This is a genomic window from Amycolatopsis sp. NPDC051128 (genome assembly GCF_040682715.1).
In the GTDB taxonomy this organism is placed as follows: domain Bacteria; phylum Actinomycetota; class Actinomycetes; order Mycobacteriales; family Pseudonocardiaceae; genus Amycolatopsis.
Genome location: NZ_JBFBBN010000057.1, coordinates 1 through 57,167 on the forward strand (window position 1 = coordinate 1; position 57,167 = coordinate 57,167).

Consider the following 57,167-nt stretch of genomic DNA (forward strand, 5'->3'; position numbering starts at 1 on the left):
GGACATGGCCCTGACCACGCTCATCTCGTTCAACCGCGGCCTCGTCACCGCCGCGGAGCGCGACCGGGTGCTGGCGGTGATGCGGGAGGAGGGACTTCAAGTCCCTCAATGCGACATTCACGGCTTTCCGCCAGAGCTGACGCCAGGCTCCGCGCAGACCGTCCGGTTGCGGCCCGCGGCCTTCGCGCGCAGCAGGGCCGACTCCGCCGCGAGCAGCGCGTCCGCGAGCAGGCCGTCGGCCGGGCAGCTCGCCACGCCGACCGACACCGTCACCCCGACGAACTGCGGCCCGTCCCCCGAAGCCTTCAACGCCACCAGTGTCGAGGCGATCCGGAGCCGGATCCGCTCGGCGATCGCCATGGCGTCGAACCGGCCGGTGCCGGGCAGCAGCACGGCGAACTCCTCGCCGCCGGACCGGCCCACGAGATCCGCGGCACGGACCTCGTCGCGCAGGGTGTCGGCGACCGCGCGCAGGACGGCGTCGCCGACGCGGGCGCCGTAGCGGTCGTTGAGCTGGCGGAAGTGGTCGAGGTCGAGCAGTAGCAGGGCCGGGCCGGGGCCGTGCCTGCCGAGCCGGTCCAGTTCGGCTTCGGCGCCGCCGCGCCACGAAGCGCCGGTCAGCACGCCGGTGCCGGGATCGAGGGCGACGTGGTCGCGGCGGCCGCGGCCCAGTCCGCCGCGGTGCAGCACCACGGTGGCGCCGGCCAGCAGCGGCACGAGCAGCGGCGCGGCTTCGACGGCCCAGGCGAGCAGCAGGCCGAACGCGGTCATCGCGGCGTCGAAGGCGTGCCCCGGCGCGGCTTCGCGGGGCCGCCGGGGTCCGTCGGCGGCGGTCACGACCGCGGCGTTCACCGCGAGGAACACCAGCCCGGCGGCGGTCAGCAGGACGACGGTGCGGGCGTCGAGGACCTCGCCGAGCGGCCGGACGCCCGTCGCGGTGAGAAAGGCGCCGGCGATGAGACCGGCCAGCGCCGTCGCCGCGGCGCCGAACACCTGCCGGTACGCGGGTCTTCTGCGGACCCGGAACCACTGGTGCAGTGCGGAAAGCACGACCAGTGCGACGCCGAGACCGGGTCGGAGCACGAGCACCCCGGCGAAGATCCACGGCGTGTCGATGCCGGGGCCGAGCAGGGTGTCCTCGCGGTGGCGCTCCACCGGCCGCGCGAGCTCGGCCGACACCAGCATCCCGCCCAGGAGCAGCGCGAACGGCGGCAGCATCGCGGCGAGCGGCGGGAACCGGAAGGCGGCGAGGACGACGGCGGCCACGGCGAGGACGTCGATCAGGACGAGGTAGCAGACCTGGCCGCGGCGCGGCAGCCGCCATAGTGCCCACCGCCGCAGGGCCCAGCGCTGCAAGACGACGGCGGGCAGGAACCGGCCGGGGCGGCGTCCCCCGCCGGCTGCGACCGTGGAATCCCCCACCATTTCGGCAAACTAGCCGGTCGGCGGCGCGCTGTCACTCCGCCTTCAGGGGAATCTCACACCCTCGACGCTGGGCAGCCGTTCGCGCACGGTGGGTCACTTTCCGGCAGGAGAAGGGTTGACACGCACATTGGTCTAGTCCACTGTGGGATGGCACACCGTGCTCCTCCAGGGATGATCCCGCCGCCTCAAACCGGAGGTGCTCCACTCTGCGTGTTTGGAGGACCCCATGAAATCAGTGCGCCGTCTGGTGACCCTCGCCGTCGCGGCCGGAGCCGCCATGGCGACGGCGGTCGGTCTCGCCCCGCAGGCCATGGCCGCGGTCGACCCGGTGCTCGCGTCGCCGTACCTCTACCAGTGGGGCGGGCAGACCAGCCCCACCGCCGCGATGTCCGCGACCGGGGTGAAAGCGTTTACCCTCGCGTTCGTCCTGTCGGACGGCGGCTGCAACCCGAAGTGGGACGGCAGCCGTTCGCTGACCGGCTCGGACAAGACGATGATCCAGAACATCCGCAACGCCGGCGGGGACGTCATCCCCTCCTTCGGCGGCTGGTCCGGCACGAAGCTGGGCTCGAAATGCACGTCGGCTTCGGCCCTGGCGGGCGCGTACCAGAAGGTGATCGACGCCTACGCGCTCAAGGCGATCGACCTCGACATCGAGAACACCGACGAGTTCCAGAACGCGACGGTCCAGGACCGCATCCTCAACGCGGTCAAGCTGACCAAGCAGAAGAACCCGGACCTGCGCGTGGTCATCACCATCGGCACCACCACGACCGGCCCGGACACCTGGGGCAAGCGCCTGATCAACCAGGCCAAGGCGATCGGCGCGGGCGTCGACGTCTGGTCGGTCATGCCGTTCGACTTCTCCAGCGGCGGCGACATGGCCGCGCACACGAAGTCCGCGGTCGACGGGCTGAAGAACCAGCTCAAGACCACGTTCGGCTGGAACGACGACACCGCCTACCGGCACAGCGGCCTTTCTTCGATGAACGGCAAGACCGACAACGCGGGCGAAACGGTCACGGTGGCGAACTTCAATTCCATCCGCGGCTACGCGGCGAGCCACCACCTGGCCCGCTTCACGTTCTGGGCCACCAACCGCGACTGCGGCGGCGGCGGCGAATGCAGCGGCATCTCGCAGAACAAGTACGCGTTCACCAAGATCGTCGCCGGCTACGCCGGCTGACACCAGGCCCGTAGTGGGGCTGTCGGAGGCCCTCTCACCGGCACCGGGGTCGATGAGGGGGCCTTCGCGGGTCCGGCCCAGTAGCCTGGCCACATGTCCGATCAGCCGGGCCCGGCCGAGGCGGCTGCACTCGCGGAGGCGCTGATCCGGCCGCTCGGCGACCGGTGGGACCACACGCGGGCCGTGGCGGCACGTGCCACCGAGCTGCTCCCGGCCGTGCCGCCGCCGGAGCGAAACCCGCTCGTCTGTGCGGCCTGGCTGCACGACATCGGCTACTCCCCCGACCTCCGCACCACCGGCTTCCACCCGCTCGACGGCGCCCGGCATCTCCGGCTGCTCGGCTGGCCGTCGCCGGTGGTGAATCTGGTGGCCCACCACTCCGGCGCCCGGTTCGAAGCCGCCGAACGCGGTCTGTCCGGTCAGCTCGGGCAGTTCCCGTTCACCGCGTCGCCGACGCTCGACGCCTTGGACACCGCCGATCTGACCACCGGCCCCAGTGGCGAGCGCCTCGCGTTCCCCGCACGGATCGCCGAGATCCTCGAGCGCTATCCCGCAGACCACCCCGTCCACCGGACCTGGGCCAAGGCCGCGCCGATCATCGCGGAAGCGGTGCGGCGCACCGAAGCCCGGATCGCGGCTCAGCCCAGATAAGGGGCGGTCCGCCCCGGGTCCAGCGCGTGGTCGATCCGGAGCCGCATCGACGGATGAATGTCCACAGTGTCCAGCGCCGCCGGCGCGACCCACCGGACGGCCTTGGTCTCGGTGCCGTCCTCACGCGGCACTCCGCCGACCCACCGCGCCTCGAAGCACAGCGAGAACTGCTGGCGCACCTCACCGTCGTCGTAGGCCATCACGTGTCTCGGATCGGTGTAGGTACCGACCAGGCGGCTCACCTCCACGTCGAGCCCGGTCTCCTCCTTCACCTCGCGGACCGCGGTGTCGGTGATCCGCTCGCCCGCGTCGTGGCCGCCCCCTGGCAACGCCCACAGATCGTTGTCCACCCGGTGGATGAGCAGAACCCGGCCGGCGTCGTCCCGGATCACCACGGTCACCGAGGGGACGACGCTGGTGGCGGCCGGCGCCGCCGGATCGTCGAAGTAGTCGATTCGACCCATCGAAACTCCTGTCAGATCTCGGGTGTACCGGCCGACCACACCCGGTCGAACGCCCGCCGGTAGTGCTCCCACATCGAACCACCGGAAACCCGTCTCAGGTGCCACACGGGGCTCTGCCCGGCCAGCGCGCCGAAGGTGTGCCCATTGACGAGCAGATCGTCATCGAACCGGTAGAGCGAGTTGTAAAGCGTTTCGCCGTGCGTACGCACCTCGACCCCGTCGAGGCCGGCGACCTCGGCCAGATACCGCCGCATCAGCTGAACCCGGCCTTCGAGCCCGCCCGGCGTGCCCTCCTCGGCCGCCCGGCGGACCACCGCGGGAGCCGACTCGTCACCAACCAGGAGACGGAACCGCACTCCGGCGGCGGCCTTGTCCCGGATCAGCGGCACAAGGTCGTACTGCTCGACCAGGAACACGCCGGAAAAGACCAGCAGGTCCATCTCCTCGCGGAGGCCGGAGAGCAGATTCGTCCAGTTCGCCGCTGTGATCGCCGAGCGCGAAGGGTAGTACCGGAACAACTCCGTCTCGCCCGGCGACGAACGCGCGTCGTCGGACAACGACGGCCAGAGATCGGCTTCGCGGCACCCGAGCAAGGCGACGACCTTGTGCCGCGTGGTCCGGTGTGGCACCCGCTCGCGGCTGATCCACCGGTCCGCCGTCTTCGGATCGACGCCCACCACGTCCGCCAGCTTGCCCACCGTCAGGTTCGCGGCGAGCATCGCCGTCCTGAGCCGGTCGTTGGCCATGACGCACCTTCCCACGGGGACGTTCCGGACGTTTCGGCCGGGCCGCACCGGCCGCCGGGACGTCCGCGAAGGTCCCGGCGAACGCGGTTCCGGAGTCCCGCGATCCGCGGTTTCCTCGGACCATGACCTCGGAAGATCACCGGATCACCGTGCCAGGCGTCAAGCACCCGGAGGTGTGGCGCCGCTTCGATCAACCTCTTTGGTGCGAACCCGGCGGGTTCCCGCGATGGCGTTGACCGTCCGGCTCGACCTTGACCACCTCCACCTCGTGGCCCACGGGGAACGGCACCGCGCCCGGCTGAGCCACGTTCCCCGGCCGGGCGAGACGATCACCATGCTGTGCGGGTACGCCGATTTCGTCGAGTACACCGACCGGTCTGCCGGCCTCGTCGGAGTCCGGACCTGCTGGCCGTGCGATCTGGTGTACCGGCGGCAGGTCGGCGTTCGGGTCCCGGCGGATCACCCCGGGCTGCGCCGCCCCACCCCGCCGACGTGAACTGTCACACCGGCGCAACGTTCGTCGCCTACCTTCTGCGCATGACGAGGATCGAAGACGCCGGTTATGGCGACAAGGTGGTGGCCGTCGAGCCCGGCGGGATCGAACCCGTCGCCGACGCCGACCGGCACGGCACGCCCCGGCAGCTGGCCTGGACCTGGGCCTCCCCCAACCTCGAGTTCGCCACCGTCTTCGTCGGCGTGCTCGCCGTCACCGCCTTCGGGCTCTCCTTCACCCAGGCCGCGCTCGCCGCCGTCATCGGGAACGGGCTCGGCGCGCTCGCGCACGGTCTCCTGTCCGCGCGAGGGCCGCGGTACGGCGTGCCGCAGATGGTGCTCGGGCGGGCCGCGTTCGGCTACCGGGGGAACCTGCTGCCGGCCGCGCTGATGTCGGTGATGGCCGGGATCGGCTGGTTCGCCGTCAACAGCGTCAGCGGCGCCTTCGCGCTGACCAGCCTCACCGGGCTGCCCGTCCTGGCCTGCCTCGCGATCGTCGTCGCGCTGCAGATCGTGATCGCCTTCTTCGGGCACAACCTCGTCCAGGCGTACGAAAAGTACGTCTTCGCCGTCCTCGCCGTCGTGTTCGCCGCCGCGAGCGTCGTCGTCTTCGCGAAGGCCGGCCCGACGACGAACACCGGCACCGGTGGCGGGTTCCTCCTCGCCGTCGGCACCGCGTTCGGCTACACCGCGGGCTGGAACCCCTACGCCGCCGACTACACGCGCTACCTGCCGAAGACCGCGTCGCGACGCGCGATCGGCCTCTACGCCGGCACTGGCCTGTTCTTCTCCACCACCGTCCTGATGCTCGCCGGCGCCGCCTCGGTGACCATCGGCGGCCCGGCCGACGCCAATCCGGCGACGGCGTTCACCGGGCAGCTGCCCGGTTTCCTCGCCGCGGCGACGCTGCTGGCCATCACGCTCGGCGCGGTCGCCGCGAACGTCCTGAACGTCTACTCCGGAGCGCTGGCCTTCCTCGCCCTCGGCGTCCGGTTGCCGCTGGCCTGGCGCCGCGCCGTCGTCGCGCTCGCCTTCGGCGCGGTCGGGTTCGTGCTGGCCTGGCTGGGGCTCGCCGACGCCGGGCACGCCTACGAGAACTTCCTCCTGGTCATTGCGTACTGGATCGGCCCGTGGCTCGGCGTGCTGCTGGCCGACCACCACCTCCGCCGCGGCACCGAGTTCGGCGAGTTGCTCACCGACCGGCGCCACCGCAACGTCGCCGGGTTCACCGCGTTCCTCGTCGGACTGGTGGTGTCCGTCGGCCTGTTCGCGAACCAGTCGCTCTACACCGCGCCGGTCCCGAAAGCGGTGCCCGGCACCGGCGACCTGACCTTCGCGGCCGGGTTCGTGCTCGCCGCCGGGACCTACCTGCTGCTGCGCCGTCAGCGCCCATAGGGGTAGCCGTAGCCGCCGCAGTACGGGTAGCACTGGTAGGGGTTCATGGGCGGGCCCCACGTGGGCGGGGGTGGAGGCGTGCTCTTCGGCGTCGTGGTCACCGGCGGCGGCAGCTTCACCGTCACCGTCGGCGTGGGGGTCGGCGTCCGGCGCGCTTGCATCACCACCGGGGACGGCGTGCTCGTCTCGGTCGGGACCGCGAGCGCGCTCGTCGGCGACGGGACGCCGGTGGCCGGCTGCAGCTGCGGGAACGGCGTGGTCTGCTGGATGGAGTCCGGCTGCGCGGTCAGCACCAGCACCAGCCCGCCGAGCACCACGGCCACGCCGGACGCCAGCGCGAGCCGCCCGCCGGGACCCGCGGCGTCGGGCGCGGGAGCGCGGCGATCCGACGGCACCCCGGCCGCCGCGCTGCGCGACGCCCGCGCCGCCGGGGACGACCGGGAACCGACCTGCCGGGGCTGCACGCCGGTCTGCCGCAGCAGTTCGTCGACCGTGACCCGGTCCCGCCGCCTGCGCGCACTGCGCGTCATGCACGACCTCCACCTGTTTCCCCCGCCGCCGCGCTCGCCCGCGGCCGCCTGATCCCCGGTGGATACTAGGAATCCTTACAGGAATTGTAAACGCGCTGATCGCAGCGCTCTCGTTACCGTTTCGAGACAACCGGATCGTGTTTTCGGCCGTAGTCGTCAACGAGCCGCGAACCGCCGCCGCAGCCCGGCCACCCGCCGGGTCACCGGGACGAACTCCGGGAGCTTCACCAAGGCCAGCAAGCCGAAGGGCACCACCATCCCGAGCAACCCCTGGACCGGCAGTTTCACCCACGCGGCCGGAATCGCCCCGAGCGACGCGGGCACGGCGTACCCGGCGAGGACCGCGGCGACCACGCCGAGCCCGCTCGCGAAGAGGGTGATCAGGCCGACCCGCAGCGATCGCTTGCTGCGCAGGTGACCGAGCCGGACCCACAGCCAGACCTGGCCGAGCACGGCGCCGACCACGAATCCGGCGCCGTTGACGAGCATCACGCCGTAGACGACGTGCTCGCCGTCGAGCAGCCCGCGGCAGAGCAGCAGCAGCGGGATCTTCACCGCGGTCATCACGAGCATGATCAGCGTGGGCGTGCGAGCGTCCTTCATCGCGTAGAACACCCGCAGCTGCAGCATCACCAGCGCGAACGGCAGCAGCCCGACGGCGGAGACGGCCAGGGTCTGGCCGAGCCGCTCGGCGTCGTCCAGGGTGCCGCGGCCCCAGGTGAAGATCGCGATGCCGATCGGCGTGCCGACCACGGCCAGCACCGCGGAGATCGGCACGAAGAGCACCGTGGAGATGCGGGAGGCGAGCGAGAGGTCGCCGACCAGCGACACCGTGTCGCCGTCCGCGGCGGCGCGGCTCATCCGCGGCATCAGCGCGGTCAGCAGTGAGACGCCGAGGATGCCGTACGGCAGCTGGAAGAGCAGGGACGCGTAGCTGTAGGCGGTGACGCCGCCACTGGTGCCGCCGGTCAGCACCCGGGTCGTGACGACGAACCCGACGTGGCTCACCACGACGTAGCCGAGGATCCACGCCGCGAGCGTGCCGAACTCCTTGATCCGCGGGTCGAAACCCCACCGCCAGCGGAACCGGAACCCGGTGCGCAGCAAGGCCGGGACCAGCACGAGTGCCTGCACGACGATGCCGAGCGTGGTGCCGAAGCCGAGCACGAGCAGCTTCGGGTCGCCCATCCGGACCGGGTCGAGCGTCAGCTCCCCCGGCACCACCGCGAACACGACGAGCGTGCCGGTGACGACGACGTTGTTCAGCACCGGCGCCCACGCCGGCGGGCCGAAGACGTTCTGGGCGTTGAGGATCGCCGAAAGCAGCGCGAAGAGGCCGTAGAACAGGATCTGCGGCAGCAGGAGGTACGCCAGCGCCGTGGTCAGGGCCGGATTGGCGGTCGGAGACGATTTGTCGACATAGAGCGTCGTGAACAGCGGCGCGATCGCCACCGCGACGGCCGTGCCGACGACGAGCAGCAGCAGCGCCATCGTGATCAGCCGTTGCGTGTAAGCCCGGCCGCCGTCCGGGTCGTCCTGGGAACGCACCAGCAGCGGCACGACGACGCTGGCCAGCACGCCGCCGAAGAGCAGTTCGAACACGATGTTGGGCAACGTGTTCGCGACGGTGAAGGAGTCGTTGACGACCCCGGTCCCGACCACCGCGGCCAGCAGCAGCTTCGCCACGAACCCGGTGATCCGGCTGACGGTGGAGGCGACCGCCATCCGGCCGCTCGAGCGGGCCAGCGACGAGCCGGCGCCTTCGCCCCGGCCGGCCGTGACCGGCGAAGCGGGCGGCCGGGCGACGATCTGGGTGGCGAACTCGTCGTAGGGCCGCCGCGAGACGTCGGGGTCACGGGTCGGCCAGTGCGGGCCGCGCAGCTCGCTGGGGAGGAAGACCGTCGCCTCGTCGTCCACCGGTGGGGGGTGCTCCGCCATGGGCACAAGATTGCCAGGTCAGGGGCGCGCGTGGGACACCGAACGGGCGATCTAACCGCGACGCTCCGTGACGGGCGGCGGGAGGGTCTTCAGGCGGCGACGGTGATCGCCAGCGCGGCGCGGCCGGCCTCGGTCAGCTCGGCCGTGACGCGCCCGGTGGCGCCTTCGGCGGCGGGGCGGAGGTAACCGCCGTGGGCCAGCGCGTGCGAGGTGCTCTGATCACAACAAGCGAATCCGTCGACGAAGAGGTCGGGTTCGCAGCTGCGCGACATCTGTGCCCGGCCTGCTGCCACCGCCCTCAGCATCGCCATCGCGCGGTGGGTGAGCTCGACTCCTGAACCGGACACCGGACTGCCTTTCTCTCCGAACTGCTTACTACCTGTCATCGCCCATTGGGCCAATGGTGTTACTTACCGCCCAATGACGTCTGTACCCGGTCGGAGGTTCCGTCGCCGCGGCGACGCGCGGCGCGAAAAGTCTGTCGAAAGGCAGACGCGCCCGTCCCGCCGAGCTGCTCGAATCGAGGCATGAAAGCACTGATCAAGCGCGCGACGGCGATCGCCGGCGCGGCCGGGCTGCTCGTCACCGGCGCCGGGACCGCCACGGCGGGCGAGGGCCTGGCGTGGCGGGACTGCTACGACGGGCTGGCGTGCGCCGAGATCCGCGTCCCCGCCGACTGGGACCACGCCACCGGCGGCGACACGGTCACCGTCCCGCTGCTCAAGATCCCGGCCCGGGACCGCAAGCTCGGCTCGCTCCTGGTGAATCCCGGCGGACCGGCGCGGTCGATCCCCAACTTCGCGGTGCCGGGCTACCGCGACCAGTTCGCCGACCTCGCCGCGCGGTTCGACGTCGTGGTGTTCGACCCGCGCGGCCTCGACGTCACGTGCCCGGCGCCGGTTCCCGCGGCCCTGTCCGTGCCGCTGGCCAAGAGCGCGTACGACTCCTACGCGGCCGCGAACGCGAAGTTCGCGGCGGACTGCGCCACGGCCATGGGTGGCTACCGCGGTCATCTCGGCGCCAGCCAGGTCGCGCACGACATGGACGCGATCCGGGCGTCGTTGGGCGAGCAGCGGCTCACCTACTTCGGCAGCTCCTACGGGACGGTGTACGGGCAGGCGTACGCCGGGCTGTTCGGCCACCGCGTCGGGCGCATGTACCTCGACAGCACGCTGGACCACACCCGGCCGGATCCGGTGGCGTGGGCTCGGGCCGGTGCCGTGACCGCCGAACGCAACCTCTTCCGGCTGGCCGGGTGGTGCGCGGCGGACGCCGGCTGCGCGCTGCACGGCCGGGACGTCATCGCCGTGTGGGACCGGCTGCTCGCCACGCCGGACGCGGTCACGATCGTCCGCTGGGCCGCGGCGCGGATCGGCGACGACCGGAGCTGGCCGGCCCTGACCGCGGGCCTCGCGCAGGCCGAAGCCGGGGACACGTCGGCGATGGCGCCCCGGCCCGGTCCGCCCGACGCCCGCCTCGCCCGCACGGCGTTCTGCGCGGACTTCCCCGACCCGGACGGCTTCCCGGCCCTGGAACGGGTGGAGGACGAGCTGCGCGCGGCCGCGCCCCGGGTGGGGTGGGCGGTGCAGCCGTGGCGGGTGTCCGGTCATTGCTCCGGTCTGCCCCGGGTCGGGCTGAACCGGCCGGCCGCGCTGCCGCCGATGCCGCGCGTACTGGTCGCGAACGGCGACGACGACCCGCTGACGCCCGCGGAGCACGGCCGCCGCGTCGCGGCGCAGCTGCACGGCGCCTACCTGCCGGCGGCGGGCAACCACGCCCTGTACCTGCGGGGCAACGCCTGCGTCCGCGACCACGTGCACCGGTTCCTGTGGACCGGGGAGCTGCCCGCGCCGGGGGCGCGCTGCGGCACCTCGGGCTGATGGGCGTGGGCCGCCGAACGCAGGGCCGGAGCGGGCTCGTGGCGGGCGCCGATCAGTCCCGGCGACACCGCGGAGACTCCCCCCGAACCCACCGACCACGCACAATGCGGACACGACCACCCACCGGACCAAACCATCGGCAGCCACCGGCCAACCCCGGCACCACCACCAAAACCCACCCCGGACCGCGTACAAAGTGGACATGACCACCGATCACCCGCCCGGACCGGACCGCTGGCGGGTGCTGACCCGGCTCGGCGGCACCGTCGCGGGCGACGCGCTGGTGGCCGGGGCGGCTGCCCTCCTCGTGCTGGGGCTGGGGCTGGCCGAGCGGGGCGCGGACGATCTGCCGGCGATGGCTGCGGCGGCCGTCGCTGTCGCCGCGCCGCTGCTGCTCCGCCGCCGCTTTCCGCTGGCCGCCGCGGCGGCCTGCGCCGCGGTCGTGATCACCGCCGGCGCGCCGAACTGGCCCGGCCGCCTGGTGGCGATGGCCGCGTTCGGGTCGGCGGCCTACCACCGCCCCCGGCCGATCGTGCTCGCCTGCTCGGTGGGCTGGCTGCTCGTCCTCACCGTGGCCGGCGTCCGCCCGGCGGGTGCGGCCGCCGGCTACACGGACCTGGTGCTGCTCGGCGTCGCGCCGGTCGCGGCCGGCTACGCCCTGCGCCTGCACCGCGATCGCGCCGACCACGCCGCCCGCCTCTACCGGGAGGAAACCCGCCGCGTCGTCGCCGAGGAGCACGCCCGCGTCGCCCGTGAGGTGCACGACGCCGTCGGCCACCACCTCACCCTGATCCGGTTGCAGGCCGGCGCCGTCCGCCACGTCATCCACTCGCTCCCGCCGGTGGCCGACCGGGCGCTGGCCACGATCTCCGCCGCCTCGGCCACCGCGCTCGCCGAGGTGCGCGCCGTGCTGACCACCTTGCCGGGACACGGAACCGCACTGTCCGATTTGGACGACCTGGTGGCGCGTGCGACCGGCGGCGGCCGCACCGTCACCCTCACCCGGTGCGGTCCGGCGCGGTCCGTGCCGCCGCTGGTCGACCACGCCGGCTACCGGCTGGCCCAGGAGGCGCTCACCAACAGCCTGCGCCATTCCGACGCGACCCGTGTGGACCTGCGTCTCGACCACCGGCCCGGCGCCGTCGTGATCAGTGTGGCGGACAACGGTTCCACCGGTCCCGGCGACGCGGCCGAAGGCGCCGGCCTGCGCGGTATGCGGGAACGGGCGCGGCTGCTCGGTGGCACGCTGCGGATCGAGCCGAACCACCCGACCGGCTGGCGGGTCGAAGCCCGGCTGCCGCTGTGGGAGGGCCCGTGATCCGCACGCTGCTGGCGGACGATCAGGAGCCGGTCCGCTGGGCCCTGCGCCTGGTCCTCGACGCCGAAGAAGACATCGAAGTGGTCGACGAAGCCGCCGACGGGGCCGAAGCGGTCGAGAAGGCCCGGTGGCGCGGGGTGGACGTCGTGGTGCTCGACCTGCGGATGCCGCGGCTGGACGGGATCGCCGCGATCCGCCGGATCGCCGAATCGGTCAACCCCGCACCGGCCGTCGTCGCCCTGACCACGTTCGACGTCGACGAGTACCTCTTCGGCGCGCTCCAGGCCGGCGCGGCCGGGTTCGTCCTCAAGGACAGCGAACCGGCGCTGCTGATCGACGCCGTCCGGGCCGCGGCGAAGGGGCAGGGGCTGATCGACCCGCAGGTCACCCGCCGCACCATCCGCCGGTTCGCCGAGCTCGCGCCCAGGCGCCCGCCGGCCGGCCTCGACCTGCTCACGCCGCGCGAACGCGAGGTGCTCTGGCACGTCGCGCACGGCATGAGCAACGCCGAGATCGCCGCCGCGCTCACCGTCGGCGAAGGCACGGTGAAGACCCACGTGGCGCGGGTGCTGGCCAAGCTCGGCCTGCGCACCCGGGTCCACCTGGTGATCTACGCCTACGAGCACGGGCTCCTGAACACGTCCTGACGAAGTCAGGCCGCGCCCCAGAAACCGTCCTCCTCCGCCGGGTCGGAGGAGAACAGCCACACCTCGGCGATCCGGTCGCCCTCGACCCGCAGCAGGTCGACGCCGTCCTGGTCCATCACCGTCCACTTGTTGGCGATCCGGGCCAGCGACGTGCGGGACGGGCAGGTCGCGGTCAGCACGTTGATGGCTGGGTGTTGCGGCACGGGCCACCATATTCTGGTCACGGTGCGGGAACCGTCCACACCGTAGGCCAGGCGAGCTCAGTCCGGCGTTCCGGCGAGCCGCACCTCGAGGGTGTGCGCCCACTCGCGGACGATCTGACGGCGACGGCGGGCATCGTCGGTGAGCAGGTTCGCCAGGCCCAGCCCGCGGCCGAGGTCCAGAGTGGCCTGGACCAGCTCCCGCACCCCCGGCCGGGACTCGTCGACGCCGAGCAGCTCGACCGTCACCCGGTGCGCTTCCCGCCCGACCCGGGCTTCCAAGGGCACCAGGATGTCCCGCAGGGCCTCGTCGGTCGCCGCGAGCGCCCAGAGCTGCAGGGCGGCGCGGAACAGCGGCCCGGTGTAGAGGTTCAGCACCATTTCGACGACGCGCTCGATGCGGGACGCCCCGGTCGGGAGGTCGGCGGCCTGGGCCCGCAGCTCCTCGATCTGGGACTGCCCGAGCAGGTCCACCGCCGCCACCACGAGGTCCTCGCGGGCCGGGAAGTGGTGCTGCGCCGCGCCGCGCGAGACGCCGGCGCGTTCGGCGATCCCGGCCACCGTGACGCCGTGCCAGCCGCGCTCGCCGAAGCTGTCGAGCGCGGCCTCGATCAGCCGCCGCCGCGTGGTGCGGCTGCGTTCCTGCTGGGGTTCGCGGACGCCGGTCAAGCCGGTTCCACCCAGAAGCCGAGCCGCGGGCCCTCCTCGGCGACGCCGGCGGCGCGGTACTTCGCGAAGTCGGTGACCTCGCGGCTCGGCCTTCCCTTCAGGTCATGCATGGATCCCTCCCGGGGGAAGCGGCACTTTCACGCGAAAGTGCCGCTTCCGGGTCAGTAGGACTTGGGCAGGCCGAGGCTGTGCTGGCCGACGAAGTTGAGCACCATCTCGCGGCTGACCGGGGCGATCCGGCCCAGCCGCACCGCCGTGACCAGGGTGCCGAGACCGTACTCGGTGGCCAGACCGTTGCCACCGTGGGTCTGCACGGCCTGGTCGGTGGCCCGGATGGCGACCTCGGCGGCGGCGTACTTGGCCATGTTGGCCGACTCTCCCGCGCCGAAGTCGTCACCGGAGTCGTAGAGCGAAGCCGCCTTCTGGGTCATCAGCTTGGCCAGCTCGAGTTCGATCTTGATCTCGGCCAAGGGGTGCGCGAGGCCCTGATGGGTGCCGATCGGGGCGCCCCAGACCTGCCGCTCGTTCGCGTAGCCGACGGCCTTGGCCAGCGCGTACCGGGCGATGCCGAGGGAGAACGACGCGCCCATGATGCGTTCCGGGTTGAGGCCGGCGAACAGCTGCGCGATCGCCGCGTCCTCCTCGCCGACCAGGGCTTCGGCGGGCAGGTGGACGTCGTCGAGGAACAGCGAGAACTGGTTCTCCGGCGCGACGACGTCCATCGGGATCTTGGTGTACTCGAAGCCGGGGGTGGGGACCGGGAGGATGAACAGCGCGGGCTTGAGCTTGCCGGTCCTGGAGTCCGCCATGCGGCCGACGACGAGCACCGCGTCGGCCTCGTCGACGCCGGAGATGTAGACCTTGCGTCCACTGAGGACCCAGTCGTCGCCGTCGCGCTTGGCGGTGGTGGTGATCTTGTGCGAGTTCGACCCGGCGTCCGGCTCGGTGATCGCGAAGACCATCCGCTTGCTGCCGTCGGCGATGCCCGGCAGCCACCGCTTCTTCTGCTCTTCGGTGCCGAAGCGGGAGATCACGGTGCCGCAGATGGCCGGCGAGACGACCATGAGCAGCAGCGGCGAGCCCGCAGCGGCCAGCTCTTCCAGCACCGCGGCGAGGTCGGCGATGCCGGCGCCCCCGCCGCCGTACTCCTCGGGGATGTTGACACCGAGGTAGCCCAAGCGCCCGGCCTCGTCCCACAGCTCGTGGGTCTTCTCGTCCGCGCGGGCCTTGCGGGCGTAGTACTCGTGCCCGTACTTGCGCCCGAGTTCGGCGACGGCCTCGCGGAGCGCGATGCGCTCGTCCGGCTCGATGAAGTTCATGGCGTTCATGCGTTGTCTCCCACCACAGTGTCCGATCGCGCGTCTCCGACGACGGCGAGGATCGTGCCCACTTCGACCTGCTGTCCGACCGTGACCGGCAGTTCCGCCACCACGCCGTCGGCGGGGGCGGCGATCCGGTGTTCCATCTTCATCGCCTCGAGCCACAGCAGCGGGTCACCGGCCTTGACCGGGTCCCCGGCCTGGACGGCGAGCCGCACGACGGTGCCCGGCATCGGCGCGACCAGCGACCCGGCGGCCAGGCCCGCGTCCGGGTCGGCGAACCGCGGCTCCGCCTTGAGCGCCACCGGGCCGAGCGCGGAGTCCACATAGGACATTCCGTCGTGGCGGGCGACGTCGAAGGCACGCCGCACCCCGGCGACCTCCAGGACGACCCGCCCCGGCTCGGCGCTGACCAGCTCGGCGTCGAACCCGTCGGCTTTCAAGCCGTCCCGCGTCAGCGAGTAGACGACCTCGTACTCGCGGCCGGCGACCGAGAAGACCTTGCGCTGCCCGGCCGAGCGGACGTTGCGCCAGCCACTCGGCAGCCTGCTCTGCGTGGTGGCCGACGCCCGGTTGGCCGCCGCGTCCGCCAAGGCCGCCGCGAGGGCGGAGAGGTGTTCGGTGTCCACAGTGGCCAACGGCGCGGCGAGGGTGTCGAGGCCGTGGCGGTCGAAGAACGCCGTGTCGGTCTCCCCCGCCAGGAAGGCTTCGTGCCGCAGGATGTTCACCAGCAGGTCGCGGTTGGTGACGACGCCGTGGATCTTCGTCGCGGCGAGGGCCTTGGCGAGCCGCCGGGCCGCTCCGGCGCGGGTCGGCGCCCAGGTGATCACCTTGGCGAGCATCGGGTCGTAGTGGACGCCCACCACCGAACCGGTCTCGAAGCCGGAGTCGAGCCTGAGGCCGGATCCGTGTTCGAACGAACGGTCCACATCGGGCACTGCGAACGTGTGCAGCGTGCCGCTCTGCGGCTGCCAGCCCGCCGCCGGGTCCTCGGCGTAGAGCCGGACCTCGATGGAGTGGCCGACGGTCGGCGGCGGGTCGGCCGGGAGCCGCTCGCCTTCCGCGATCCGCAGCTGCAGCGCGACGAGGTCGAGGCCGGTGACGTTCTCGGTGACCGGGTGCTCGACCTGCAGGCGGGTGTTCATCTCGAGGAAGAAGAACCGGCCGTCGGGTCCGGCGAGGAACTCGACCGTGCCCGCGCCGACGTAGTCGATCGCCTTCGCGGCCTTGCGCGCGGCGTCGAACAGCTCCTCGCGCATCCCCGCATCGACGAACGGCGACGGCGCTTCCTCGACGACCTTCTGGTGCCGGCGCTGGATCGAGCACTCCCGCTCCCCCACCGCCCACACCGTGCCGTGCCGATCGGCCAGGACCTGAACCTCGATGTGCCGCCCGGTCTCCAGGTACCGCTCGCAGAAGACGGTCGGGTCGCCGAACGCGGATCCGGCCTCCGCACTCGCACCTTCCACCGCCTCGGCCAGCTCGTCGAGCGAGCGGACCACGCGCATCCCGCGGCCACCCCCGCCGGCGGATGCCTTGGCCAGCAACGGAAGGTCATCCTGGGTGACCTGCTCCGGGTCCAGTTCGGACAGCACCGGCACACCGGCCGCAGCCATCAGCCGCTTGGACTCCACTTTGGAGCCCATCGTCTCGATGGCCTCGGGCGGTGGCCCGACCCAGGTGAGCCCGGCGTCGAGGACCGCGCGCGCGAACGCGGCGTTTTCGGACAGGAACCCGTAACCGGGGTGGACGGCGTCGGCGCCGGTTTCGGCCGCGGCCTTCACCAGCAGTTCGGCCCGCAGGTACGTCTCGGACGGCGTGTTGCCGGGCAGCCGCACCGCCGCGTCCGCCTCGAGCGCGTGCGGCGCGGCGGCATCGGCGTCGGAGAACACCGCGACCGTGCCGATCCCGGCGTCGCGGCAGGTGCGGAAGACGCGGCGGGCGATCTCGCCGCGGTTGGCGACCAGCAGGTTCTGGATCATCGCTCTCACATCCGGAAGACGCCGAAGCCTTCGGCGCCCTTCACTGGTCCATTGTGGATCGCGGACAGGCTCAGCCCGAGCACGGTGCGGGTGTCGCGCGGGTCGATGATGCCGTCGTCGTAGAGCATGCCGGAGAGGAACATCGGCATCGACTCGGCCTCGATCTGGCCTTCCACCATCGCGCGCATGGCCTTGTCGTGCTCCTCGTTGTACTCCTGGCCGCGGCTCTCGGCCGCCGCGCGGGCCACGATGGACAGCACGCCCGCCAGCTGCGCCGGGCCCATCACCGCGGACTTCGCGCTCGGCCAGGCGAACAGGAACCGGGGATCGTAGGCCCGGCCGCACATCCCGTAGTGCCCGGCGCCGTAGGACGCTCCCATGAGGACGGACAGGTGGGGCACCTTCGAGTTCGACACGGCGTTGATCATCATCGCGCCGTGCTTGATGATGCCGCTCTGCTCGTACTCCTTGCCGACCATGTAGCCGGTGGTGTTGTGCAGGAACACCAGCGGGGTGTGGATCTGGTTGGCCAGCTGGATGAACTGCGCCGCCTTCTGCGACTCCTCGCCGAACAGCACGCCCTGGGCGTTGGCGAGGACGCCGACCGGGTAGCCGTGGATGCTCGCCCAGCCGGTCACCAGCGAAGAGCCGTAGAGCGGCTTGAACTCGTCGAAATCGGAGCCGTCGACGACCCGGGCGATGACCTCGCGCGGGTCGAAGGGCACCTTGAGGTCGGCCGGGACGATGCCGAGCAGGTCATCGGCGTCGTAGAGCGGCTCGTCGTAGTCCGGCTTGGGCGACGGTCCCCGCTTGGTCCAGTTGAGCCGCTTGACTATGTTGCGGCCCAGCCGGATCGCGTCGGCCTCGTCGACGGCCAGGTAGTCGGCCAGGCCCGATGTGCGTGCGTGCATCTCGGCGCCGCCGAGCGACTCGTCGTCGGACTCCTCGCCGGTCGCCATCTTGACCAGCGGCGGGCCGCCGAGGAACACCTTCGCGCGTTCCTTGACCATCACGACGTAGTCGGACATGCCCGGCAGGTAGGCCCCGCCCGCCGTGGAGTTGCCGAAGACCAGCGCGACCGTCGGGCAGCCCGCGGCCGAGGCCCGCGTGATGTCGCGGAAGATCCGGCCGCCGGGGATGAAGATCTCCTTCTGCGTCGGCAGGTCCGCGCCACCGGACTCGACGAGGTTGATCGACGGCAGCCGGTTCTGGGCGGCGATGTCGGCGGCCCGGAAGCTCTTCTTGGTCGTCCACGGGTTGCTCGCGCCGCCCTTGACCGTCGGGTCGCTCGCCGAGATCAGGCACTCGACGCCTTCGACGACGCCGATGCCGGTGACGAGGCTGGCGCCGACGCGGTAGTCGGTGCCCCAGGCCGCCAGCGGAGAGAGCTCCAGGAACGGCGAGTCCGGGTCGAGCAGCAGCTCGATCCGTTCGCGGGCCAGGAGCTTGCCACGCTTGCGGTGCCGCTCGACGTACTTCTCGCCACCGCCGGCCACGGCCTTGGCGTGCTCGGCGTCGATCTCGGCGAGCTTCTCCAGCATCGCCTCGCGGTTCGCGCCGAACCCGGCGGCCCGCGTGTCCACTGTGGACCTCAGAGTGGTCATGCGGTGTATCCCAATCGCTTCGCGGCCAAGCCGGTGAGGATCTCGGTGGTGCCGCCGCCGATGCCGAGGATCCGGACGTCGCGGTAGTGGCGCTCCACTTCGGACTCGCGCATGTAGCCGAGCCCGCCGTGCAGCTGGACGGCTTCGTTGACCACCCATTCGGCGGCTTCGACGGCGGTGTTCTTGGCGAAACAGGCCTCGGCGACGACTTCTTCGCCTGACACGTGCCGGATCGCGGCGTGGCGGGTGTAGGTGCGCGCGACGTCGACCTTGCGCGCCATCTCGGTGAGCTTGTGCTGCACGACCTGCCGCGAGATGAGCGGCCGCCCGAACGTCTCGCGCAGCCGGCACCAGTCCACCGTCAGGTCGAGCGCGCGCTGGGCGTGCGCGTACGCCTGCACGGCCAGCGAAAGCCGTTCGGTGACGAACTGGGTGGCCACCTGCGCGAACCCGCTGTTCTCCACGCCGACGAGGTGCTCCACCGGCACCCGGACGTCCACGTAGGACAGTTCGGCGGTGTCGGAGCACAGCCAGCCCATCTTCTCCAGCTTGCGCGACACGGTGAAGCCGGGGGTCCCGCGCTCGACGACGATCAGCGAAAGACCGTGCGCGCCGTCGCCGCCGGTGCGCACGACCGTCGTCACGAAGTCCGCGCGGCAGCCCGAGGTGATGAACGTCTTGGCGCCGTTGACGACGTACTCGTCGCCCTCCCGCACCGCGGTGGTGCGGATCCCCGCGACGTCCGAGCCCCCGTCCGGCTCGGTGACCGCCAGCGAGCCGATCTTGTCGCCGTTCAGCGTCGGGCGCACCCAGCGCTCGATCTGCACCGGATCGCCCGCTTCGGCGATGTGCGGCACGGCGATGCCGCAGGTGAACAGCGACGCGAACAGCCCGCCGGACCCGCCGGCGTAGTGCGTCTCCTCGGCGACCACCAAAGCGTCGAGGTAGTTGCCGTCGCCCCCGCCGACCTCCTCGGGGAAGGCGACGCCGAGCAGGCCCAGGTCCCCGGCCTTGCGGTGCAGCTCCCGGGGCAGTTCCCCGGCGCGTTCCCAGTCGTCGAGGTGCGGCAGGACCTCCTGCTCGACGAACCGGCGCACGGTCTCGCGCAGCTCGGTGCGTTCGGGCGTCAGGAAGGGGTCCGTCACAAGAGCACCTCGGGGATGTCGATCTCACGCGACCGCAACCACTCACCCAGGGCCTTGGCCTGCGGGTCGAACCGGGCCTGCGACGCGACGCCCTCGCCGAGGATGCCTTCGACGACGAAGTTCATCGCCCACAGGTTCGGTAGCAGGTACCGCGTCACCGGCAGGTCCGCGGTCTCGGGCAGCAGCAGCTTGAACTCGGCGACGGTCAGCCGGTGCACGAGCCACCGCCAGGCCGCCTCGGACCGCACCCACACGCCGAGGTTGGCGTCGCCGCCCTTGTCCCCGCTGCGGGCGCCGGCGATCCGGCCGAGCGGTGCCCGCCGCACCGGGCCGTGGTCCAGTGGCTCGGGCAGCGCGGGTTCGTCCACTTCGGACAGCTCGCGAGTGGACGTCGAAGGTGCTATGTCGACTCGCATCCCGTCCGGCAGCACGGCGACGTGCGGCACCCGCGAAGCGTCCACATAGGCCGCGGTGTAGACGCCGTACGGCGAGGCGTCCGACGGCGGCGCGGTGACGTGGAACCCGGGATAGCTGGCCAGGGCCAGCTCCACGGCGGCGCCGCTGAACGCCCGCCCGGCCACCTCGGGGTCGGCGTCCTTGACGGCGACGTGCAGCAGCGCGCTCGCGGTCTGCTCGGTCTCGGCGTCGGGATGATCGGTGCGGGCCAGCGTCCACCGGACGTCGGCGGGCGGCCGGTCCTTCAGCGCCGCTTCGAGCTGTTCGCGCACCAGCGCGGCTTTTTCCTCGATGTCCAGTCCGGTGAGGACGAACGTCGTCTCGTTGCGGAACCCGCCGAGGCGGTTGAGGGCGACCTTCAGCGTCGGCGGTGGAGCCTCACCGCGGACGCCGGAGATGCGGACGCGGTCCGGCCCGTCCTCGCTGAGGGAGAGCGTGTCGAACCGGGTCGTGACGTCCGGCCCGGCGTAGCGCGCGCCGGTGATCTCGTACAGCAGCTGCGCGGTGACCGTGCCGGTGTTCACCACACCGCCGGTGCCCGGGTGCTTGGTGATGACGCTGGAGCCGTCTGCCTCGATCTCGGCGATCGGGAAGCCGGGCACGCCCAGGGAGTGCTCGGTGAAGAAGGCGTAGTTGCCGCCGGTGGCCTGGGCGCCGCACTCGATGACGTGCCCGGCCGCGACCGCGCCGGCCAGAGCGTCGTAGTCGTCGCGGGCCCAGCCGTAGTGCGCGGCGGCCGGGCCGACGACCACCGAAGCGTCGGTGACCCGCCCGGTGACGACGACGTCGGCGCCCGCGTTCAGGCACTCCGCGATGCCCCACGCGCCGAGGTAGGCGTTGGCGGTCAACGGTTTCCCGAACCGCAGTTCCTCGGCGCGCGCGACGAGGTCGTCGCCCTCGACGTGCGCGATCTTCACGTCGAGGCCGAGCTTGTCGGCCAGCTCACGCAGCGCGTCGGCGAGCCCGGCGGGGTTGAGCCCGCCCGCGTTGGCGACGATCTTGACACCGTTCTCCATGGCCAGCTCGAGGTTCTCCGCCAGCTGGCGCAGGAACGTCTTGGCGTAGCCACGGCTCGCGTCCTTCATCCGGTCGCGGCCGAGGATGAGCATGGTCAGCTCGGCGAGGTAGTCGCCGGTCAGGACGTCCAGCGGGCCGCCGGTGAGCATCTCGCGGACGGCCGAGAACCGGTCGCCGTAGAACCCGGAAGCATTGCCGATGCGATACGTCATGTGAACTGCCCCGGCTTACGCCCGTTCCCCGGTGGCCCGGCGAAGGCCTGCGCGATGCCCAGCCACTCCTCGACGTCGGCGCCCTCGGCGACCAGGTCGGTGTCGGCCGGGTGCCGCCGCTGGGTCATGACCAGGCAGAAGTCCAGGGCACTGCCGGTGAGCTTCTGTTCGGCGTCCTCCGGGCCGAACGCCCAGGTGGAACCGTCGGGCGCGGCCAGCTCGACCCGGAACTCCCCGGCCGGCGGGGCGAGGGAGTTGACCTTGTAGGCGAAGTCGCGGGTGCGGGTGCCGAAGCGGGCGATGTGCCACAGCCGCGCGGTCGGCTCGCGGGTCAGGCCGAGCGCGTCGAAGACGTCCTGGCCGTGGGCCCAGGTTTCCATCATCCGCGCGGTCGCCATCGAGGCCGCGCTCATCGGCGGGCCGTACCAGGGCAGCTTCCGCCCAGCCGGCACGGCGGCGAGGGCCGCGGCCAGCTCGGCCCGCCCGGCACGCCAGTCTTCGAGGATCTCGCGCGGCGGCCGCTTCGCACCCTCGGCCGCGCCGACGTCGACGTAGTCCTCCCCGATCCGGAGGATGCTTTCGACCTCGGCCTGCCACTTTTCCGGGTGGGCCGCCGCGATCAGCGCCTTGCGGTCGGTCCAGGCCAGGTGCGCGATCTGGTGCGCGATCGTCCACCCCTCGGCCGGTGTCGCGCGCGCCCAGTCCGCCGCGGGCAGCTCCGCCACCACGTCGTCGATCGTTCGTGTCTCCGCGTCGAGATCCCCGAGGATCACGCCGAGATCCGCCATCGCCGCCTCCTTGCGTCCGCCGTCCAGCGTCGCACCGGGCAACGGAAAAATCAAGCACGCCTGATTGTTTCAGCCCGGACGCTGCGGACACACTATTGACATCTTGCCAGTAGCGTCGGACTGCAATACTTTCGTCGCCATGGCCGACTACGCCGAGATCACCTACGCCGTCGCGGACCGGATCGCCACGGTCACGCTGAACCGTCCCGAGGCGCGCAACGGCTACACGATCCGGATGGCCGACGAGCTGGGCGCCGCGATGGACCGAGCCGACCGCGACGAGGACGTCCGCGTCGTCGTGCTCACCGGCGCGGGCAAGGACTTCTGTGTCGGCGCCGACCTGTCGCAGGGTGGCTTCGACTTCGACCCGTCGACGGGCCCGGACGCCGCCTGGCAGGAGCCCGCGGGCCGGTGCTCGAAGCGGATCTTCACCATGAACAAGCCGGTGATCGCGGCCCTGCACGGCGCGGCCGTCGGCGGCGGCGTCACGATCACGCTGTCCTGCGACTACCGGCTCGCCTCGGAGGACTCGCGGTTCGGCTTCGTGTTCACCCGCCGCGGCATCTACCCCGAAGGCGCGTCGGCGTGGTTCCTCCCCCGGCTCGTCGGCATGGGCACCGCGCTCGACTGGATGATCAGCGGCCGCGTCTTCCCCGCCGCCGAAGCCCTCGAAAAAGGCCTCGTGCACAAGATCTTCCCCACCGGGACCGTGCTGGACGAAGCCAAGAGACTCGCGACGGAGATCGTCGAGACGACCGCGCCGGTGTCGGTCGCGGTCACCCGGCAGCTGCTCTACCGGATGGCGAGCGCGGAGTCGCCGTTCCCGGTGCACGCACTCGACTCGAAGCTGATCGGCGGCCTCGGCGCGAACCCGGACGCCGTCGAAGGAGTCATGTCGTTCCTGCAGAAACGGCCGCCCTCGTTCGGCATGCGCGTCGAGAAGGACCTGCCCGGCTACCTGCCCTGGCTGGAGAAATGACCGCTTACCCGCCGCAGCCCTGGAACCTGGTCGCCGACGCGCACGTGTCGATCTGGCGGGTCCCCGCCCGCGACGTGCACCCGGCCGCCCTGTCCGTCGCCGGGTACACCTCCGTGTTCACCGCCTGGATCGCCTACCGGGAGCCGGGGCAGCTCAGCTACCACGAGCTGCTCGCCGCCGTCCCGGTGCGCGGGAAGCGGACCACCTGCACGATCACGCGGATCTGGGTCGACAGCGAGGTCTCGCTCGCCGGCGGCCGCGAGCTGTGGGCCATCCCGAAGGACCTCGCCGCCCTGCGCTTCACCGACCGGACCTACACCGCGGCGACCGGCGACGACTGGATCGCCACCGCGGCCTTCACGCCGAGGCCGGGCTCGCCGCTCGCGCTCCCCAGCCGGTTCGACGTCCTCCAGGACCGCGACGGCACCCCCGTGCGCACCCCCGTCGGCGCGAAGATCCGACCGCGGCTCGCCGCGGCCGACTGGGTGGTCAACGCCGGCGGTCCGCTCGGCTACCTGGCCGGCCGCCGCCCGTTCCTGAGCCTCGCCCTGCCCGGCACCCACCTGCGGTTCGGGGCTTGAGCTGCACCTCAGGGTGATCGCGCAACATCGCCAGAGTGAACTCACGACACGCCATCTAGGGTCCCGCGCGCATCTCGACCCCTACATGTAGTCTCTGGGAACCGGCAGCCCCCAGCGACGGGGAGACCGCTGCGGAGGGTGGCCGGGCAGCTTTGAAGAACCTGCAGCGCACGGCCTCGGGAGGTCGTGCGGCGATCCAACGCGCCCGAAACTTGGAGACACGCATGTCAGTCGAGACCGGTCAGCGGCCGTCCGCCGCCGACACCCCCACCGCGATCCGGGTCATCCGGCGGGACGGCAGCGTGTCGCCGTTCGACGCCGGCAAGATCTCGGTGGCGCTGACGAAGGCGTTCCTCGCGGTCGAGGGCGGCGACGCCGCCGCGTCCTCCCGCGTGCACCACGTCGTCGCCGAGCTGACCCAGCAGGTCGAGACGACCCTGCTGCGCCACGCCGGGCCCGAGACGGCCCTGCACATCGAGCAGATCCAGGACATCGTCGAGCTCGCGCTGATGCGCGGCGAGCACCACAAGGTCGCCCGCGCCTACGTCCTCTACCGCGACGAGCGCGCGAAGGCCCGCGAGGCCGCCAAGCCGGTCGCGGCCGAGGTCGCGCTGAACGTCAAGGGTGTCGACGGCGTCCTGCGCCCGCTCGACTGGGCCCGCGTGTCCCACGTCGTCGGCGAGGCCGTCGCCGGGCTCGAGGACGTCACCGCCGAGCCGGTGCTGGCCGAGGCCAAGCGCAACCTCTACGACGGCATCAGCGCCGACGAGCTGGCACTGGCCCAGGTCCTGGCCGCCCGCGTGCTGGTCGAGCAGGAGCCGAACTACTCGTACGTGTCCGCTCGGCTGCTGCTGGACAAGCTGCGCGGCGAGGCGCTGAGCTACCTGGCCGGCACCCCGCGCCTGGCCAGCCAGGACGAGATGGCGAACGAGTACCCCGCGTACTTCCGCGCCTACCTGCGCCGCGCGATCGAGCTGGAACTGGTCGACGCCGAGCTGCAGCGCTTCGACCTGGACAAGATCACCGCCGCGATCCGGCCCGAGCGCGACCTCGACTTCGGGTTCCTCGGCCTGCAGACGCTGTACGACCGGTACTTCCAGCACCACGACGGCACCCGCTTCGAGCTGCCGCAGGCGTTCTTCATGCGCGTCGCGATGGGTCTCGCGATCCGCGAGGACGACCGCGAAGCGCGCGCCATCGAGTTTTATGAGCTGCTGTCGAGCTTCCACTTCATGGCGTCCACCCCGACGCTGTTCAACTCGGGCACCACGCGCCCGCAGCTGTCGTCCTGCTTCCTGACCACGGTGGACGACGACCTGGACTCCATCTTCCAGGCGTACAAGAACAACGCGCTGCTGGCGAAGTACTCGGGCGGCCTCGGCAACGACTGGACCCCGGTCCGCGGCCTCGGCGCGCACATCAAGGGCACCAACGGCCAGTCGCAGGGCGTCGTGCCGTTCCTCAAGATCGCCAACGACACCGCCGTCGCCGTGAACCAGGGCGGCAAGCGCAAGGGCGCGGCGTGCGCGTACCTCGAGACGTGGCACGTGGACATCGAGGAGTTCCTCGACCTGCGCAAGAACACCGGTGACGACCGGCGCCGCACCCACGACATGAACACCGCGAACTGGGTGCCCGACGAGTTCCTCCGCCGCGTCGAGGCCAACGCCGAGTGGACGCTGTTCTCGCCGAACGAGACCCCGGACCTGCACGACCTCTACGGCAACGAGTTCTCGGCCCGCTACCGCGAGTACGAGGCGATGGCCGACCGTGGCGAGATCAAGGTGTTCCGGCGCGTCCGCGCGGTGGACCTGTGGCGCCGCATGCTGACCATGTTGTTCGAGACCGGCCACCCGTGGATCACGTTCAAGGACCCGTGCAACCTGCGCTCGCCGCAGCAGCACGTCGGCGTCGTGCACTCGTCCAACCTGTGCACCGAGATCACGCTGAACACGAACCCGGAAGAGGTCGCGGTCTGCAACCTCGGCTCGGTGAACCTGCTCAAGCACGTCACCCCCGCGGGCCTGGACACGAAGCGCCTCGAGAAGACCGTGCGCACCGCCGTCCGCATGCTGGACAACGTGATCGACATCAACTTCTACACGATCCCGGAGGCGCGCCGTTCCAACCTGCGCCACCGCCCGGTCGGCCTGGGCATCATGGGCTTCCAGGACGCGCTGTTCGAGATCGGCGTCCCCTTCGCCTCCGAAGCGGCCGTCAAGTTCGCCGACGTCAGCATGGAGCACCTCTCCTACTACGCGATCTCGGCGTCGACCGACCTCGCCGAGGAGCGCGGCCAGTACCAGTCCTTCGAGGGATCGCTGTGGAGCAAGGGCATCCTGCCGATCGACTCGCTGCAGCTGCTCATCGACGCCCGGCAGGGTGACGGCCTCGACGTCGACACCTCCACGACGCTGGACTGGGCGCCGCTGCGCGAGCGCGTCAAGACCGTCGGCATGCGCAACTCCAACGTGATGGCGATCGCGCCGACCGCGACGATCTCCAACATCTCCGGGGTCGGGCAGTCGATCGAGCCGCTGTTCCAGAACCTGTTCGTCAAGTCGAACATGTCCGGCGACTTCACCGTCGTCAACCCGCACCTGGTCAAGAGCCTCAAGGCCCGCGGCCTGTGGGACGAGGTCATGGTCAGCGACCTGAAGTACTTCGACGGCAGCCTCGGTCAGATCGACCGGGTGCCGGACGACCTGAAGGCGCTGTACGCGACCGCGTTCGAGATCGAGTCCAAGTGGATCGTGGACGCCGGTTCGGTGCGCCAGAAGTGGATCGACCAGGCGCAGTCGCTGAACCTGTACATCGCGGCGCCGAGCGGCCGCAAGCTCGACGAGCTGTACCGCTACGCCTGGCACAAGGGCCTCAAGACCACGTACTACCTGCGGGCGCAGTCCGCGACGCACGTGGAGAAGAGCACCCTGCGCGGCACCGACGGCAAGCTGAACGCCGTCTCGGCCACCCCGGCCCCGGCGGCTCCCGCGGTGACCCCGGCTCCCGCGCCCGCCCCGGCGCCGTCGCCGGCCCCCGCGCCCGACGTGGACTTCGTCGCCACCGACGGCGCCGCCTGCCGCATCGACGACCCCGACTGCGAAGCCTGCCAGTAAAGGAACCCCTGCACAGATGACCAACGTGGAGACGACGGACGCGACCGGCCTCGGGGAGATCGAGGTCGGCGCCGCCCGGATCAACGTCGACGACAAGCGCATGATCAACGCGCGCGCCGACGTCAACCAGCTGCTGCCGATGAAGTACACCTGGGCCTGGGAGAAGTACCTGGCCGGCTGCAACAACCACTGGATGCCGACCGAGGTCGCCATGCAGGCCGACATCGCGCTGTGGAAGTCGAAGGACGGCCTCACCGAGGACGAGCGGCAGATGCTCAAGCGCAACCTGGGTTTCTTCGCGACCGCGGAGTCCCTGGTGGCCAACAACATCGTGCTCGCGGTGTACCGGCAGATCACCAACCCCGAGTGCCGCCAGTACCTGCTGCGCCAGGCGTTCGAGGAGGCCGTGCACACGCACACCTTCCAGTACATCTGCGAGAGCCTCGGCCTGGTCGAGGGCGAGCTGTTCAACATGTACCGCGAGGTCCCGTCGATCTCGGCGAAGGACGCGTGGGCGCTGAAGTACACGCAGAACCTGGAGAACCCGGAGTTCGAGACCGGCACGCCGGAAGCGGACCAGGCGTTCCTGCGTGACCTCGTCGCGTTCTACGTGATCTTCGAGGGCATGTGGTTCTACACCGGCTTCGCGCAGATCCTGTCGCTGGGCCGCCGGAACAAGATGGTCGGCATCGCCGAGCAGTACCAGTACATCCTGCGCGACGAGTCGATCCACCTGAACTTCGGCATCGACTGCATCAACCAGATCAAGATCGAGAACCCCCACCTGTGGACGCCGGAGTTCCAGGAAGAGGTCCGGGGGATGCTGAAGGACGCGTGCGAGCTGGAGGTCGCGTACGCGCGCGACACCATGCCGCGCGGCATGCTCGGCCTGTCGGCGCAGCTGTGCGAGCAGTACATGCACTTCATCACCGACCGGCGCGCGCAGCAGATCGGCCTGTCCCCGATCTTCGGCGAGACCGAGAACCCGTTCCCGTGGATGTCCGAGGCGATGGACCTGAAGAAGGAGAAGAACTTCTTCGAGACCCGCGTGATCGAGTACCAGTCGGGCGGCGCCCTCGACTGGGACTGACGACGTAACTCGCGTGATTGAGCGCGTATCTCGCGTGATTGGGGCCGTAACTCACGAGTTACGGCCCCAATCACGCGGATGACGTCTCCGATCACGCGAGTTACGGCCCCGCTCACGCGTGTCGCCCGAAAAGGGTGTTGTCAGGGCGTCAACAAGGGTGCATGGTGGTGGGGTAGCCGATCTCGACGGGGAGATGGTCACCTTGACGAGCACCATGGGCCGGGCCGCCGAAGCACTGCGAGAACGCGTGCCGCCGCTGACCGCCCTTCCCCTCCCCCGCCGCGTCGACCAGCGCTGGCTGCGCTCGCGCTGGCCCGTCCAGGAACTCGCGACGCCGCCCGCGGGCAGCGGCCTTAAGCCCGTGCTGGGCGACGAAGGCCCGCCGGTGGTCGGGCACATGCTCGAGATGATGCGGTTCGGGCCCGCGTTCGGCCTCCGCCGCCACGAGCTCTACGGCCCGGTGTCGTGGACCGGCGGGTTCGGCCGGCGGATCGTCGCGCTGTCCGGGCCGGAGGCGACGCAGATCGCGCTCGTCAACAAGGACAAGGCGTTCTCCCAGGAGGGCTGGAAGTTCTTCATCGAGAAGTTCTTCGAGCGCGGCCTGATGCTGATGGACTTCGGCGAGCACCACCTGCACCGCCGGATCATGCAGGAGGCCTTCACCCGCCCGCGGCTCGCCGGCTACGTCGGCGAAATGGGCCCGGCGCTGCGCGAAGGCGTCGCGAGCTGGGGGTCGAACGAGCGCCCGCGGCTGTACTGGGCGCTCAAGCAGCTGACCCTCGACGTCGCTACGCGCGTGTTCATGGGCATGCGCAGCGGCGGCGACGCGCACCGGATCAACCGCGCGTTCGTCAGCTCCGTGCGCGCCGGCACCGCGCTGGTGCGCTTCCCGGTGCCCGGCGGGCGCTGGTCGGCCGGGCTGCACGGGCGGAAGGTCCTCGAGCGCTACTTCGCCGAAACCCTGCCCGTCAAGCGGAAGGCGAGCGGCGACGACCTGTTCACCGCCCTCTGCCACGCCACCACCGAGGACGGCGATCGGTTCTCCGACACCGACATCGTCAACCACATGATCTTCCTGATGATGGCCGCGCACGACACGACGACCATCACCAGCAGCGCGATGGCGTACTACCTCGCGAAGCACCCGGAATGGCAGGAACGCGCCCGCGAAGAGTCCCTCGCCCTCGGCGACGACCTCCTCGACATCGACGCCGTCGACCGGCTCGAAACCCTCGACCTCGTCATGAAGGAGGCGCTGCGGCTGGTAGCGCCGGTCCCGTCGCTGACCCGCCAGACCGTCAAGGACACCGAGGTGCTCGGGTACTACATCCCGGAGGGCACGCTGGTCGGCGTCTCGCCGACGGTGAACCACTTCACCCCGGAGTGCTGGACGAACCCCTTCACGTTCGACCCCGAGCGGTTCGCCGAGCCGCGCCGCGAGGACAAGTCGCACCGGATGGCGTGGATGCCCTTCGGCGGCGGCGCGCACAAGTGCATCGGGCTGCACTTCGGCGGCCTCGAGGTGAAGTTGCTGATGCACGAAATGCTGCGCGCCCACCGCTGGTCGGTTCCGGAGAGTTACACCGCGCGCTGGGACTACGTCTCGCTGCCGGTGCCCGCCGACGGTCTTCCCGTGCGCCTGACCCCGCGCTGACCGGCACCGGCCCCGGCCCCGGGATCGGGCGGGCCCTGTCCCTCACCGCATACACCCAGTGGCAAAAAGCTACCGTATGCGGAGATTCGTTCACTCGTTCAGCCGGTAGACACCCGGTGGCGCGCATGATGGCGTGACATCGATCGCGGGCGAGGGGTGCTTGACGTGGGTTCATGATCCCCGGAACCGTGGCTGACCTGGCCTGAACTGTGCGTGAAGAGGTGGAGAGTGCGTGAGCCCGGTGCCGCGCCAGGACTGCTGGACGTGGCCCGCCGGTGGGCGGCGACATTGGCCGACACCAAAGGAGTAACGCTTCCCCCGGAGGAGCTCGAGCCACTGCTGCTGGAGGTCGCGCACGACGCGGTCGGCCACGCCGACCCGGGGCACGACGGCGCGCTGCTGCGGTTCACCGCGCTCTACGCCGCGTCGCCGATGGGGATCGCGCTGGCCGGCCCGGACGGCGACATCGTGGAGGCCAACCTCGCGCTGGGCCAGCTGCTCGGCTGCTCGCCGGAGAAGCTGCGCGGCCGGCACATCACGGATCTCGGCTCCACCGACCACGACGTCTCGCGGCTCAAGGCGGGGCTCGAGCAGGTGCGCTCCGGGCGGGAGCGCTACCAGGAGCGGATGCTGCTCGACCACACCGAGGACGGGCAGCTCTGGACGGACGTCACCCTCGCCCGGCTGCCCGGTGACCGGCCGGGCTCGGTCTACCCCGTGCTGATGGTCTCCGACGCGAACGAGCTGCACCTGCTGCGGGAACGCCTGCTGCACCAGAACGTGCACGACCCGCTGACCGGGCTGCCCAACGCGTCGTCGTTCACCACCAAGCTCGAAGCCGCGCTCGGCGCCGGCGCGCAGGACGACATCGCGCTGATCTACCTCGACGTCGACGGCTTCAAGGTGATCAACGACGGCCTCGGCGCCGGCGTCGGCGACCAGGTGCTGCGCGGGATCGCGGGCAAGCTGTCGGCCGTGTTCGCCGGCCGCCACGACGGGTTCGTCGCGCGGCTGTCCGGTGACGGCTTCGCGGTGCTGCTGCGGGGCGAACTCGCCGCCACCGAGGTCATCGAACTGGTCGAGCGCGCGCTGGAAGACCTCAACGAGCCGATCTACCTCGGCGGGCACGGCATCGGCGTCAGCGCGAGCGCGGGCATCGTGGTGCGCGCGGCCGTCGAAGGCGGCGCCGCCGAACTGCTGCGGGCCGCGGAAATCGCGCTGCACCGGGCCAAGGAGGCCGGCAAGGCGCAGTGGATGATGTTCGACCCCGAGCTGGACGCCCGCGACCGCGGCCGCTACCAGCTGGGCGCGGTGATCGCCGGCGCCTTGGAGAACGGCGAGTTCTCGCTCGTCTACCAGCCCACGGTGAGCCTCGCCCACCCCGACGAGCTCGCCGCGGTCAACGCGGGCCTGCGGTGGAACCACCCGGAGAAGGGCGAGCTCGGCTCCGACGAGTTCTACCCGCTGGCCCAGACCACCGGGATGACGGTGCCGCTCGGCCGCTGGCTGCTCGCCGAGTCCATGGCGGCGACCGCCCGCTGGCGGACGCGTTTCGGCGACGCCGCACCGGACATCTGCGTCCGGCTGCCGGCGCGGCTGGCCATCGATCCCGACCTGGTGCTGCTGGTCAAGGAGCAGCTGGACAAGCACGGGCTGCCGGCCGGCGCGCTCCGGCTGTGCACCGACCGCGACTCGGTGCTCGACCCGAGCGGCGAGGTGCTGGACTCGTTCGCGGTGCTGGCCGACCTGGGCACGCAGCTGGTGCTGACCATCTCGGGCTCGGCCGACCTGGAGCTGATCCCGCAGCACCACCTGCCGGTGCGGCACGTGACCCTCTCCGGCGCGGTGGTCGACGCGCTCGACACCGACGAGCCGGCCGAGGCCGACCTCCGGCACCTGACCCAGCTGATCACCCGTGCCCGCGAGCTCAAGCTGTGGGTCGGCGCGGAGGGCGTCCGCACGCACGACCAGGCGGCGCGCCTGCGACAGCTCGGCGTCGCCGCCGCCCGTGGTCCCTTCGTCTCCGACTCGGCCACCGGAGACGAGGTCGACGAGCTGATCGCCCGGCACCCCGGTTGCCAATCCGACTGAAAGTAGGCGGACACGGTCCGCAGCCGATCCGCACGAGGCAAGGTTTTCCGCCGTGGCTGCCGTCGGATTGGCAACTGGCGGCACAGTAGACCAAGCCGGTGTCCCGGCGGCTCCGAAGACCCGGCAGGATGGGTTCCGCCGCCGACGAGAAAGGACGTCCATGGACGCCGGAGACCTCGCCCCCGACTTCACCCTGCCCGACGACCAGGGCGCCGAGCGCGCGCTGTCGGACTTCCTGGCCACCGGACCGGTGGTGCTGTTCTTCTACCCGGCCGCGATGACCGGCGGCTGCACGGCGCAGAGCTGCCACTTCCGCGACCTGGCCGCGGAGTTCGCCGAGCTCGGCGCGCACCGGATCGGCATCAGCCCGGACGGCGTGACCAAGCAGCGGCAGTTCTCCGAGGCCAACGGCTTCGACTACCCGCTGCTGTCCGATGTGGAGGGTGAGGTCGCGAAGCAGTTCGGCGTCTGGCGGAAACTCCTGCCGCTGCACGCCAAGCGCGTCACGTTCGTGATCGGCGAGGACCGGAAGGTCCTCAAGAAGATCAAGAGCGAGCTGAACTTCACGGTGCACGCCGACCAGGCGCTCAAGGTGCTGCGGGAGCGGGACAAGGTTTCCTGACGAGCCGCCACACGTGGTTGGTGCCGGTGCACGACGGCGCCAGCGGCTTCTCCGCCGGTTCCTCGCGCACCTTCGTGAAGCCCAGCCGGGCGGGCACCGCTCCACTTCGGACGTTCAGCTCGTCGTGCTTGATCTCGACGTACCCGGCACCAAGGCGGAACGCCTCCGCCGTCAGCAGCGTGACGGCCCGGGTCATCAGGCCGCGGCCGGTGAAGCCGAGGGCGAGCCAGTAGCCGATCTCCACGCCGCCGTCGCGCCGCATCACGCCGATGCCACCCGCCACCGAGCCGTCGACGCGCAGCGCGTACTCGTACGCTTCGCCGCTCTCCCAGCGGTTCGCGGTCAGCCGGAGGAACTCCGACGAGTCGTCGTCCGTGTAGCCACCGGCCGCCCAGATCAGCCACGCGCCCAGATGCGCCAGTGAGCCCTCCACGGCCGCCGTGAGGAGCTCGCGATCGCCGGGGTGCCACCGGCTCAGCGTCAGGTCACCGTCGCGGTAGGTCTCGGCCGGGGTTTTCATGGTCCTCATGGTGCCCCGGCCGGGACCCGCCGCGCGCGGCGATCAGTTCACGATGACGCTGTCGGGGACCGGCGTGTCGTTCTTCAGCGCGTCGAACAGCTGCTTCGACTTGGTCTTGTCCCAGTTCTCCGCGGACCCGCTCGTCACCGGCACCGTCGTCGTCACGACCCCACCGGAGGAGATGCCGCGCATCGCGATCGCCAGGCCGGCGAGGTTGTGCACGTGGTCGCCCGAGTCCATGGTCAGCGCGTCCGGCGCCGAGGACAGCAGCGGGAAGAAGTCGAACGGGTTGAGCAGCGTGCCCGGGCTGGCGATCTGGCTGACCAGCGCGCCGATGAACTTGCGCTGGTTGGCGACGCGGTCGAGGTCCGAGCGCGGCGTCGCCGCGCTGTGCCGCATCCGGACGAAGCCCAGTGCCGAGCGGCCGTCGAGCGTCTGGGGGCAGCCCGCCTTGATGTTGATCCCGGTCATGGTGTCGTTCATGTCGTTGTCGATGCACATCTCGACCCCGCCGATCGCGTCGACGATCTTGGCGAACCCGCCGAAGCCGATCTCCGCGTAGTGGTCGATGTGCAGCCCGGTGGCGCCTTCGACGGTCTGCGCGAGCAGCTTCGGCCCGCCGAGCGAGAACGCCGCATTGATCTTGTTCTTGCCGTGGCCGGGGATCGCCACCTGCGAGTCGCGCGGCAGCGACAGCAGCGTCGGCTTGGTGTCGTTGTCCGGGAGGTGCGCGAGCATGATCGTGTCGGTGCGCTGGCCGCCGCCCGCCGCGGCGACGTCGCCCGTGGCGAGCCGTTCCTCGTCCTCGGCGGTCAGGCCTTCGCGGCTGTCGCTGCCGACGATCAGCCAGTTGGTGCCGGACTCCGCGACCGGGCGGCCGGAGTAGTCGGCGAGCGCGTCGACGCGCTTGATCGAAAACTCCATGTAGACCCAGATGCCGGCGAGGAACACGACGAAGACCAGCGCCAGGGTCAGCAGGACGCGGCCGGCGTTCCAGCGGCGACGCCGTCGCGGCGGCCGGGAGGGCGGGTAGTCGTCGTCCGGGCGCGGCGGGTCCTGCCGCGGCGGAGGCGGCGCGTACTGCGGCTCCGGCTCCCGGGTGCCCATCGGCCGGGTGCGCTCGTCGTACGGGCTCCGGCCCCGCCCGGGCAGCGGCATCATCTGCGCGCGCTGGTGGTCCCGGGAGCGTCCCGAAGACCGGGGCGGCGGCATCCGGCGCCCGCCGTCGTCGCCACGGTACGTCATCGCCATCACCCAATCCCGATCCGGACAAACTTCTTCGCCAGTCAACCGCACGTCCTCCACAGAAGGACGTGCGGCACCGGGGTCGGGTTGCCGCCGGAAGTTACCGGTCGGTCGCCTCGTAGCCGAACTGGTGGACCTTGAGGTACCCGGAGCGGAACCCGGCCTCGGAATAGGCCAGGTAGAACTCCCACATCCGGCGGAAGACGTCGTCGAACCCGAACCCGGCGATGTCGGCCCAGCGCTGCTGGAACCGTTCGCGCCACAACCGTAGCGTGCGCGCGTAGTCCTGGCCGAACTCGCGCATCCCGGCCAGCTTGAGCCGGGTGTTCGCCTTGACGCCCTCCTCGATCGAGCGCACCGACGGGATGAGGCCGCCCGGGAAGATGTACTTGTGGACCCAGCCGTAGGCGCGCGACGCCGCCATCATCCGGTCGTGGTCCATGGTGATGGCCTGCAGGCCGAACCGGCCGCCGGGGCGGAGCCGCTCCCCGATCGTCGCGTAGAACGCCGGCCAGTAGGCCGCGCCGACGGCTTCGATCATCTCGACGCTGACCACGGCGTCGTACTGGCCGCCGGACTCACGGTAGTCGCACAGTTTCACGTCGACGCGGTCGGCGAACCCGGCACGGGCGATGCGTTCGGTGGCGAGCGCGCGCTGTGCCTCCGAGATGGTCAGTGACGTCACCCGCGCGCCGCGCGCCGCGGCGCGGATGGCGAGTTCACCCCATCCCGTGCCGATTTCGAGGACTTCGCTGCCCGCGCGGACCCCGGCGTAGTCGAGCACGCTGTCGATCTTGCGGTGCTGGGCGGCGGTGAGGTCCTCACCCGGGCCGAACAGCGCCGAGGAGTACATCATCGACTCGTCGAGGAAGGCGCCGAACAGGTCGTTGGACAGGTCGTAGTGCCGGTGGACGTTGGCCCGGGCGCCTTCGAGGGTGTTCTCTTCGGACGGCGGCTGCGTGCGCTCGGCGATCCGCCGGAACTTCTGCAGCACCGGCGGCACGAGCGTGGCCATCCGCTCGGCGAACGGCGTGAGCACCTCGGCCAGGTCGGACGCGGTCCAGTCCCCGGCCATGTAGGACTCGCCGAAGCCGATCTTGGCGTCGACGCCGAGACGGTGGAAGAACGCCTCGGGACGCAGAACGCGCATTTCGGGCGATCCCGGGCCGCCGGCGCCGAGGACGGTGCCGTCTCCGAATATCACCCGCACGGGGAGCGGGCGGACCGCGTGGCGGAACAACGCGGCGGCGATCCGCGCGCGCAGCGCGGAGTGCGGCGGAACGGCCAGGCCCGGCCAGCGGGACTCGTCGGGCACGTCGTCGGCCGACGCCCGGTCAACGCGCGAAGTGGTCACGATGCTCCCTCCGGCCGGCCAGGTACACCGGTGATCGATGCTAGTCGCCGCACCTCAACGGCGCGTTTCGCCGGATGCGCTGTCCGGGTCGCTTTTTCAGACGGGTATTCGCAGGCGCTCGGGCGCGGCCCACGCCCCGCGGAGGGCGTCGCCGTCATGCCCGGCGAGCTCTTCCAGTGTGAAAGCAATCGTCAGCCGGGTCCAGACGCCGGCCCGGCGCAGCATCGCGTGGCCCTCGTTGGCGATCTCGAACCGGGCGACGCGGGCGGCGACGCCCTCGGCCCGCTCGGCGAACGCGTGCGACTCCGCCGGGCTGGTCATCCGGTCGCGGGTGCCGTGCACGATGAGCACCGAACGCCCCGCGACGGCCCCGACCGGCTCGCCCCGCGGCGTCCACGGCGCCAGGGCGCAGACCCCGCGCACGGCCGGGTCGTCGGCGACGCGCAGGGCGACCCGGGCCCCCATGGAGTGGCCGACCAGCACCACCGGCAGACCGGGGTGGTCGGCGCGGATGCGCTCGAGTGCCCAGCGGGCGTCGTCGACCGGGTCTTCGGCGGGCGCGTTCCAGCCGTAGCTCCGGTTGCGCAGCAGCCGCACCTCGATGCCGTGGGCGGCGCCGGCCCGGTGCAGGGAGCGCGCGATCGGCACCATCCGCAGGAAGGCGAGCTTCCAGGGCGGCACGCCGCCCGCGCCGTGCTCCGCGCCACCGTGCAGCACGAGCACGACCGCTTTGGTCCGTCCGCGGGCCCGCCACACGGACACCGCCGGTTCCGCTTCGCCCACCCACGCCTCCCAGTCCCTGCGTTCGGGTCGACCTCGGCCGCCCGCCCGGCTGTTCCACCGCGCACCACCATCTTCGCGGTAGATTCGGCGCCCGGTTCCCGACAGAAGGGTGGGTGTGGTGAGCGCCACGGACATCGCGGGCAGCGTCGCCAAGCAGCTGGCGGACGTCGAGCAGGCCAACGCCGAGGCAGTGCGCGAAGCGGCGGAGCTGGTCCTGGGGGTGATCCGGGCCGACGCACTGGTCTACACCGCGGGCGCGGGACACTCGCTGGCGGCCGTCGCCGAGACGTTCTACCGGGCCGGCGGGCTGGCCTGCGTCTACCCGCTCTACCACCCCGAGCTGCTCCCGCTGCACGGCGCGGTGCACAGCACCGAGACCGAGCGCCGGAGCGGTCTCGCCGAAGAGGTGCTGGAAGAGCGCGCGCCGGGGCCGGACGACGTGCTGGTGGTGTTCTCGACGTCCGGGGTCAACCCGTACCCGGTCGAGCTGTGCGTCGCCGCCCGCGAGCGCGGCGCGGCGGTGATCGCGGTGACGTCGCGGGCGTGCGTGGCGGCGGCGCCGCGGCGGTCGTCGAGCACGCTGGTCGAGCAGGGCACCGTGGTGCTGGATTCCCTGGTGATCCCCGGCGACGCGAGCTACCCGCCGGACGCGCCGCGCACCGCGCCGCTGTCCACTGTGGTCAACGCGTTCCTGTGGAACCTGGTGCTGGCCCAGGTCTACGACCGCGGCACCGCCGAAGGCCTCGACATCCCGTTGTGGCGCAGTTCGAATGTCGAAGGCGGCGACGAGGCGAACGCCGCGCTGCTGGCGAAATACGGCGCGATCGTGCCGCGGCTGCGGTAGTCCGTGCCGCGGTAGTTCGTGAGAAAGCTCCGGCCGGACACGCCTTGACGCCACGTGCCGGCCGCTCTAGCGTCGACATACCGACTGGTCGGTGTGGACCGGTCGCTCCTGGAGGAGGTCCCATGGACGGTTCCACGGCGACGGTCGAGGTGCACGGCGAGTGCGCTCCCGGGTTCGAGCCGGTGCGCGACGCCTTCGAGGCGAACTTCCGCGACCGCGGTGAACTGGGGGCCGCGTTCACCGCCACCCGCCACGGCGAGGTCGTCGTCGACCTGTGGGGCGGCTGGACCGGCCCGGACCGCGCCCGGCCGTGGCAGCCGGACACCCTGGCCAACGTCTGGTCGACGACCAAGGGCATGACCGCGATCTGCGCGCACAAGCTCGCCGACGCGGGCGAACTCGACGTGGACGCGCCGGTCGCGAAGTACTGGCCCGAGTTCGCCGCGGCCGGAAAGTCCGCGATCCCGGTGCGGTGGCTGCTTTCGCACCGCTCCGGCGTGCCCGGGATCGGCCTCGAGCGGCCGGTGCGGGTCGAGGAGCTCTACGACTGGGACCTGATGACGTCGCTGCTGGCGGCCCAGGAACCGTTTTACGAACCGGGTTCCGCGGGTGGCTACCACGCGCTGGCCTACGGCTGGCTCGTCGGCGAGGTCATCCGGCGGGTGGCCGGGCAGGGCGTCCGCGAGTTCTTCGCCGAGCAGGTCGCCGGGCCGCTGGGCGCGGACTTCTCGATCGGCCTCGACGACTCCGCCGACCTCGATCGCTGCGCCACCCTCGTGGATCCCGTGCTGACCGAGGAGATGGCGAACGCGCTGGCCACGGCGTTCGCCAACGCGGGCCCGGCGGCGATGGCCGCGCTGGCGAACCCGCGCGTCCAAGGCCACGACGCCAACGAACCGGCCTGGCGGCACGCGGTCATGCCCGCGTTGAACGGCCACGGCACGGCCCGCGCGATCGCGACGATCTACGGCGCGCTGGCCGACGGCTCGCTGCTGTCCCCGTCGGCCCTGGCCCGGGCGCGGGAGAGCCAGGGCAAGGAGATCGACGCGGTGCTCGGCCTCCCGAACGAGTGGGGACTGGGCTTCTACCTCGGCAGCGACGCCCGCGGCTTCGGCCCCAACCCGGCGGCCTTCGGCCACGACGGCCTCGGCGGCTCCACCGGCGGCGCTGACCCGGAGAACGGCATCTCCTTCGGCTACACCCTCAACCGCCTGGGCCCCCTGATCCGCGACGACCCCCGCAAAATGGCCCTGGTCCAGGCTCTCTACAAGTCCCTCCCGAACACGTAACCCGCGTGACCGGGGCCGTAACCGACGTGATCAGAGCCGTAACTCGCGTGACTGGAGCCGTAACTCGCGAGTTACGGCCTCAATCACGCGAGTCACGTACCTGATCACGCCACGGCGGGTTCCTGGTCTGCGAACTGGGTGGCGTGGAGGACTGCGTAGCGGCCGTTCGCGGCCAGGAGTTCTTCGTGGGTTCCGCGCTCGACGATTTCGCCGTGTTCCACGACCAGGATCTGGTCGGCGGCGCGGACCGTCGAGAGCCGGTGCGCGATGACCAGGGCCGTGCGGCCGGCCAAGGCGTGCGTGAGGGCTTCGCCGACCGCGGCTTCGGACTCGGAGTCCAGGTGGGCGGTCGCCTCGTCGAGCACGACGACCTTCGGCTGCGCCAGCAGCAGCCGCGCGATGGTCAGCCGCTGACGCTCGCCGCCGGAGAGCCGGTAGCCGCGCTCCCCCACCGTCGTCTCGAGGCCGTCGGGCAGCGAACGAACGAGGTCGCCGAGCCGCGCGCGTTCCAGCGCTTCCCAGATCTCGTCGTCGGTGACGCCGGGACGCGCGTAGGCGAGGTTGGCGCGGATCGTCTCGTGGAAGAGGTGCCCGTCCTGCGTGACGACACCGACAGTTTCGCGCAACGAAGCGAAAGTCAGGTCCCGGACGTCCACGTCGGACAACCGAACCGCGCCGGCGTCGACGTCGTACAGCCGCGGCAGGAGCGACGCGATCGTCGACTTCCCCGCCCCCGAAGACCCGACCAGGGCGACCATCTGCCCCGGCTCGGCGCGGAACGAGATCCCGTGCAGCACCTCTTCGCCGCCGCGGTGGTCGAGCGTGACGACGTCTTCCAGCGAAGCCAGCGAGTACCGGTCCGCCGCCGGGTAGCCGAAGCGGACGTCCGAGAACTCGACCGACACTCCCGAAGAAGGCGGCAAAGTCCGCGCCGAAGGCTTCTCCTCGATCATCGGCTTCAGATCGAGGACCTCGAAGACGCGCTCGAACGACACCAGCGCCGTCATGACGTCGACGCGGACGTTGGCCAACGCCGTCAGCGGCGCGTAGAGCCGGGTCAGCAGCAGCGCCAGCGCGACGACGGTGCCCGGGGCGAGCTGCCCGGTCAGCGCGAGGTAGCCGCCGAGGCCGTAGACGAGCGCCTGCGCCAACGCCGAAACCAGCGTGAGACTCGTCATGAACCAGCGCGTCAGCATCGCGGTCCGCACACCGATGTCGCGCACGCGCCCGGCGCGCTCGCCGAAGTCGGCGACCTCCTGCACCGGACGGCCGAAGAGCTTCACCAGCGTGGCGCCTGGCGCGGAGAAGCGCTCGGTCATCTGCGTGGTCATCCCGGCGTTCAGGTTCGCGGCCTCGCGCTGCAGCCCGGCCATCCGGCGGCCGAGCCGGCGCGCGGGCAGCACGAAGATCGGCAGCAGCACCAGCGCGAGCAGCGTGACCTGCCAGGACAGCGTCAGCATGACGGCCAGCGACAACGCCAGCTGGATCACGTTGGTGACCAGCCCGGACAGCGTCGCGGTGAACGTCCGCTGCGCGCCGATGACGTCGTTGTTCAGCCGGGAGACCAGCGCACCGGTGCGGGTGCGGGTGAAGAAGGCGATCGGCATCCGCTGCACGTGCTCGAACACCGCGCGACGCAGGTCGTAGATGATGCCCTCGCCGATGCGCGCGGACTGCCACCGCTCGACCAGGCCGAGCCCGGCGTCGGCGACCGCCAGCCCGGCGATCACGACCGCGAGCCAGACGACCACCGGCAGGTCGTGGCCGCCGACGATCGCGTCGACCACCTTGCCCGCCAGCACGGGCGTGGTCACGGCGAGGACCGCCGAAACGACGGTCAGCACGAGGAAGGCCAGCAGGCGTTTCCAGTGTGGCCGGGCGAAGCGTGTGACGCGTTTCAGCGTGCCGCGGCTGAGCCCCTTGGGCACGTCGCCGGCGCGCATCGCCGAACTCCACAACCCCCACATGTTGTCCATGGGAACCCCCAGTCTCGAAACCTCTACTTTAACTGAGGTTTTTTGCGGATATGACCTGGACAACGCCACCGCTGTCCGTTTGCTTCCCGGGACCGTTCACCCGCCGCGAACAATCCGGCGCAGCGCGGCGCGCAGCCGTTCGGCGTCGTCGCCGGCCAGGGGCTCCAGCAGCAGCGCCTCGGCCCGCCGCGTCACCTCCGCGCCGGCCTCGCGGACCCGTTCACCTTCGGCGGTCAGCGTCACGAGGCGCTTCCGGCGGTCGCCCGGCGCGACCTCGCGCCGGACCAGGCCCTTGGCCTCCAGTTCGTCGACGAGCGCGACCATCGTCGTCCGGTCGACACCCAGGCGCGCCGCGCCGTCCTGCTGCGACTGCGCCGGGCCCTCGCCGAAGAGCGTGAGCAGCGCGAGCTGCCGCCCGGTGACGCCGAGCGGCTCGTACAGCGGCTCGGCCAGCTCGGCGAGCCGCAGCTGGGCGTGCTTGAGCAGGTAGCCGAGCCGGCGGGTGACGGCGGGCGGTGGCCCGGTTTCCAGATCACTGGACATGCGAGGACTCTACACTTACGCTGATCGTCAGTTGTACTGATGATTTGTGGAACTGATAGTCAGGAGCTCCCGTGACCACCATCGGCCTCAAACCGCCCCAGCAGCACATCGGCATCCCCGCGCTCCGCGAAATCTGGGCGATCGCCGACGACGCCGGCTTCGACGGCTGCTGGGTGTTCGACCACCTCGCCCCGATGGGCCCGGACCGCACCGGCGACGTCTTCGACGGCTGGAGCCTGCTCGCCGCGATGGCCGAGGCGACGCGGCGGGTGCGGATCGGCTGCCTGGTCTCCGGCAACACCAACCGGCACCCGGGCACCTTCGCGAAGATCGCCGCCACGGTCGACCACCTCTCCGGCGGCCGGCTCGACGTCGGCCTCGGCGCGGGCGGCGACGTGCTGACCGACGCGATGATGGGCACGCCGACGCCGTCGGCGGTCGAACGCGTCGAACGGCTGGCCGAAACCTGCGAAATCCTCAGTCTGCTGTGGACGCGGGCGACCACCGAGTTCCACGGCCGCCACTACACGCTGACCGGCGCGATCAGCGACCCGAAGCCGGTGCAGCGGCCGAAACCGCCCCTGTGGCTGGGCAGCAGCGGCGAAAAGCGCGGCCTGCGCGTCGTCGCCGAGCACGCCGACGTCTGGCTCAACGCGGCGCTGCCCGGGACGGAAATCGCCGAACTGCAACGGCTTTCGTCCGTGCTCGACGCCCACTGCGCGGCGGCCGGCCGCGACCCGGCGACGCTGCGCCGCGCGGCGCAGTTCCGGCTGCCGTCCGATGCGGACAGTGCGCTGCGCCTGGCGGAGGACTATGCCGGCGCCGGCTTCACCGAGCTCGTCCTCATGCCGGCGGGACCCGACGACGGAGCCGTCGTCCAAGCGGCCGAGGCCGCCGCGAAACTGCTCCCGCGCCTGCGAGACCTCGGCTGAACCGGGCGGGCGACGACGATTCCGGCGCCCTCGGTAGCCTGGCGAGGTGGGAACGGAGGTGGGCCGGGCGCCCGCATGGCGGCGCGCGGCACGGCTGTTCACGGCACCCGCGCACGCCCCCGGGAGCGCGGCCCTGCGGTGGGACCTCGGCTTCTACTTCGTCTGCCTGGCTTTCGCGCTGCCGACCGCGCTCAAGTCCGAGTTCTACGGCTACCGCGTCTGGGGCAATTTCGCGACGGTCGCGTACGGCTTCGGCGTGCTGCACAGCGCATACCTGCTACTGGCCGCGCGCGACGGACGTGCGCCCCGCGGCGTACTCGGCTCACGGTGGTGCGGGATCGCCGCGGTCGCCCTGTTGGCAATGATCCTTCCGTTGACACTGCTGGTGATTCGCCGGCTGACCGGAGTGGACTGGCTGATCACGCCGGTCTCGTGGGCCGCGCAGCCCGAGGTCTGGGTGATCGAGCGGTCCGCGGATCTGCTGCTGCACCACGGAACCCCGTACGTCGACGTCACCGCGCTCGGCCGGCCGCCCGAGGTGAACGACTACACCCCGTACGGCCCGGTGATGGCGGTCTTCGGCGTACCGCGGGCGTTGTTCGGCGGCACGCCGCTGACCGACGCGCTCACCGACGCCCGCTGGATGTTCGCCCTGGCCGCCTGCGCGTGCGTCCTGGGCACGCTGAAGCTGCTGAAATGGCCCCAGGTGCCGGTCGGCGCCGCGCAGCTCGCGGTGGCCTGCCCGCTCACCGCGCTCACCTGGGCCGTCGCCGGCCCCGACCTCGCGATCGTCGGCCTGCTGGTGCTCGCGTGCGCGCTCGCCGCCACCGGGCGCGTCGCCTGGTCGGGCGTGGTGCTGGCGCTGGTCGTCAGCGCGAAGCTCATCGTCGCGCCCGCGGCCGCGGTCCTGGCGGTGTTCGTGCTGGTACGCCGCGGAAAGGGAGTGGACTGGACCGCGCTGACCCGGTTCGGGGCGGCGCTGGTGGCGACGACGGCCGCGCTGCACCTGCCCGTGTACCTGGTGGATCCGGCGGCGTTCGTCGAGCACGTCTTCCGGTTCCCCCTCGGAATGGGCGCGGTGCGGTCGCCCGCGGCCAGCCCGCTGCCGGGCCACCTGATCGCCGCGACCGGCGCGGTCGGCCAGGTGGTGGCGTTCGCGCTGGTCGGCGCGGCGGCCGTGGCCATGCTGCTCTGGCTGGTGCGCCGGCCCCCCGCGAACGGCTCCGGTGCACTGCTGCGCATCGCCGTCGGACTCGGCGCCTTGATCCTGCTCACCCCGGCCACACGATACGGCTACCTGGTGTACCCGCTGGTGCTGCTCGGGGCCCACCTGACGTTCCGCGTGGCCGAAGATCCCGCTGCGCCCCCCGCGCAGCAGTCCGCGACTACTTCTTCTTGACCCTGGTGGCCCCGCCGCGCCCCCGCAGCTGAACCCCGGACTCCGACAGAACCCGGTGAACGAACCCGTAGGACCGCCCCGTCGACTCCGCGAGCGCCCGGATGCTCGAGCCCTTCTCGTATTTCTTCTTCAGGTCAGCGGCCAGCTTGTCGCGCGTGTTGCCGGTGATCCGCGCGCCTTTCTTGAGATCAGCCACGTCGATCGCCTTCCCGCCGAGAGTGTTCTGGGCCACATATCAGCCCCTGCCGGGGCAATGATCGAACACTGAGCGCCGGAATGCCAGACGACAGACGCGAAACAGCCGAAATTGCGATCACATTGGGCCATTCCAGTGCTCTACGGGGAGTGATCTTGCACCCGAATGGACGCACGCCTCACGCAAGCTGGACAAGTTCCAGATAGTCCGGGGACCAATGATCCTCGGTGCCGTCGGGCAGCAGGATGACCCGCTCGGGCTCCAGCGCCTCGACCGCGCCGGGGTCGTGCGTCACCAGGACGACGGCGCCGGCGAAGCTGCGCAAGGCGTCCAGGACCTGGGCCCGGCTGGCCGGGTCGAGGTTGTTGGTCGGCTCGTCGAGCAGCAACACATTGGCAGCGCTGGAGACCAAGCCCGCCAGCGCGAGCCGGGTCTTCTCGCCGCCGGAAAGCGTGCCGGCCGGCTGGTCGAGTTGTTCCCCGGTGAACAGGAACGAGCCGAGCAGGTTCCGCAACTCCTGCGCGCCGGTGTCCGGAGCGAGGTGTCGGATGTTTTCCCACACCGACGCATCATGATCAAGAGTTTCGTGTTCCTGTGCGTAATAGCCCAAACGCATTCCGTGACCCGGAACGACCGAGCCGGTGTCCGGGGTTTCCATTCCGCCGAGCAGCCGCAGCAATGTCGTCTTTCCCGCGCCGTTCAGCCCGAGCACGACGACCTTCGACCCGCGGTCGATCGCGAGATCGACGCCGGTGAAAATTTCCAGCGAGCCGTAGGACTTGGAGAGCCCCTCGGCGGTGAGCGGAGTCCGGCCGCAGGGCGCGGGCTCGGGGAACTTGATCCGGGCCACCTTGTCGGCGTGCCGGGTGTCCTCGAGCGCGGACAGCATCTGCTCGGCGCGGCGCGCCATGTTCTTGGCCGCCACGGCCTTCGTCGCCTTCGCCCCGAGCTTCGCGGCCTGCTGCTGCAGCGCGGACGCCTTCTTCTCGGCGTTGGCGCGCTCGCGGCGGCGGCGCTTCTCGTCGGTGGCGCGCGCGTCGAGGTACCGCTGCCAGCCCATGTTGTACAGGTCGAGCTCGCCGCGGGTGGCGTCGAGGAACCAGACCTTGTTGACCACGTCGGCCAGCAGCTCGACGTCGTGGCTGATCACGACCAGGCCGCCGTCGTGCTGCTTGAGGAACCCGCGCAGCCAGTTGATCGAGTCGGCGTCGAGGTGGTTGGTCGGCTCGTCGAGCAGCAGGATCGTCTCGGACTTGCCGCCGGCGCCCGCCTCGGCCGCGGCGAACAGGATCCGCGCCAGCTCGACGCGGCGGCGCTGACCGCCGGAAAGCGTCTGCAGGGTCTGCGCGAGGATCCGGTCGGCGAGGCCGAGGTTGGAGCAGATCCGCGCGGCTTCGCTCTCCGCCGCGTACCCGCCGAGCGACGCGAAGCGCTCTTCGAGCCGGGCGTAGCGGTTGATGGCCTTGTCGCGCGCGGCGTCGTCGACGAGCTCGGCCATCGAGACCTGCGCCTTTTCCATGTCGCGCATCAGCTTGTCGAGCCCGCGCGCGGACAGCACGCGGTCCTTCGCGGTGACCGAGAGATCGCCTTCACGCGGGTCCTGCGGCAGGTAGCCGAGCTCGCCGGTGCGGCGGACTTCGCCCGCGTGCGGCTCGCCCTCGCCGGCGAGGACCTTCAGCGAGGTGGTCTTGCCCGCGCCGTTGCGGCCGACGAGGCCGATGCGGTCGCCGGACTGGATGCGGATGCTGGCGCCGTCGAGCAGGATGCGCGAACCCGCGCGCAGCTCAAGGCCGGTGGCCGTGATCAAGGAAAACTCCCGTGGACGGGGGTGAACGGAGGACAGCGTCAATCGGCCTGGCCGGTCGGTTTGACCGGCGGCGGCGTCACTCCAGCTGGATATCCACGAAGACAAGTGTACGGGCCGGTGTCGAGTGATTTTCCCCGACGTGGGCGGACTCACCCGTCGCGCACCGTGACCTGCACCGACAGCGCGCGCACGGCGGCTTCGCCGAGGACGGCGCGACTCGGTTCGCCGACCTCCAGCACCCGCGGTTCCGCCCGGGCGAACAGCGGGGCCAGCCGTCGGTCCTCGCGCAGCTCGTCGAGGGCCCGCCGGTCGCCGCCGAGGACCACCGCGTCCACTTCGGACAACCGGGGCACGAGCACCTCGAAGACGTCCTGCGCCGCCGCCCGCAGCGCGTGGCGCGCCTGCCCCGCGCGACGCCGGGCGAAGCGCTGCTGCGACCAGCCGCCCGCCGCGGACCGGCCGTGGACGAGGTGCCGGCCGGTGCGGGACAGCTCGACCCGGCCGTCCCGGGCGACGCCGACGCTGTGCCCACCGAGCCGCACCAGCACGAGCGCGATCCGCCGGGGGATCAGGGCGTGCGCGACGAGCGCGTCGACCGAACCCGCTTCGAGGGGTCCGAAAGGGACGGTGGCGGTCGCGGTGGCGCCGTCGGCCGCGGTCACCCGGACCTCGGCGGCCGTGGCTTCGGTGGCGGCGGCACCGCCGTGACTCGCGGAGAACCGCTCGAACCAGCCGGCCAGCCGCTCCGGCGGGATCTCGACCGCGCGACCGCCGCCTGCCACCTGCCGCGCCTTCGCCATGGGGAAACGGTACGGGGCCGCCGCGTCGCCGCGACGGCCCCGTACTCACCAGATAGTTACTCCGGACTCACCAGATGGTTACATCGGGTGCACCGGACCGTTGTTGGTCGCACCCCGCACGTTCGCCGGCCGGTCGGCCGCCGCGGGCTGGACGAACCCGTTGATGTGCAGGGCGACCGCGCGGATCGAGCCGGCGTCGCCGCCGGCCGCGTCGACCACCGAGAACGTCCACGTGCCGTCGACGGCCGCCCCGGTCAGGCCGCCCAGGGCGTTCGTCGGCCGCCACGTTCCGGTGAACGGCGCGTTGGCCGAGGTCACCGTGCTGAACGCGGCCGCGGCGGTGTCGGCGAAGACGACCTTGCACAGGTTCTTGCCGGAGCCGCCGTTGCGCTGGAACACCGTCGCCTTCGCTCCGGACGGCGCGGTCAGCGTGCCGACCAGGTCACCGACGTAGGAGTGGTTGAGCCCCACCGCCGTCGACGTCGCGTCGGTGCTGCAGGTGGTGCCGTCCACGGAGAACGCCAGCTTGGCCGCGCGGCCGACCCCGGCGACCGGGATGGTCACCGATGCCCCGACCGGGCTGTTGTCCGGGACCGCCACCGGCGCGCCGGTGTAGGCGAAGTCCTGCGTCACCGGCGACGGGGTGCCGACCGGCAGCGAGAACGTCGACGTCGTCGGCGAATTCGCGCCGGCGAAGGTGACGCGGGCGTTCAGCACCACCGGCACGCCGAGCTGCTGGCTCGCCGGGACGGTGATGGTGAAGTCGTTCACGCCGGTCTGACCCGGGCTGATGGTGCCGTAGCTCTTGGCCCTCGGCGCCACGGTCACGCCGGGAGTCGGGCTGGTGAGCACGACGCTGGTGGACACGGCGGTGCCGTCACCGTCGTTGGTCACCGGCAGGCTCACCTTGGCGGTGTCGCCCGGGTCGAGCGACGAGCCGCCGTCGGCCGGGGTGACCGTCGGCTGCTTGGCCACCACGAGGGGCTGCGGGCTGGCGCCGGTGTAGGCCAGCACCTTGTCCGCGAGGATGACGCCGGCCCCGGTGAAGTTGTCGCGGCCCGGCCGTTCGATGTCGACGGCGGTGTTGATCAGCGCCTCGCGCACGTCCGCCGGCGGCAGGCCGGGGTTGCCGGACAGCACGAGCGCGGCGATCGCGGCCGCGTGCGGAGCCGCGGCCGAGGTGCCGAAGAACGGGTTGAACCCGGTCACGCTGGTCGTGACGCCGTCGGCGGCGGTGATCTCCGGCTTGTTCCGGACCTCGCCGCCGGTCGAGGACACGTTGCCCGGGGTGATGGGCGTGCCGTCGGCTTCGTAGAACACGCGGCGCGGGCCGTCGGAGGTGAACCGCTCGGCCTTGGTGGCACCGCTGAACGCACCCGGGTACGGGCCGGCCGGGTTGGCCGGGTCACCCGGCTCGAGCGCCCGGCCGAACGCCTTGGCCGCCGGGGCCGCCGCGACGCTGAAGGCGTCCCGCGCGGCCGAGTGGCCGACCGTCACACCCGGGGTGTTGTAGGCCTTGAGGCCGTCCGCCGAGTCGGAGAACCGGCCGCGCAGCGCGGACAGCGACAGGTAGCGGTTCTGGCCGGAGAACTTCACGACGGCCAGCCGCAGCCCGGTGCCGCCCTGTGTCGTGATCCGCTCGTACGGGTCCTGGGTGCCGTCCTGGACGTTCTGGCTGAAGCTGACCACGGCGCCGGCGGCGTTGAGCACGTAGAGGTCGTAGTCGTTCGACGACGCGCCGAGCGGGTCCGACCAGTGCAGGGTCACCGGGATGCCGGACGAGGACGCGGCCGAGAGCGGCTCGTAGATCTGGCTGCCCGCCGCGCCGGCGAAGTTGTGCGCGGTGCCGGCGAACTTGCCGACCGACTTGCCGGAGTCGACGAAGTCGCCTTCCCAGTGCCCGGCGGTGCCGCTGGCGACGTTGCCCTCGTTGCCCGCCGACGAGAAGTACAGTGCGCCGTCCGCGGTCACGTCGTTCACGGCCTGGGCGATGATCCAGTCCTGGAACGGGGATTCCTTGAAGTAGATCACGTCGTCGACGATGACGTCGCAGTGCGACTCGAACCGGAGCTTGCGGATGTTGTCCGCGAAGCCGGCGTCCGAGTTGAACGCCGACGCGAAGCCGAGCGCGGCGTTGGGCGCGAGGTCGTGGATGATCTCGAGCATCGCGGTGCCCTCGTCGCCGTCACCCTCCTGGCCGGGGATGACGTCGACGGACGGCGGGAGCTCGCCCTTGGCCTGCGAGGCCGCCAGGGAGTCCACGCCGTCGGACAGCGCGCACGCCTTGACGCCGACGCCGGTGACGCCGAACTGCTGGCGGGCGAGGTCGGCGTTGTGGGCGCGGTCGCCTTCGCTGGTCAGCGTCGCGGCCGCGGCGGCGCTGCGCTGTGTTTTGGCCGAGACGGCTTTCTGCAGCTCGCCCGCGATGCGGTCGGCCTTCTGCTGCTTGGTTTCGGTCTTGCCCGGCGTCGTCGCGGGCGTGGCCAGTTCGCGAGCAGTCATGGCCTGGTCGGCCTGCTCGACGCGCTTGACGTCACCGCGGGCGGCGATCTCGCCGACCTTGTCCAGGGCGACTTCGGCCCGGACGCTGGCGTAGCGGTCGGACACCGCGCGGATGCCCGCCCCGGCCTTGGTGAGCCCGGCGATGAGGTCCGGCGAGACCTTGCTCGCGCGGATGTCGACCAGGACGGTCCCGGCCGCGGAAACGGTGGCCCCAGACTGCAGTGCGTTCAGCTGCTTCGCGGCTACCTTCTGGGCGACGAGCAGCTGGCTGTCCAATTTGGACTCGGCGGCGGTGCGGCCCGCCTTGATCGCCTGCAGGGCGGCGATCTGCTGTTGCGCGACTTCGGTGAAGGCGTCCGGTGTGGACGCGGTGGCGGCCCCCGCGACGGGCGGGGACACGAGGCCGAGCGCGGCGAGCAGTGCCGCGGCTCCGGCGGTGAGCACGGTGGATCTCGATCTCGTGGAACGGGTTCGACGCACGGGCGCCCTCCGAATCTCCAGGCGCGTGCCCCGACTCACGCTGACCGACTGTCGGTGATCACCGACAGGATCCAGCTAAGTCCCGGGTGTTCTCCGTAAACATCAGCCGTTCGAGTGACAAAGGGTGGATAATTTCCCGAACCGGCCGCAGGTCGTAGGCCGTTCAGCGCAACGGGGTGCCGATTACCGGACAGTCACAGGACAAACGAGTCCGACCACGGCTGCGCGGCCCGCCCCGACAGGGCGTCCAGCAGGGTCATGGTCTGCTTGTCCGTCAACGAGGCCACGAAGTCGACCACCGCCCGGCCGCGGGCGAGCCCGCGGACCGCGTCCGTCCCGGTCACCGGTTCCCCGGTCGCGCCGACGAGCAGCTCCGGCGCCGACCGCGCCAGCTCGGTGTACTCGGCGCGGGCCAGCTCGACGAGGTCGTGCAGCCGGCGCGGCAGGCGGGACACCTCGTCGCGGTCGAGCAGCCACGCGTCGAGCGCGTCGACCAGGCTCGACACCACGCCGGCCTGCCCGCGCTGGTGCAGCGCGAGGTCGGGGCGCAGCAGCACGAACCGGCGGTGCACGAACTTGAGCACCTGGACCTCGTGCCACTGGGCGGGCCGCAGCGACACGTGGCCGCTGCGGGTGGACGGCGAGGCGACCACGTACACGCCGTCGACCAGCCGCGCGGTCCAGGTGGCGGAGAACGCCGCCGTCGCCTGCTCCGCCTCGATCGAGCCGTCGAACTCCCCGGCGAGCAGGCCGTCGACCAGCTCCGCGCGCACCCGCGAGACGGCGGCGGCGAACGCGTCGTCGTCGACGATCCACGCGTCCTTGGCGTGCATGCGACGGCGGAGGCGTTCCAGCGACCGGCCCGGCCGGCGCAGGCCCGCGTGCAGGGTTTCGTCGTCCAGCGCGGCGAGTTCGCCCGCGTGCTCGAGCCACTGCCCCAGCTCCGCCGCGACCGGCGCGTGCTGGAGCACGCCGATGCGATGGAAGTCCTGGAGGTCGTGGATGGCGTAGGCGATGTCGTCGGCGGTGTCCATCACGGACGCTTCGACGGTCTGCTGCCAGCCTTCGACGCGGCCCGCGAACGCCGAGCGGGCCTGCTCGAAGTCGTCGAGTTCGGTGGCGTAGGCGGAGAACTTGGCCGCGCCGGTGCCGGGCACCTCGCCGGGCTCGGCGGCGCCGCGCGGCGGCACGGCCATCCCTGACGGGTGCGGCGCGGGGTGGTGCAGCCGCAGCCACGGGTACTTGAGCACGGCCGCGCGCACCGCGGCGGTGAGGTCGAGCCCGATCGCCGACGGCCCGCGCACGTCGGTCGTGGTGATGATGCGGAACGACTGCGCGTTGCCCTCGAAGCCGTCGGCGAGGCCGAAGCGGTGCCGGGCGATGCGGTCCAGCGTCTGCTCTCCGAGGTGCCCGAACGGCGGGTGCCCGAGGTCGTGGGCGAGCGCGGCGGCCTCGGCGACGTCGGGGTCGCAGCCGCCCAGCTTGGCGGCGATGTCGGCGTCGTTCCCGGAGGCGGTCCGCTCGGCGATGGCGCGGGCGACCTGCGCGACCTTCAGGCTGTGGGTGAGCCGGTTGTGCAGCAGCCCGGCGCCGCCGGCGCTGACCACCTGCGTCACCCCGCCGAGCCGGGCGAAGAACGGCGACGCGGCGATCCGGTCGCGGTCGATCCGGAAGGGGCTGGTCGCCAGGTCGGTGAACCCGCCGACGTTCGCCACGGGGTCACGCCGTTCCGCCCGCGGGTCGGTCTGCTCGCTGCCCTGATCCATGGGCCGACCATATCCGGCTTCACCCGATCGGTGGGTAGGCGCGTGGGTACCCTCGGGTATGTCCCGAGCGATGGTCACGACGCTGGCAGCACTCGCTTTCACCCTGGTCGCCTGCGGCACCCCGCCGGGTGACTCCGGCACGACGACGTCGACTTCGACACTTACTTCGACGTCGGTCTCGACCTCGAAGTCGACCTCGGAGCCCGCCAAGCGGATCAAGGTCCCGGACGTCTCCGGCATGAACCACCAGGACGCCCAGAACGCGATGCAGAAAGCCGGGCTCTACAACCTGCGCGAGGTCGACGGCACCGGCCAGGGCCGGATGCTGCTCGTCGACCGCAACTGGGTCCAGACCGGACAGGACCCGGCGGCCGGAACCGAGGTCCCGGCCGACGCGGTGATCACCCTGACGGCCGTCAAGTACAGCGACCGTTAGGCCTCCGGCTGGGCGGTGTAGGCCTCGAGGCAGCGGTCCGCCTGCGCGCGGGCCACCGCTTCGTCCTCACCGCTCGCGACGTGCGCCTCGTACCAGGCTTCGCCCGCCTTCGTCACGAATTCGACGCCCTCCGGGGACGCCATCCAGGCCATCGCCTCGGCCGGGTCGACGACCGTCTCCGGGCCGGCGGCCAGGTGGCGGACCAGCGCGGTCAGCGCCATGTCCCAGCCGATGCCGACCGCGCCGGGGCCGAACCGGTCCCAGTGGTCGTCGACGTGCGCGACGTGCTCCAGCTCGAACCGCGTGCCGTCGCCTTCCGGCGTCAGGCGGACCTCGATCCAGCTGACGCCGCCGTTCATCTCCCACGTCGCGGCGAAGCTCTTCGGCGGGTCGCAGCGCTCGACCGTGCCGCCGGCGTTGCCCTCCAGCTGGTACTTCCCGCCGACCTTCAGCTCGCCGGACACCGGCAGGAACCAGCGCGGGATCCGATCGGCGTTGGTGCACGCGTCCCACATGTCGTCGACGTCGGTGTCGTAGACCTGGCTGACGGTCATGACGCGCGCCTCCCCCGCCTCGAGCACGCGCTTGCCGACCTGACGGCGGACGGCGCTGATCTGGTGGCTGACGTCGATCACGGGGATTCTCCTTCGGTGCGGCGCCGCGCGCGTTTGCCGCGGGCGATTTCGGTGGCCAGTGCGTCCAGCGGCGGCGTCCAGTACCGGCGGAACCGGTCGAGCCAGACGTCGACGTCCCGCAACGGGTCGTGCCCGACCGCGTACAGCCGGCGCGTCCCGTCCTGGCGGACGACCGCGAAACCGTTTTCGCGCAGGACTTTCAGGTGCTGGGACACCGCGGGCTGCGAGATGCCGAACTCGGCCCGGATCACCTCGGTCACCGCGCCGGCGGCCTGTTCGCCGTCGGCCAGCAGCTCGAGGATGCGGCGGCGGACCGGGTCGCCGAGAACGTCGAACGCGTGCACCAGGCCAAGCTACAAGTGTTCGCTTATATAAGTCAACGCTGAAACAGAGTTACGCCGATGTGAGTAACGGCGGTGAACATCAGCTGACATCGGTTTCGTTCGGTCCCGTGACCCGCGACGATCGGGTCGTGAAGTCGCCACGCGCGGTCCGCTTCGCCTTCCAGCCGCTGTACAGCCTCCACACCGGAGGCGTCGTGGCGCACGAAGCGCTGGCCAGGCCGGGCCACGGAACCGTCCCCGAGCTGCTCACACGGGCGCGCCGCGAAGGCAGGCTCGCCGAGGCCGACCTCGGCCTCGCGATCGCCGCCGTCCGGCAGGACGCGGAAAGCCCGGGCACCCTGCCGCTGCACCTGAACCTCTCCGCCCGCACCCTCGCCGCGCCGCAGGCGATGTTCGACGACCTCCTGGCCGAGCTCGGCGACGCCGGGCGCCGCACCCGCGACGTCGTCCTCGAGATCGGCCCGCCGTTCGCGCCGCTGCCCGCCGGCCGCGCGCTCGCCGGGATGCGGGCGCTCACCGAACTCGGGTTCCGGCTCGCGCTCGACGGCCTCGGCCGCGGCGACCTGCCGCTGAGCCTGCTCGTCGAGGCGCCGATCGACCTGGTCAAGCTCGACCGGACCGTGCTGCGCGGGCTGCCGGACGACCAGGCCGCGGTCGCCGTCGTCGAAGCGCTGCTGCACTACACCAACCGCACCGGGACGCGGCTGGTCGCGACCGGGCTGGAGACCGACGCCCAGCTCGACGCCGTCCGCGGCCTCGGCGTCCGGATCGCCCAGGGCAACCTCCTGGAACCGCCGACCGCCGCCGGCCCCGCTCCGGCGCTGCTCACGCGGCCCCACGTCGCTCGCGCGCCGGGTCCCGCGCCCTGCGTCGGCGACTTCCTGCGCCCGGCCACGACACTGCCGGAAACCGCGACGTGCGACGAAGTCCGCGAAGTGCTCGCGGCGGCCGACGCGCCCTCGGGCGTCGTCGGGGTGGACGAGCTGAACCGGCCGCGCTGGTCGGTCGACCGGACCCGGTTCCTGGTCGCCGTCACCGGCCCGTACGGCCACGCGCTGCACGCGAAGCGCCCGGCGGCCCGGCTCGCCGACACCCCGCACACGATCGAGGCCCGCGCCGGCGCCATGGAGTTTCTCGAACTGGTCACCGACGCCGACTGGGGCCGCACCGGCGACGACGTCGTCGTGGTCGACGAGGCGGGCCGCTGCCTCGGCGTGGTGCTGGTGACCGAGGTGGTGCGCGGGGTGGCCGAGGCGAAGGTCGAGGCCGCGGCGGCGCTGAACCCGCTCACGCGGCTGCCGGGCAGCGACACCGTCGCCCGCGACGTCGCCCGCCGGATCACCATCGGCGAGCCGTTCGTCGCCGCGTGGCTGGACATCGACGCGTTCAAGACGGTCAACGACACGGCAGGCTTCGCCGCGGGCGACAACCTGATCCGCGAGCTGGGCGGGGCGCTGACTTCGCTGGCCGCCGACCTGCGCCGGATGCGGGTGAGTCACGTCGGCGGCGACGACTTCCTGGTGGTCTGCGACGTCGACGAGATCGCGACGGTGGCGGGCGCCCTGCTGGACCGCCACTGGTCGGCCGACGACCTGCCGGTGACGGTGTCCTTGGCGACGCTGGTGTGCGCGAGCGGCGCGATCCGGTCGTACCAGGAGGTTTCCCGGCTGCTCGCGCCGTTGAAGAAGCGCGCGAAGGCGGTGCCCGGGTCGAGCTGGGTGCTCGGCCGCCCGGGCTCGGACCACGTCGAGGTGCTGCGCGGCATCGGCACCCGAGGCCTGCAGGCCGCCGCCGGCTAGCGCCCTGCCGCGGCTTGTCGTGAGTGAGTTGTTCGAACCCTGTTTCTCACTCACGACCCGCCATCGCGCCCGCTACCAGTCGAGCGTGAGCTGGGCCCCGATCGCCACCGCGCGCAGCCGGCGCCCAAACGCCCCAATGTGGCGTTCGGTGCGTCCAACGCACCCAACGTGGCGTTCGGTGCGTCCAACGCACCCAACGCCACATTGGGGCGCATGAGCCGGGCGTCGCCGCCACTCGCGCCCGCTACCAGTCGAGGGTGAGCTGGGCCCCGATCGCCGCGGTGGCCCAGGCCGTGTACTCCTCGTGCCGCCAGCCGCACACGCCCGTCAGGTGGTCGTACGCCTCGTGGGAGGTGAGCAGCCCGATCGCGTCGGCCAGGCGGCCGAGGTCGCCGCCCGAGGGGGCCAGGCCGGCCGCCGCCAGGCGAGCCGCGATCTCCTCGCGGCGGGCCACCGCCAGCTCCGCGCGGACCGCCGCCACCGTCGGGTCGGCCATCGCCGCGGTCGTGAACGCGCGCCAGATCGGCAGTGATCCGCGCACGCCGTCGGCGACGCGCTCGACCAGCGCCGGCAGGTCGGCCGGTCCGGCCTCGCCCACCAGCGCGTCCAGGTCGACGGCGTCCGGGTTGCCCGCGAAGCCGTCCCGGAACGCGGCGAGCAGGAGGTCGGCCTTGCGCCCCGTCTGCGTCACGGTCTCCAGGCTCACCCCGGCCGCGGCCGCGATCTGCCGCACGCTCGTGCCCGCGTAGCCGCGCTCGGCGAACAGCCGTCCCGCCGTCGCCACCACGTGCGCCCGGGTGCGCCGGGCGCGGGCCTCGCGCACCGGGGACTCGTAGCGGCGCCGCGCGCCCTCGGAATCCGGTATGTTCATCAGTACAGTGTATCGGTCAATTCAGGAGGCACCATGACCCGGGTACTCGTCTGCGTGCAGCCCGCGCGCGGCCACGTCGGGCCGACGAAGCCGATCGTCGCGGCCCTCCGAGCCGCCGGGCACGAGGTCGCCGTCGTCACCGGGGCGCGCTACCGGCGGGCGTTCGAGGAACTGGGCGCCGAGGTGCGCGTGCTGCCGCCGGAAGCCGACTTCGACGAGACCGACCTGGACGGCTCGATCCCGGGCCGCGCCGGCCTGCGCGGGCTCAAGCTCGCCCGCTTCGAGCTGGCCAACTTCGTCCGCGTGCTGCCCGCCCAGCTGAGCGTCATGGACCACGATGCCGACGTCGTCCTCTGCGACCCGCTCTTCATGGCCGGCTTGGCGCTGGTGCGCCGCGCCGATCGGCCGCGCTTGCTGACACTCGGGTTCCTGCCGTTCATGCCACCGGTGCCGACCGGCCCACCACCGCGGGGGCCGGCCGACCACCTTCGCGGCGCGGTCCTCAAAACGCTCGCCCCCTGGGTACTCGGGCCGGCGCAACAGCGAGCCCGCGAACTGCTGGGCGGGGACCCCGGCATGCTGTTCACGGACTGGCCACTGCACAGCGACGGCGTGCTGCAGATGACCTGCTCGGGCTTCGAGTACCCCCGCACCGAAGCCCCCTTGCACTTCATCGGGCCGACGACGGTCAGCGGGGCGGGCGAGCACCCGCTGCCGCCGTGGTGGGACGACCTCGACGGCTCCCGGCCGGTCATCCACGTGACCCAGGGAACGGTGGCGAACGACGACCTCGGCCGGCTCGTCGAACCCGCGATCGCCGCGCTGGCCGGCGAAGACGTGCTGGTCGTCGCGACGACGTGCGGCGGCAGGCTGCGGCCCGGCCCGCTGCCGCCGAACGTCCGGGTGGCCGAGTTCCTGCCCTACGACGAGCTGCTCCCCCGCTGTGCCGCCATGGTCACCAACGGCGGGTACGGCGGCGTCAACCACGCCCTCCGCTACGGAGTGCCCCTGGTCGTGGTCGGGGCCAGCGAGGACAAGCGCGAGGTGGCCGCCCGCGTCACCTGGTCCGGCGCCGGGATCGGGCGCGCCCGCGGCTCGGCCGCGCCACGGACGCTGCGGCGGGACGTCCGCGCCGTCCTGGCCGAGCCGCGCTACCGGGACCGGGCGCGGGAGCTGGCGGCCGAGATGGCCGCCGGGCCGTCGATGGCCGAGGTGGTGCAGCTGATCACCGCCGGTCGCGAGTGAGAAACCGGCTTTCCGCTCACGAGCCGTGGGCCGACAGGTAGCCCGCGAACCGCTCGTCGACTTCCTCGGACGTCAGGCCGAAGTCCTCCAGGCGGTAGCGGTGCGCCGGCTTCCGCTCCCCCGTCCGGCTGGCCTCGTGCACCGACGTCATCGTCGCGCGCGCTTCGGGTGTCAACGTCAGTCCGAAGTGGTCGTACACAGTGGACACCGTGCCGATCGGGTCGGCGACGAAGTCCTCGTACCGGACGTCGCAGAACTGCGCCGGGTCGTACCGCGCGCGGGCCCAGCGGAACTCGTCGGCGCCGCGGGCCCACAGGTCGAGCTGGCCGCGGCCGATCACCTCGCCGCGGAACTTCGGAGACCAGCCGTCCGCGGCTTTCTCGGCCAGGCTGCACATCGACGCCATGATCGTGCTCGGCGCGCGGTGCGTCTGGATCACCAGCGCGTCCGGGTACGCCGCCATGAGCGCGTCCAAGGCGAAGAGGTGGCTCGGGTTCTTGAGCACCCACCGCTTGTCCGCGTCCGGCAGCCCGATCAGCTGGAGGTTGCGCCGGTGCCGGGCGTACGCGTCCGTCCAGTCCTGTTTGGCCAGCCAGCGTGAATAGCGCGGCACGTGCGCGAGGCACTCGAAGGACACCGACCGCATGGACTGGCGCAGGAGCTGCCAGCACTCCTCCACCTGGTCGGCGGACATGTGGTGCACGCCCATGAACTCCGGGTGCTCGACGTGGTGGCGTTCGTAGCCGGCCTGGATGCCCTGGAACACGGGGTTCTCCGCCCACGTCTCGCGCGGCGGCCGCGGCTGCGGGACCTCGGCGAGCCACACTTCCAGCCCCTGGTGCGCCGGGTCCTCGGTGAGCAGCCGGTGCAGCGCGGTCGTGCCGGTGCGGGGCAGGCCGGTCACGAAGATCGGCCGCGCCACGGGAACGTCGGCGGACGACGGGTGCTGCTTCCACCCCGCTTCGCTGAGCAGCCGCGCCACGAGCGCGCCGCGCAGGAACGCCCGGTGCACCTTGTTGCCGAACGGCGTGAGCGCCGCGTCGGACGCGTACGACTCCAGCAGCACGCTCAGCCCTTCGACGTACTCGCCGTCGCCGAAGTCGTCGAGCCCGGTGAGCTTCGACGCCGAGGCGTGCAGGTCCTCGACGGTGCCGACGTTTTCCCGGCCGGGGAGCATCGGTCCTCCTCGTGATGGCTAGTGGTG

At 71.7% G+C, this 57,167-nt stretch carries 51 protein-coding genes (1 of these 51 running past the window's edge); 21 read left to right on the plus strand and 30 right to left on the minus strand.

Going from position 1 to position 57,167, the window contains the following annotated elements:
* Positions 1-117: 117 nt before the first annotated feature.
* Complete coding sequence (locus AB0M82_RS38295) at positions 118-1,425, minus strand: GGDEF domain-containing protein (RefSeq protein WP_364733007.1); 1,308 nt, start codon at positions 1,423-1,425, stop codon at positions 118-120.
* A gap of 226 nt (positions 1,426-1,651) precedes the next feature.
* Between AB0M82_RS38295 and AB0M82_RS38300 the strand changes: the two genes are divergently transcribed.
* Both AB0M82_RS38300 and AB0M82_RS38305 read left to right on the plus strand, forming a co-directional pair.
* Positions 1,652-2,611, plus strand: a complete 960-nt coding sequence (locus AB0M82_RS38300; protein ID WP_364733009.1) for a chitinase — start codon at positions 1,652-1,654, stop codon at positions 2,609-2,611.
* 93 nt (positions 2,612-2,704) lie between these two features.
* The gene (locus AB0M82_RS38305; RefSeq protein WP_364733012.1) at positions 2,705-3,262 is read left to right on the plus strand and encodes an HD domain-containing protein; all 558 of its coding nucleotides are present in this window, start codon (positions 2,705-2,707) and stop codon (positions 3,260-3,262) included.
* Here AB0M82_RS38305 and AB0M82_RS38310 read toward each other — a convergent pair.
* Both AB0M82_RS38310 and AB0M82_RS38315 read right to left on the minus strand, forming a co-directional pair.
* Entirely contained in the window at positions 3,250-3,726 is a 477-nt protein-coding gene (locus AB0M82_RS38310) for an NUDIX domain-containing protein (RefSeq protein ID WP_364733015.1), read from the minus strand. The genes AB0M82_RS38305 and AB0M82_RS38310 overlap by 13 nt on opposite strands.
* 11 nt (positions 3,727-3,737) lie before the next feature.
* Entirely contained in the window at positions 3,738-4,472 is a 735-nt protein-coding gene (locus tag AB0M82_RS38315) for an XRE family transcriptional regulator (RefSeq protein ID WP_364733017.1), read from the minus strand.
* A 226-nt stretch (positions 4,473-4,698) separates the two neighbouring features.
* Here AB0M82_RS38315 and AB0M82_RS38320 point away from each other — a divergent pair, with 226 nt between their 5' ends.
* Together AB0M82_RS38320 and AB0M82_RS38325 are read left to right on the plus strand one after the other, a co-directional pair.
* On the plus strand, positions 4,699-4,968 hold the full coding sequence (locus tag AB0M82_RS38320; protein ID WP_364733020.1) for a hypothetical protein: 270 nt from the start codon (positions 4,699-4,701) through the stop codon (positions 4,966-4,968).
* A gap of 41 nt (positions 4,969-5,009) precedes the next feature.
* Entirely contained in the window at positions 5,010-6,359 is a 1,350-nt protein-coding gene (locus AB0M82_RS38325; RefSeq protein ID WP_364733023.1) for a cytosine permease, read from the plus strand.
* Here AB0M82_RS38325 and AB0M82_RS38330 read toward each other — a convergent pair.
* The 3 genes from AB0M82_RS38330 to AB0M82_RS38340 all read right to left on the minus strand — a co-directional run bounded on the left by AB0M82_RS38330 (position 6,347) and on the right by AB0M82_RS38340 (position 9,174).
* Entirely contained in the window at positions 6,347-6,889 is a 543-nt protein-coding gene (locus AB0M82_RS38330) for a hypothetical protein (protein ID WP_364733026.1), read from the minus strand. The genes AB0M82_RS38325 and AB0M82_RS38330 overlap by 13 nt on opposite strands.
* Before the next feature lie 156 nt (positions 6,890-7,045).
* Entirely contained in the window at positions 7,046-8,827 is a 1,782-nt protein-coding gene (gene murJ, locus AB0M82_RS38335; RefSeq protein WP_364733029.1) for a murein biosynthesis integral membrane protein MurJ, read from the minus strand.
* A gap of 89 nt (positions 8,828-8,916) precedes the next feature.
* Positions 8,917-9,174: a hypothetical protein gene (locus AB0M82_RS38340; protein ID WP_364733032.1), complete on the minus strand. Its 258-nt coding sequence runs from the start codon at positions 9,172-9,174 to the stop codon at positions 8,917-8,919.
* 180 nt (positions 9,175-9,354) lie between these two features.
* Between AB0M82_RS38340 and AB0M82_RS38345 the strand changes: the two genes are divergently transcribed.
* From AB0M82_RS38345 to AB0M82_RS38355, 3 genes are all read left to right on the plus strand, one after another.
* On the plus strand, positions 9,355-10,707 hold the full coding sequence (locus tag AB0M82_RS38345) for an alpha/beta fold hydrolase (RefSeq protein ID WP_364733035.1): 1,353 nt from the start codon (positions 9,355-9,357) through the stop codon (positions 10,705-10,707).
* Positions 10,708-10,909: 202 nt separating this feature from the next.
* A complete protein-coding gene (locus tag AB0M82_RS38350; RefSeq protein ID WP_364733038.1) occupies positions 10,910-12,025 on the plus strand; it encodes a sensor histidine kinase in 1,116 nt (371 codons plus the stop codon).
* Positions 12,022-12,672 carry a response regulator transcription factor gene (locus tag AB0M82_RS38355; RefSeq protein WP_364733041.1) on the plus strand — a complete coding sequence of 217 codons (651 nt, stop codon included), beginning with the start codon at positions 12,022-12,024 and terminating at the stop codon, positions 12,670-12,672. Before AB0M82_RS38350 ends, AB0M82_RS38355 begins: the two co-directional genes overlap by 4 nt.
* Before the next feature lie 5 nt (positions 12,673-12,677).
* On the opposite strand, the gene AB0M82_RS38360 is transcribed toward AB0M82_RS38355, so the two are convergent.
* From AB0M82_RS38360 to AB0M82_RS38395, 8 genes are all read right to left on the minus strand, one after another.
* Complete coding sequence (locus tag AB0M82_RS38360) at positions 12,678-12,875, minus strand: hypothetical protein (protein ID WP_364733043.1); 198 nt, start codon at positions 12,873-12,875, stop codon at positions 12,678-12,680.
* A gap of 57 nt (positions 12,876-12,932) precedes the next feature.
* A complete protein-coding gene (locus AB0M82_RS38365) occupies positions 12,933-13,541 on the minus strand; it encodes a helix-turn-helix domain-containing protein (RefSeq protein ID WP_364733045.1) in 609 nt (202 codons plus the stop codon).
* Positions 13,542-13,702: 161 nt separating this feature from the next.
* Positions 13,703-14,869, minus strand: coding sequence for an acyl-CoA dehydrogenase (locus AB0M82_RS38370; RefSeq protein WP_364733048.1), 1,167 nt, complete (start codon positions 14,867-14,869; stop codon positions 13,703-13,705).
* Positions 14,866-16,842 carry a biotin carboxylase N-terminal domain-containing protein gene (locus AB0M82_RS38375; protein WP_364733051.1) on the minus strand — a complete coding sequence of 659 codons (1,977 nt, stop codon included), beginning with the start codon at positions 16,840-16,842 and terminating at the stop codon, positions 14,866-14,868. The genes AB0M82_RS38370 and AB0M82_RS38375 overlap by 4 nt, the downstream gene beginning before the upstream one ends.
* 5 nt (positions 16,843-16,847) lie before the next feature.
* On the minus strand, positions 16,848-18,446 hold the full coding sequence (locus tag AB0M82_RS38380; RefSeq protein ID WP_364733053.1) for a carboxyl transferase domain-containing protein: 1,599 nt from the start codon (positions 18,444-18,446) through the stop codon (positions 16,848-16,850).
* Positions 18,443-19,591, minus strand: a complete 1,149-nt coding sequence (locus AB0M82_RS38385) for an acyl-CoA dehydrogenase family protein (protein WP_364733055.1) — start codon at positions 19,589-19,591, stop codon at positions 18,443-18,445. Before AB0M82_RS38385 ends, AB0M82_RS38380 begins: the two co-directional genes overlap by 4 nt.
* Positions 19,588-21,276 carry an acyclic terpene utilization AtuA family protein gene (locus AB0M82_RS38390; RefSeq protein ID WP_364733058.1) on the minus strand — a complete coding sequence of 563 codons (1,689 nt, stop codon included), beginning with the start codon at positions 21,274-21,276 and terminating at the stop codon, positions 19,588-19,590. Before AB0M82_RS38390 ends, AB0M82_RS38385 begins: the two co-directional genes overlap by 4 nt.
* Positions 21,273-22,064, minus strand: a complete 792-nt coding sequence (locus tag AB0M82_RS38395; RefSeq protein WP_364733061.1) for a TIGR03084 family metal-binding protein — start codon at positions 22,062-22,064, stop codon at positions 21,273-21,275. Before AB0M82_RS38395 ends, AB0M82_RS38390 begins: the two co-directional genes overlap by 4 nt.
* A gap of 139 nt (positions 22,065-22,203) precedes the next feature.
* Here AB0M82_RS38395 and AB0M82_RS38400 point away from each other — a divergent pair, with 139 nt between their 5' ends.
* From AB0M82_RS38400 to AB0M82_RS38430, 7 genes are all read left to right on the plus strand, one after another.
* Complete coding sequence (locus AB0M82_RS38400; protein ID WP_364733064.1) at positions 22,204-23,043, plus strand: enoyl-CoA hydratase-related protein; 840 nt, start codon at positions 22,204-22,206, stop codon at positions 23,041-23,043.
* Entirely contained in the window at positions 23,040-23,624 is a 585-nt protein-coding gene (locus AB0M82_RS38405) for an acetoacetate decarboxylase family protein (protein WP_364733067.1), read from the plus strand. The genes AB0M82_RS38400 and AB0M82_RS38405 overlap by 4 nt, the downstream gene beginning before the upstream one ends.
* A 224-nt stretch (positions 23,625-23,848) precedes the next feature.
* The gene (locus AB0M82_RS38410; protein WP_364733069.1) at positions 23,849-26,740 is read left to right on the plus strand and encodes a ribonucleoside-diphosphate reductase subunit alpha; all 2,892 of its coding nucleotides are present in this window, start codon (positions 23,849-23,851) and stop codon (positions 26,738-26,740) included.
* 16 nt (positions 26,741-26,756) lie between these two features.
* Positions 26,757-27,830 carry a ribonucleotide-diphosphate reductase subunit beta gene (locus tag AB0M82_RS38415; RefSeq protein ID WP_364733072.1) on the plus strand — a complete coding sequence of 358 codons (1,074 nt, stop codon included), beginning with the start codon at positions 26,757-26,759 and terminating at the stop codon, positions 27,828-27,830.
* A gap of 193 nt (positions 27,831-28,023) precedes the next feature.
* The gene (locus AB0M82_RS38420) at positions 28,024-29,484 is read left to right on the plus strand and encodes a cytochrome P450 (RefSeq protein ID WP_364733074.1); all 1,461 of its coding nucleotides are present in this window, start codon (positions 28,024-28,026) and stop codon (positions 29,482-29,484) included.
* Between the two features lie 264 nt (positions 29,485-29,748).
* Positions 29,749-31,575 carry a diguanylate cyclase gene (locus tag AB0M82_RS38425; protein ID WP_364733155.1) on the plus strand — a complete coding sequence of 609 codons (1,827 nt, stop codon included), beginning with the start codon at positions 29,749-29,751 and terminating at the stop codon, positions 31,573-31,575.
* A 160-nt stretch (positions 31,576-31,735) separates the two neighbouring features.
* Positions 31,736-32,197, plus strand: a complete 462-nt coding sequence (locus AB0M82_RS38430; protein ID WP_364733077.1) for a peroxiredoxin — start codon at positions 31,736-31,738, stop codon at positions 32,195-32,197.
* Here AB0M82_RS38430 and AB0M82_RS38435 read toward each other — a convergent pair.
* The 4 genes from AB0M82_RS38435 to AB0M82_RS38450 all read right to left on the minus strand — a co-directional run bounded on the left by AB0M82_RS38435 (position 32,163) and on the right by AB0M82_RS38450 (position 36,099).
* Positions 32,163-32,717 (minus strand): GNAT family protein, encoded by a 555-nt coding sequence (locus AB0M82_RS38435; protein ID WP_364733080.1) that lies wholly within the window; start codon positions 32,715-32,717, stop codon positions 32,163-32,165. The genes AB0M82_RS38430 and AB0M82_RS38435 overlap by 35 nt on opposite strands.
* Positions 32,718-32,759: 42 nt before the next feature.
* Positions 32,760-33,968 (minus strand): LCP family protein, encoded by a 1,209-nt coding sequence (locus AB0M82_RS38440; RefSeq protein ID WP_364733082.1) that lies wholly within the window; start codon positions 33,966-33,968, stop codon positions 32,760-32,762.
* 94 nt (positions 33,969-34,062) lie between these two features.
* On the minus strand, positions 34,063-35,316 hold the full coding sequence (locus tag AB0M82_RS38445) for a cyclopropane-fatty-acyl-phospholipid synthase family protein (protein WP_364733084.1): 1,254 nt from the start codon (positions 35,314-35,316) through the stop codon (positions 34,063-34,065).
* 96 nt (positions 35,317-35,412) lie between these two features.
* Positions 35,413-36,099, minus strand: a complete 687-nt coding sequence (locus AB0M82_RS38450; protein WP_364733087.1) for an alpha/beta fold hydrolase — start codon at positions 36,097-36,099, stop codon at positions 35,413-35,415.
* Between the two features lie 115 nt (positions 36,100-36,214).
* Here AB0M82_RS38450 and AB0M82_RS38455 point away from each other — a divergent pair, with 115 nt between their 5' ends.
* Complete coding sequence (locus AB0M82_RS38455) at positions 36,215-36,943, plus strand: SIS domain-containing protein (RefSeq protein ID WP_364733089.1); 729 nt, start codon at positions 36,215-36,217, stop codon at positions 36,941-36,943.
* Between the two features lie 122 nt (positions 36,944-37,065).
* Positions 37,066-38,232 carry a serine hydrolase domain-containing protein gene (locus tag AB0M82_RS38460; RefSeq protein WP_364733092.1) on the plus strand — a complete coding sequence of 389 codons (1,167 nt, stop codon included), beginning with the start codon at positions 37,066-37,068 and terminating at the stop codon, positions 38,230-38,232.
* Positions 38,233-38,336: 104 nt separating this feature from the next.
* Here AB0M82_RS38460 and AB0M82_RS38465 read toward each other — a convergent pair whose 3' ends face one another.
* Positions 38,337-40,208, minus strand: coding sequence for an ABC transporter ATP-binding protein (locus tag AB0M82_RS38465; RefSeq protein ID WP_364733095.1), 1,872 nt, complete (start codon positions 40,206-40,208; stop codon positions 38,337-38,339).
* Between the two features lie 96 nt (positions 40,209-40,304).
* Positions 40,305-40,751 carry a MarR family transcriptional regulator gene (locus AB0M82_RS38470; RefSeq protein WP_364733098.1) on the minus strand — a complete coding sequence of 149 codons (447 nt, stop codon included), beginning with the start codon at positions 40,749-40,751 and terminating at the stop codon, positions 40,305-40,307.
* A 71-nt stretch (positions 40,752-40,822) separates the two neighbouring features.
* On the opposite strand from AB0M82_RS38470, the gene AB0M82_RS38475 reads away from it, so the two are divergent.
* Both AB0M82_RS38475 and AB0M82_RS38480 read left to right on the plus strand, forming a co-directional pair.
* A complete protein-coding gene (locus AB0M82_RS38475; protein WP_364733101.1) occupies positions 40,823-41,683 on the plus strand; it encodes an LLM class flavin-dependent oxidoreductase in 861 nt (286 codons plus the stop codon).
* A 94-nt stretch (positions 41,684-41,777) separates the two neighbouring features.
* Positions 41,778-43,082: a glycosyltransferase 87 family protein gene (locus tag AB0M82_RS38480; RefSeq protein WP_364733158.1), complete on the plus strand. Its 1,305-nt coding sequence runs from the start codon at positions 41,778-41,780 to the stop codon at positions 43,080-43,082.
* On the opposite strand, the gene AB0M82_RS38485 is transcribed toward AB0M82_RS38480, so the two are convergent.
* From AB0M82_RS38485 to dgt, 5 genes are all read right to left on the minus strand, one after another.
* Positions 43,069-43,278 carry a helix-turn-helix domain-containing protein gene (locus tag AB0M82_RS38485; protein WP_003071237.1) on the minus strand — a complete coding sequence of 70 codons (210 nt, stop codon included), beginning with the start codon at positions 43,276-43,278 and terminating at the stop codon, positions 43,069-43,071. The genes AB0M82_RS38480 and AB0M82_RS38485 overlap by 14 nt on opposite strands.
* 178 nt (positions 43,279-43,456) lie before the next feature.
* A complete protein-coding gene (locus AB0M82_RS38490) occupies positions 43,457-45,085 on the minus strand; it encodes an ABC-F family ATP-binding cassette domain-containing protein (protein ID WP_364733104.1) in 1,629 nt (542 codons plus the stop codon).
* 149 nt (positions 45,086-45,234) lie between these two features.
* Positions 45,235-45,885 (minus strand): acVLRF1 family peptidyl-tRNA hydrolase, encoded by a 651-nt coding sequence (locus AB0M82_RS38495; RefSeq protein ID WP_364733106.1) that lies wholly within the window; start codon positions 45,883-45,885, stop codon positions 45,235-45,237.
* 78 nt (positions 45,886-45,963) lie between these two features.
* Positions 45,964-48,831, minus strand: a complete 2,868-nt coding sequence (locus AB0M82_RS38500; protein WP_364733109.1) for a S8 family serine peptidase — start codon at positions 48,829-48,831, stop codon at positions 45,964-45,966.
* A 230-nt stretch (positions 48,832-49,061) separates the two neighbouring features.
* Complete coding sequence (gene dgt / locus AB0M82_RS38505; protein ID WP_364733112.1) at positions 49,062-50,633, minus strand: dGTP triphosphohydrolase; 1,572 nt, start codon at positions 50,631-50,633, stop codon at positions 49,062-49,064.
* 70 nt (positions 50,634-50,703) lie between these two features.
* Between dgt and AB0M82_RS38510 the strand changes: the two genes are divergently transcribed.
* Entirely contained in the window at positions 50,704-51,069 is a 366-nt protein-coding gene (locus AB0M82_RS38510; protein WP_364733115.1) for a PASTA domain-containing protein, read from the plus strand.
* On the opposite strand, the gene AB0M82_RS38515 is transcribed toward AB0M82_RS38510, so the two are convergent.
* A complete protein-coding gene (locus AB0M82_RS38515) occupies positions 51,066-51,704 on the minus strand; it encodes an SRPBCC family protein (RefSeq protein ID WP_364733118.1) in 639 nt (212 codons plus the stop codon). The two genes, AB0M82_RS38510 and AB0M82_RS38515, sit on opposite strands and share 4 nt — an antisense overlap.
* Positions 51,701-52,048 (minus strand): metalloregulator ArsR/SmtB family transcription factor, encoded by a 348-nt coding sequence (locus AB0M82_RS38520; RefSeq protein ID WP_364733120.1) that lies wholly within the window; start codon positions 52,046-52,048, stop codon positions 51,701-51,703. The genes AB0M82_RS38515 and AB0M82_RS38520 overlap by 4 nt, the downstream gene beginning before the upstream one ends.
* A gap of 128 nt (positions 52,049-52,176) precedes the next feature.
* Here AB0M82_RS38520 and AB0M82_RS38525 point away from each other — a divergent pair, with 128 nt between their 5' ends.
* Positions 52,177-53,847, plus strand: a complete 1,671-nt coding sequence (locus AB0M82_RS38525; RefSeq protein WP_364733123.1) for a GGDEF domain-containing protein — start codon at positions 52,177-52,179, stop codon at positions 53,845-53,847.
* Positions 53,848-54,091: 244 nt separating this feature from the next.
* Here AB0M82_RS38525 and AB0M82_RS38530 read toward each other — a convergent pair whose 3' ends face one another.
* A complete protein-coding gene (locus AB0M82_RS38530) occupies positions 54,092-54,718 on the minus strand; it encodes a helix-turn-helix domain-containing protein (protein ID WP_364733126.1) in 627 nt (208 codons plus the stop codon).
* Between the two features lie 33 nt (positions 54,719-54,751).
* On the opposite strand from AB0M82_RS38530, the gene AB0M82_RS38535 reads away from it, so the two are divergent.
* Entirely contained in the window at positions 54,752-55,963 is a 1,212-nt protein-coding gene (locus AB0M82_RS38535; protein WP_364733129.1) for a glycosyltransferase, read from the plus strand.
* Between the two features lie 16 nt (positions 55,964-55,979).
* Here AB0M82_RS38535 and AB0M82_RS38540 read toward each other — a convergent pair whose 3' ends face one another.
* Together AB0M82_RS38540 and AB0M82_RS38545 are read right to left on the minus strand one after the other, a co-directional pair.
* Entirely contained in the window at positions 55,980-57,140 is a 1,161-nt protein-coding gene (locus AB0M82_RS38540) for a sulfotransferase (protein ID WP_364733132.1), read from the minus strand.
* An 18-nt stretch (positions 57,141-57,158) separates the two neighbouring features.
* Positions 57,159-57,167, minus strand: partial view of an SDR family oxidoreductase gene (locus AB0M82_RS38545; protein ID WP_364733135.1) — the 3' portion only. It continues 780 nt past the right edge of the window; only the last 9 of its 789 coding nucleotides appear in the window; the start codon falls outside the window, past its right edge; the stop codon is at positions 57,159-57,161.

Coding starts and splice junctions, on each gene's coding strand:
- AB0M82_RS38295 (WP_364733007.1), bottom strand. CDS start 1,425: ATGGTGGGGGATTCCACGGTCGCAGCCGGCGGGGGACGCCGCCCCGGC.
- AB0M82_RS38300 (WP_364733009.1), top strand. CDS start 1,652: ATGAAATCAGTGCGCCGTCTGGTGACCCTCGCCGTCGCGGCCGGAGCC.
- AB0M82_RS38305 (WP_364733012.1), top strand. CDS start 2,705: ATGTCCGATCAGCCGGGCCCGGCCGAGGCGGCTGCACTCGCGGAGGCG.
- AB0M82_RS38310 (WP_364733015.1), bottom strand. CDS start 3,726: ATGGGTCGAATCGACTACTTCGACGATCCGGCGGCGCCGGCCGCCACC.
- AB0M82_RS38315 (WP_364733017.1), bottom strand. CDS start 4,472: ATGGCCAACGACCGGCTCAGGACGGCGATGCTCGCCGCGAACCTGACG.
- AB0M82_RS38320 (WP_364733020.1), top strand. CDS start 4,699: ATGGCGTTGACCGTCCGGCTCGACCTTGACCACCTCCACCTCGTGGCC.
- AB0M82_RS38325 (WP_364733023.1), top strand. CDS start 5,010: ATGACGAGGATCGAAGACGCCGGTTATGGCGACAAGGTGGTGGCCGTC.
- AB0M82_RS38330 (WP_364733026.1), bottom strand. CDS start 6,889: ATGACGCGCAGTGCGCGCAGGCGGCGGGACCGGGTCACGGTCGACGAA.
- murJ (WP_364733029.1), bottom strand. CDS start 8,827: ATGGCGGAGCACCCCCCACCGGTGGACGACGAGGCGACGGTCTTCCTC.
- AB0M82_RS38345 (WP_364733035.1), top strand. CDS start 9,355: ATGAAAGCACTGATCAAGCGCGCGACGGCGATCGCCGGCGCGGCCGGG.
- AB0M82_RS38350 (WP_364733038.1), top strand. CDS start 10,910: ATGACCACCGATCACCCGCCCGGACCGGACCGCTGGCGGGTGCTGACC.
- AB0M82_RS38370 (WP_364733048.1), bottom strand. CDS start 14,869: ATGAACGCCATGAACTTCATCGAGCCGGACGAGCGCATCGCGCTCCGC.
- AB0M82_RS38375 (WP_364733051.1), bottom strand. CDS start 16,842: ATGATCCAGAACCTGCTGGTCGCCAACCGCGGCGAGATCGCCCGCCGC.
- AB0M82_RS38380 (WP_364733053.1), bottom strand. CDS start 18,446: ATGACCACTCTGAGGTCCACAGTGGACACGCGGGCCGCCGGGTTCGGC.
- AB0M82_RS38390 (WP_364733058.1), bottom strand. CDS start 21,276: ATGACGTATCGCATCGGCAATGCTTCCGGGTTCTACGGCGACCGGTTC.
- AB0M82_RS38395 (WP_364733061.1), bottom strand. CDS start 22,064: ATGGCGGATCTCGGCGTGATCCTCGGGGATCTCGACGCGGAGACACGA.
- AB0M82_RS38400 (WP_364733064.1), top strand. CDS start 22,204: ATGGCCGACTACGCCGAGATCACCTACGCCGTCGCGGACCGGATCGCC.
- AB0M82_RS38405 (WP_364733067.1), top strand. CDS start 23,040: ATGACCGCTTACCCGCCGCAGCCCTGGAACCTGGTCGCCGACGCGCAC.
- AB0M82_RS38410 (WP_364733069.1), top strand. CDS start 23,849: ATGTCAGTCGAGACCGGTCAGCGGCCGTCCGCCGCCGACACCCCCACC.
- AB0M82_RS38415 (WP_364733072.1), top strand. CDS start 26,757: ATGACCAACGTGGAGACGACGGACGCGACCGGCCTCGGGGAGATCGAG.
- AB0M82_RS38420 (WP_364733074.1), top strand. CDS start 28,024: ATGGTCACCTTGACGAGCACCATGGGCCGGGCCGCCGAAGCACTGCGA.
- AB0M82_RS38430 (WP_364733077.1), top strand. CDS start 31,736: ATGGACGCCGGAGACCTCGCCCCCGACTTCACCCTGCCCGACGACCAG.
- AB0M82_RS38435 (WP_364733080.1), bottom strand. CDS start 32,717: ATGAAAACCCCGGCCGAGACCTACCGCGACGGTGACCTGACGCTGAGC.
- AB0M82_RS38440 (WP_364733082.1), bottom strand. CDS start 33,968: ATGGCGATGACGTACCGTGGCGACGACGGCGGGCGCCGGATGCCGCCG.
- AB0M82_RS38460 (WP_364733092.1), top strand. CDS start 37,066: ATGGACGGTTCCACGGCGACGGTCGAGGTGCACGGCGAGTGCGCTCCC.
- AB0M82_RS38465 (WP_364733095.1), bottom strand. CDS start 40,208: ATGGACAACATGTGGGGGTTGTGGAGTTCGGCGATGCGCGCCGGCGAC.
- AB0M82_RS38470 (WP_364733098.1), bottom strand. CDS start 40,751: ATGTCCAGTGATCTGGAAACCGGGCCACCGCCCGCCGTCACCCGCCGG.
- AB0M82_RS38495 (WP_364733106.1), bottom strand. CDS start 45,885: ATGGCGAAGGCGCGGCAGGTGGCAGGCGGCGGTCGCGCGGTCGAGATC.
- dgt (WP_364733112.1), bottom strand. CDS start 50,633: ATGGATCAGGGCAGCGAGCAGACCGACCCGCGGGCGGAACGGCGTGAC.
- AB0M82_RS38510 (WP_364733115.1), top strand. CDS start 50,704: ATGGTCACGACGCTGGCAGCACTCGCTTTCACCCTGGTCGCCTGCGGC.
- AB0M82_RS38530 (WP_364733126.1), bottom strand. CDS start 54,718: ATGAACATACCGGATTCCGAGGGCGCGCGGCGCCGCTACGAGTCCCCG.
- AB0M82_RS38535 (WP_364733129.1), top strand. CDS start 54,752: ATGACCCGGGTACTCGTCTGCGTGCAGCCCGCGCGCGGCCACGTCGGG.
- AB0M82_RS38540 (WP_364733132.1), bottom strand. CDS start 57,140: ATGCTCCCCGGCCGGGAAAACGTCGGCACCGTCGAGGACCTGCACGCC.